The 57,137-nt window shown below is 71.9% G+C and carries 50 protein-coding genes, 2 tRNA genes and 1 pseudogene (2 of these 53 cut by a window edge); 30 read left to right on the top strand and 23 right to left on the bottom strand.

The features are described from left to right. On the top strand, positions 1-39 hold the 3' portion of the coding sequence (locus EV382_RS20860) for a S8 family serine peptidase (RefSeq protein ID WP_130409051.1). The gene continues 3,360 nt to the left of window position 1, outside the view; the window shows 39 of its 3,399 coding nt (coding positions 3,361-3,399); its start codon lies off the left edge, out of view; its stop codon occupies positions 37-39. A gap of 50 nt (positions 40-89) precedes the next feature. Here the strand turns inward: EV382_RS20860 and dapD are convergent, their stop codons facing one another. Then, complete coding sequence (dapD, locus tag EV382_RS20855) at positions 90-1,049, bottom strand: 2,3,4,5-tetrahydropyridine-2,6-dicarboxylate N-succinyltransferase (protein WP_130404379.1); 960 nt, start codon at positions 1,047-1,049, stop codon at positions 90-92. Positions 1,050-1,127: 78 nt separating this feature from the next. Between dapD and dapE the strand changes: the two genes are divergently transcribed. Next, positions 1,128-2,201, top strand: a complete 1,074-nt coding sequence (dapE, locus tag EV382_RS20850; protein ID WP_130404377.1) for a succinyl-diaminopimelate desuccinylase — start codon at positions 1,128-1,130, stop codon at positions 2,199-2,201. A gap of 62 nt (positions 2,202-2,263) precedes the next feature. Here dapE and EV382_RS32860 read toward each other — a convergent pair whose 3' ends face one another. Next, positions 2,264-2,431, bottom strand: coding sequence for a hypothetical protein (locus tag EV382_RS32860; protein ID WP_165435686.1), 168 nt, complete (start codon positions 2,429-2,431; stop codon positions 2,264-2,266). Between the two features lie 154 nt (positions 2,432-2,585). Here EV382_RS32860 and EV382_RS20845 point away from each other — a divergent pair, with 154 nt between their 5' ends. The 7 genes from EV382_RS20845 to EV382_RS20815 all read left to right on the top strand — a co-directional run bounded on the left by EV382_RS20845 (position 2,586) and on the right by EV382_RS20815 (position 13,560). Further along, entirely contained in the window at positions 2,586-3,452 is an 867-nt protein-coding gene (locus EV382_RS20845) for an LOG family protein (RefSeq protein ID WP_130404375.1), read from the top strand. Then, positions 3,452-3,997, top strand: coding sequence for an LOG family protein (locus tag EV382_RS20840; RefSeq protein WP_130404373.1), 546 nt, complete (start codon positions 3,452-3,454; stop codon positions 3,995-3,997). The genes EV382_RS20845 and EV382_RS20840 overlap by 1 nt, the downstream gene beginning before the upstream one ends. 178 nt (positions 3,998-4,175) lie before the next feature. Then, on the top strand, positions 4,176-7,709 hold the full coding sequence (locus EV382_RS20835; RefSeq protein ID WP_130404371.1) for an ATP-dependent helicase: 3,534 nt from the start codon (positions 4,176-4,178) through the stop codon (positions 7,707-7,709). 27 nt (positions 7,710-7,736) lie between these two features. Beyond that, positions 7,737-11,147, top strand: a complete 3,411-nt coding sequence (locus EV382_RS20830) for an ATP-dependent helicase (protein WP_130404369.1) — start codon at positions 7,737-7,739, stop codon at positions 11,145-11,147. A 226-nt stretch (positions 11,148-11,373) separates the two neighbouring features. After that, positions 11,374-11,577 (top strand): transcription antiterminator/RNA stability regulator CspE, encoded by a 204-nt coding sequence (gene cspE / locus EV382_RS20825; protein WP_007464836.1) that lies wholly within the window; start codon positions 11,374-11,376, stop codon positions 11,575-11,577. A gap of 221 nt (positions 11,578-11,798) precedes the next feature. Then, positions 11,799-13,112 carry a DEAD/DEAH box helicase gene (locus tag EV382_RS20820; RefSeq protein ID WP_130404367.1) on the top strand — a complete coding sequence of 438 codons (1,314 nt, stop codon included), beginning with the start codon at positions 11,799-11,801 and terminating at the stop codon, positions 13,110-13,112. 247 nt (positions 13,113-13,359) lie between these two features. Continuing rightward, the gene (locus EV382_RS20815) at positions 13,360-13,560 is read left to right on the top strand and encodes a hypothetical protein (RefSeq protein WP_130404365.1); all 201 of its coding nucleotides are present in this window, start codon (positions 13,360-13,362) and stop codon (positions 13,558-13,560) included. A gap of 149 nt (positions 13,561-13,709) precedes the next feature. Here EV382_RS20815 and EV382_RS20810 read toward each other — a convergent pair whose 3' ends face one another. From EV382_RS20810 to EV382_RS20795, 4 genes are read right to left on the bottom strand one after another with little or no spacing between them, the layout of a single operon-like run. After that, entirely contained in the window at positions 13,710-14,147 is a 438-nt protein-coding gene (locus EV382_RS20810) for an RrF2 family transcriptional regulator (protein WP_130404363.1), read from the bottom strand. A gap of 1 nt (position 14,148) precedes the next feature. Continuing rightward, complete coding sequence (locus EV382_RS20805) at positions 14,149-15,033, bottom strand: ABC transporter permease (protein ID WP_130404361.1); 885 nt, start codon at positions 15,031-15,033, stop codon at positions 14,149-14,151. Continuing rightward, the gene (locus EV382_RS20800) at positions 15,023-15,802 is read right to left on the bottom strand and encodes an ABC transporter ATP-binding protein (protein ID WP_130404359.1); all 780 of its coding nucleotides are present in this window, start codon (positions 15,800-15,802) and stop codon (positions 15,023-15,025) included. Before EV382_RS20800 ends, EV382_RS20805 begins: the two co-directional genes overlap by 11 nt. Further along, entirely contained in the window at positions 15,799-16,863 is a 1,065-nt protein-coding gene (locus tag EV382_RS20795; protein WP_130404357.1) for an ABC transporter substrate-binding protein, read from the bottom strand. The genes EV382_RS20800 and EV382_RS20795 overlap by 4 nt, the downstream gene beginning before the upstream one ends. A 263-nt stretch (positions 16,864-17,126) precedes the next feature. On the opposite strand from EV382_RS20795, the gene EV382_RS20790 reads away from it, so the two are divergent. The 3 genes from EV382_RS20790 to nudC are packed head-to-tail and all read left to right on the top strand — an operon-like array spanning position 17,127 to position 20,730. Further along, a complete protein-coding gene (locus EV382_RS20790) occupies positions 17,127-18,437 on the top strand; it encodes a M16 family metallopeptidase (RefSeq protein WP_130404355.1) in 1,311 nt (436 codons plus the stop codon). Beyond that, positions 18,434-19,774 carry a M16 family metallopeptidase gene (locus tag EV382_RS20785; RefSeq protein WP_130404353.1) on the top strand — a complete coding sequence of 447 codons (1,341 nt, stop codon included), beginning with the start codon at positions 18,434-18,436 and terminating at the stop codon, positions 19,772-19,774. The genes EV382_RS20790 and EV382_RS20785 overlap by 4 nt, the downstream gene beginning before the upstream one ends. Then, positions 19,771-20,730, top strand: coding sequence for an NAD(+) diphosphatase (gene nudC / locus EV382_RS20780; RefSeq protein ID WP_130404351.1), 960 nt, complete (start codon positions 19,771-19,773; stop codon positions 20,728-20,730). Before EV382_RS20785 ends, nudC begins: the two co-directional genes overlap by 4 nt. 127 nt (positions 20,731-20,857) lie before the next feature. Here nudC and EV382_RS20775 read toward each other — a convergent pair whose 3' ends face one another. The 3 genes from EV382_RS20775 to EV382_RS20765 all read right to left on the bottom strand — a co-directional run bounded on the left by EV382_RS20775 (position 20,858) and on the right by EV382_RS20765 (position 22,648). Beyond that, on the bottom strand, positions 20,858-21,133 hold the full coding sequence (locus EV382_RS20775) for a hypothetical protein (RefSeq protein WP_130404349.1): 276 nt from the start codon (positions 21,131-21,133) through the stop codon (positions 20,858-20,860). 223 nt (positions 21,134-21,356) lie between these two features. Further along, positions 21,357-21,596, bottom strand: a complete 240-nt coding sequence (locus tag EV382_RS20770; RefSeq protein ID WP_130404347.1) for a DUF397 domain-containing protein — start codon at positions 21,594-21,596, stop codon at positions 21,357-21,359. A 71-nt stretch (positions 21,597-21,667) separates the two neighbouring features. Beyond that, positions 21,668-22,648 (bottom strand): helix-turn-helix domain-containing protein, encoded by a 981-nt coding sequence (locus EV382_RS20765; RefSeq protein ID WP_130404345.1) that lies wholly within the window; start codon positions 22,646-22,648, stop codon positions 21,668-21,670. Between the two features lie 215 nt (positions 22,649-22,863). Here EV382_RS20765 and EV382_RS20760 point away from each other — a divergent pair, with 215 nt between their 5' ends. Beyond that, positions 22,864-24,156, top strand: a complete 1,293-nt coding sequence (locus EV382_RS20760) for an MFS transporter (RefSeq protein WP_130404343.1) — start codon at positions 22,864-22,866, stop codon at positions 24,154-24,156. Between the two features lie 68 nt (positions 24,157-24,224). Here EV382_RS20760 and EV382_RS20755 read toward each other — a convergent pair whose 3' ends face one another. Then, entirely contained in the window at positions 24,225-24,467 is a 243-nt protein-coding gene (locus tag EV382_RS20755; RefSeq protein ID WP_130404341.1) for a mycoredoxin, read from the bottom strand. A gap of 92 nt (positions 24,468-24,559) precedes the next feature. On the opposite strand from EV382_RS20755, the gene EV382_RS20750 reads away from it, so the two are divergent. The 3 genes from EV382_RS20750 (at position 24,560) to EV382_RS20740 (ending at position 27,593) form a co-directional block, all read left to right on the top strand. Beyond that, positions 24,560-26,725, top strand: a complete 2,166-nt coding sequence (locus EV382_RS20750) for an ATP-dependent DNA helicase UvrD2 (protein ID WP_130404339.1) — start codon at positions 24,560-24,562, stop codon at positions 26,723-26,725. A gap of 121 nt (positions 26,726-26,846) precedes the next feature. Then, complete coding sequence (locus EV382_RS20745) at positions 26,847-27,095, top strand: hypothetical protein (RefSeq protein WP_130404337.1); 249 nt, start codon at positions 26,847-26,849, stop codon at positions 27,093-27,095. Between the two features lie 132 nt (positions 27,096-27,227). Then, positions 27,228-27,593, top strand: coding sequence for a WhiB family transcriptional regulator (locus EV382_RS20740; protein ID WP_130404335.1), 366 nt, complete (start codon positions 27,228-27,230; stop codon positions 27,591-27,593). Positions 27,594-27,935: 342 nt separating this feature from the next. Here the strand turns inward: EV382_RS20740 and EV382_RS20730 are convergent, their stop codons facing one another. The 3 genes from EV382_RS20730 to EV382_RS20720 form a co-directional block, all read right to left on the bottom strand. Next, positions 27,936-29,282 carry an ABC1 kinase family protein gene (locus EV382_RS20730; protein ID WP_130404331.1) on the bottom strand — a complete coding sequence of 449 codons (1,347 nt, stop codon included), beginning with the start codon at positions 29,280-29,282 and terminating at the stop codon, positions 27,936-27,938. Beyond that, entirely contained in the window at positions 29,279-30,391 is a 1,113-nt protein-coding gene (locus tag EV382_RS20725) for a TOMM precursor leader peptide-binding protein (RefSeq protein ID WP_130404329.1), read from the bottom strand. The genes EV382_RS20730 and EV382_RS20725 overlap by 4 nt, the downstream gene beginning before the upstream one ends. Positions 30,392-30,603: 212 nt before the next feature. Further along, complete coding sequence (locus EV382_RS20720) at positions 30,604-30,774, bottom strand: DUF5679 domain-containing protein (protein ID WP_167457767.1); 171 nt, start codon at positions 30,772-30,774, stop codon at positions 30,604-30,606. 503 nt (positions 30,775-31,277) lie between these two features. On the opposite strand from EV382_RS20720, the gene EV382_RS20715 reads away from it, so the two are divergent. Continuing rightward, positions 31,278-31,808 (top strand): M48 metallopeptidase family protein, encoded by a 531-nt coding sequence (locus EV382_RS20715; protein WP_130404327.1) that lies wholly within the window; start codon positions 31,278-31,280, stop codon positions 31,806-31,808. Between the two features lie 224 nt (positions 31,809-32,032). Continuing rightward, a complete protein-coding gene (locus EV382_RS20710) occupies positions 32,033-32,641 on the top strand; it encodes a hypothetical protein (protein ID WP_130404325.1) in 609 nt (202 codons plus the stop codon). Positions 32,642-32,769: 128 nt separating this feature from the next. Here EV382_RS20710 and EV382_RS20705 read toward each other — a convergent pair whose 3' ends face one another. Continuing rightward, a complete protein-coding gene (locus EV382_RS20705) occupies positions 32,770-34,077 on the bottom strand; it encodes a zinc-dependent metalloprotease (protein WP_165435837.1) in 1,308 nt (435 codons plus the stop codon). Positions 34,078-34,192: 115 nt separating this feature from the next. Between EV382_RS20705 and EV382_RS20700 the strand changes: the two genes are divergently transcribed. The 6 genes from EV382_RS20700 (at position 34,193) to EV382_RS20675 (ending at position 40,274) form a co-directional block, all read left to right on the top strand. Beyond that, the gene (locus EV382_RS20700; protein WP_208758463.1) at positions 34,193-35,206 is read left to right on the top strand and encodes a YlbL family protein; all 1,014 of its coding nucleotides are present in this window, start codon (positions 34,193-34,195) and stop codon (positions 35,204-35,206) included. A 90-nt stretch (positions 35,207-35,296) separates the two neighbouring features. Then, positions 35,297-38,281: a UPF0182 family membrane protein gene (locus EV382_RS20695; RefSeq protein ID WP_208758462.1), complete on the top strand. Its 2,985-nt coding sequence runs from the start codon at positions 35,297-35,299 to the stop codon at positions 38,279-38,281. Positions 38,282-38,473: 192 nt separating this feature from the next. After that, entirely contained in the window at positions 38,474-38,983 is a 510-nt protein-coding gene (locus tag EV382_RS20690; RefSeq protein ID WP_130404321.1) for a SigE family RNA polymerase sigma factor, read from the top strand. Continuing rightward, positions 38,973-39,902: a hypothetical protein gene (locus EV382_RS20685; RefSeq protein WP_130404319.1), complete on the top strand. Its 930-nt coding sequence runs from the start codon at positions 38,973-38,975 to the stop codon at positions 39,900-39,902. The genes EV382_RS20690 and EV382_RS20685 overlap by 11 nt, the downstream gene beginning before the upstream one ends. Positions 39,903-39,990: 88 nt before the next feature. Further along, positions 39,991-40,064 (top strand) — tRNA-Met (locus EV382_RS20680). Between the two features lie 136 nt (positions 40,065-40,200). Continuing rightward, positions 40,201-40,274, top strand: a tRNA-Met gene (locus EV382_RS20675). Positions 40,275-40,394: 120 nt separating this feature from the next. Here the strand turns inward: EV382_RS20675 and EV382_RS20670 are convergent. Continuing rightward, positions 40,395-44,006, bottom strand: coding sequence for a S8 family serine peptidase (locus EV382_RS20670; RefSeq protein ID WP_208758461.1), 3,612 nt, complete (start codon positions 44,004-44,006; stop codon positions 40,395-40,397). 343 nt (positions 44,007-44,349) lie between these two features. Here EV382_RS20670 and EV382_RS20665 point away from each other — a divergent pair, with 343 nt between their 5' ends. Further along, a complete protein-coding gene (locus EV382_RS20665; protein ID WP_130404315.1) occupies positions 44,350-44,598 on the top strand; it encodes a hypothetical protein in 249 nt (82 codons plus the stop codon). A 58-nt stretch (positions 44,599-44,656) separates the two neighbouring features. On the opposite strand, the gene EV382_RS20660 is transcribed toward EV382_RS20665, so the two are convergent. Continuing rightward, the gene (locus tag EV382_RS20660; RefSeq protein WP_130404313.1) at positions 44,657-45,976 is read right to left on the bottom strand and encodes an ABC transporter substrate-binding protein; all 1,320 of its coding nucleotides are present in this window, start codon (positions 45,974-45,976) and stop codon (positions 44,657-44,659) included. Positions 45,977-46,114: 138 nt separating this feature from the next. Here EV382_RS20660 and EV382_RS20655 point away from each other — a divergent pair, with 138 nt between their 5' ends. Continuing rightward, on the top strand, positions 46,115-46,948 hold the full coding sequence (locus tag EV382_RS20655; protein ID WP_130404311.1) for a phosphoribosylaminoimidazolesuccinocarboxamide synthase: 834 nt from the start codon (positions 46,115-46,117) through the stop codon (positions 46,946-46,948). Positions 46,949-46,951: 3 nt separating this feature from the next. Here EV382_RS20655 and glpK read toward each other — a convergent pair whose 3' ends face one another. Then, the gene (gene glpK / locus EV382_RS20650) at positions 46,952-48,436 is read right to left on the bottom strand and encodes a glycerol kinase GlpK (protein ID WP_130404309.1); all 1,485 of its coding nucleotides are present in this window, start codon (positions 48,434-48,436) and stop codon (positions 46,952-46,954) included. Between the two features lie 103 nt (positions 48,437-48,539). On the opposite strand from glpK, the gene EV382_RS20645 reads away from it, so the two are divergent. Next, positions 48,540-49,478, top strand: a complete 939-nt coding sequence (locus EV382_RS20645; RefSeq protein ID WP_130404307.1) for a ribose-phosphate diphosphokinase — start codon at positions 48,540-48,542, stop codon at positions 49,476-49,478. A gap of 279 nt (positions 49,479-49,757) precedes the next feature. Here EV382_RS20645 and EV382_RS20630 read toward each other — a convergent pair whose 3' ends face one another. Next, a complete protein-coding gene (locus tag EV382_RS20630; protein WP_130404305.1) occupies positions 49,758-50,213 on the bottom strand; it encodes an ATP-binding protein in 456 nt (151 codons plus the stop codon). A 121-nt stretch (positions 50,214-50,334) separates the two neighbouring features. Here EV382_RS20630 and macS point away from each other — a divergent pair, with 121 nt between their 5' ends. Together macS and EV382_RS20620 are read left to right on the top strand one after the other, a co-directional pair. Continuing rightward, positions 50,335-51,468 (top strand): MacS family sensor histidine kinase, encoded by a 1,134-nt coding sequence (gene macS / locus EV382_RS20625; protein ID WP_130404303.1) that lies wholly within the window; start codon positions 50,335-50,337, stop codon positions 51,466-51,468. A gap of 14 nt (positions 51,469-51,482) precedes the next feature. Continuing rightward, a complete protein-coding gene (locus EV382_RS20620) occupies positions 51,483-52,136 on the top strand; it encodes a response regulator (protein WP_130409045.1) in 654 nt (217 codons plus the stop codon). A 23-nt stretch (positions 52,137-52,159) separates the two neighbouring features. Here EV382_RS20620 and EV382_RS33830 read toward each other — a convergent pair whose 3' ends face one another. From EV382_RS33830 to EV382_RS20605, 3 genes are all read right to left on the bottom strand, one after another. Continuing rightward, positions 52,160-52,732 (bottom strand): DUF5709 domain-containing protein, encoded by a 573-nt coding sequence (locus EV382_RS33830; protein WP_130404301.1) that lies wholly within the window; start codon positions 52,730-52,732, stop codon positions 52,160-52,162. A gap of 89 nt (positions 52,733-52,821) precedes the next feature. Continuing rightward, positions 52,822-53,571 carry an ATP-binding protein gene (locus tag EV382_RS20610; protein ID WP_244236771.1) on the bottom strand — a complete coding sequence of 250 codons (750 nt, stop codon included), beginning with the start codon at positions 53,569-53,571 and terminating at the stop codon, positions 52,822-52,824. Positions 53,572-53,630: 59 nt separating this feature from the next. Next, positions 53,631-54,629, bottom strand: a complete 999-nt coding sequence (locus tag EV382_RS20605) for an SDR family oxidoreductase (RefSeq protein WP_130404297.1) — start codon at positions 54,627-54,629, stop codon at positions 53,631-53,633. Positions 54,630-54,850: 221 nt separating this feature from the next. Between EV382_RS20605 and EV382_RS20600 the strand changes: the two genes are divergently transcribed. Then, positions 54,851-56,050: a glycosyltransferase gene (locus EV382_RS20600; protein ID WP_130404295.1), complete on the top strand. Its 1,200-nt coding sequence runs from the start codon at positions 54,851-54,853 to the stop codon at positions 56,048-56,050. Here EV382_RS20600 and EV382_RS20595 read toward each other — a convergent pair. Together EV382_RS20595 and hisN are read right to left on the bottom strand one after the other, a co-directional pair. Beyond that, positions 56,008-56,962, bottom strand: a pseudogene (locus EV382_RS20595) (hypothetical protein). The gene EV382_RS20600 and the pseudogene EV382_RS20595 sit on opposite strands and share 43 nt — an antisense overlap. 59 nt (positions 56,963-57,021) lie before the next feature. After that, positions 57,022-57,137: the end of a histidinol-phosphatase gene (hisN, locus tag EV382_RS20590; RefSeq protein ID WP_130404291.1), read on the bottom strand. It continues 703 nt past the right edge of the window; 116 of the gene's 819 nt are visible here — the last part of the coding sequence; its start codon lies off the right edge, out of view; its stop codon occupies positions 57,022-57,024.

The following is a 57,137-nucleotide window of genomic DNA, read 5'->3' as shown; positions in this document are numbered from 1 at the left end:
GTGACCCAGCGGATCATCCAGGCGTACCGGTTGCGCTGAGGCGTACCCGTCCGGGTCCGCGGCCGACCGCCGCGGACCCGGCGGGGCCGTCAGTCGTTGGCGTGCAGGGCGGCGTTCAGCTCGATGCCCCGGCCGGTGCGCGGCCGGGCCTCCAGCCCGCCGGTGACCGAGTTGCGCCAGAACAACAGGCCGTCGACGCCGGACAGCTCCCGGGCCTTGACCACCCGGCCGTCCGGGAGCGTGATCTTCGAGGCGGCGGTGATGTAGCACCCGGCCTCGACCACACAGTCGTCGCCGAGCGAGATCCCGACGCCGGCGTTCGCGCCGACCAGGTTCCGCTCACCGATGCTGATCTTGTCGGTGCCGCCGCCGGAGAGGGTGCCCATGATGGAGGCGCCGCCGCCGATGTCGGAGCCGTCGCCGACCAGCACACCCTGCACGATCCGCCCCTCGACCATCGAGGTGCCCACGGTGCCGGCGTTGAAGTTCACGAAGCCCTCGTGCATCACGGTGGTGCCGGCGGCCAGGTGCGCGCCGAGGCGCACCCGGTCGGCGTCGGCGATCCGCACACCGGAAGGCACCACGTAGTCGGTCATCCGGGGGAACTTGTCCACCCCGTACACCGCCAGGTGCCGACCGGCGGCCCGCTCGATCACCCGCAGCTCGTCCACCCGCTCCGGGGGGCACGGCCCGGCGGACGTCCAGGCCACGTTGGCCAGCTTGCCGAAGATGCCGTCCAGGTTGAGCTGGTTGGGTCGGACCAGGCGGTGCGAGAGCAGGTGCAACCGGAGGTACGCGTCGGACGCGTCCTTGATCGGGTCGTCCAGCGAGCCGATCACGGTGACCACCTGCACCGTACGCAGACCGGGCAGGGACCGGTCGCCGAGCGCCGTCGGCGGCAGGTCGAGCACGTCCGCCTCGTCCTCGCCGGCGACCAGCGGCAGCTCGCCCAGGCCCAACTTGCCGGTCGGGTACCAGGTATCGAGCACCTGCTCGTCTGCGGTGACCGTAGCCAGGCCGATGCCCCAGGCGGAATCTGCGGACGTCACTGTTACACCTCTCGGTCACGGCCGGGCTGACCTCGGCTCGCTCCTCGCGCTGACAGACCTGAAGGTACCGTGCGAACCATGGAGAACCCGCTGACCCCCGAGGTCCTCGCCGATCCGGTGCAGCTGACCCGCGCTCTGGTCGACATAGAGTCCGTGTCCCTGAACGAGAAGGCGATCGCCGACTGTGTCGAGGAGGTGCTGCGGGGCGTACCACACCTGACCACCCACCGGCACGGCAACACGGTGATGGCGCGCACCGACCTCGGCCGGTCGCAGCGCGTTGTGCTGGCCGGGCACCTCGACACGGTGCCGTTGAACAACAACTTCCCGTCGACCATGCGCGGCGACCTGATGTACGGCTGCGGCACCTCCGACATGAAGTCCGGCACCGCGTACGCGCTGCACCTGGCGGTGACGCTGCCCGAGCCGCGCTACGACGTGACGTACTTCTTCTACGAGGCCGAGGAGATCGAGTCCCGGTACAACGGCCTCAACCTCGTCGCCCAGGCGTTCCCGGAGTGGCTGGAGGCGGACTTCGCGGTGCTGCTGGAGCCGACGTACGGCATCGTCGAGGCGGGCTGCCAGGGCACCATGCGGGCCATCGTGACGACCACGGGTGAGCGGGCGCACGCGGCGCGCTCCTGGCACGGGGTGAACGCCATCCACGGCGCCGGTGAGGTGCTGCGACGGCTCCAGGCGTACGAGGCGCGCCGGGTCACCATCGAGGGGTGCGACTTCCGCGAGGGGCTGAACGCGGTCCGCATCACGGGCGGCGTCGCGGGGAACGTGATCCCGGACCACTGCGAGATCGAGGTCAACTACCGGTACGCCCCGGATCGCGACCCGGCGGCGGCGGAGGCGCACCTGCGGGAGGTCTTCGCGGGATTCGACCTGGCTGTGACCGACGCGGCGGCGGGCGCGACCCCCGGGCTGGAGGCGGCCCCCGCGAAGGAGTTCCTGGCGGCGGTCGGCGCCGCGCCGATCGGCAAGCTGGGCTGGACGGACGTGGCCCGGTTCGCGGCGATGGGGATCCCGGCGCTGAACTTCGGCCCCGGCGACCCGAACCTGGCCCACCACAAGGACGAGCACGTCGAGATCAGCAAGATCCGCGACGGCGCGGCGACCCTGCACCGCTGGCTGGCCCCGGCCTGACCGGCCGCTGGCTGGCCCCGGCCTGACCGGCCGTCAACCCACCGGTGATCAAGAGGTTTGCGTCAGCCGGGCCCGTTATCGGCGACGCAAACCTCTTGATCGGCTCCGGCCGGGGCAGGGGAGGTGGGGGTCAGGTTCTGCTGGCGGGTGCGGCGGCGTTCGGCCACCACGTCTCGGATCCGTCGCTGCATCTGCCGACGGATCCGGATCATCTCGCTGTTACTGATCACGCTGTCTCCTCCCCCGAAGGCGCGCGCCGGGGCATACCCGGTATGTGAATAGTAAGACGTACGGGAAGGCCGAATAGTTGCCCATGATCCCGAACAATTTCTCGGCGTCCCCGCCACGCGCACCTGACCCGTGCTGCTCCACTACGGTTGCCCCATGAGCCAGAGCAACGGGCGGGAGGCCGGTCGCGGTCCGGGCCGGGAGCGGCATCGCGGTGCGGTCACCCTGCGTCGGGGGGCGATCCCGAGCAGCACGGCGGACCAGCGGTTGTTGGATTCGCGGGGGCGGGAGGACTGGAAGACCAAGGACGCCTGGCGTGCGCTGCGCATCCTCTCCGAGTTCGTCGAGGGTTTCGACACCCTCGCCGACGTACCGTCGGCGGTCAGCGTCTTCGGCTCCGCCCGCAGCGGGCCGGACAGCGCCGAGTGCCAGCTGGCCGAGCGGTTGGGCGGTGCGCTCGCCCGCGCCGGCTACGCGGTGATCACCGGTGGTGGGCCCGGGGTGATGGAGGCCGCCAACCGCGGTGCCAGCGAAGCCGGTGGGCTCTCCGTGGGGCTCGGCATCGAGCTCCCGTTCGAGCAGGGCATCAACGACTGGGTCGACCTCGCCATCGACTTCCGCTACTTCTTCGCCCGCAAGACGATGTTCGTCAAGTACGCCCAGGCGTTCGTCGTGCTGCCCGGCGGGTTCGGCACCATGGACGAGCTGTTCGAGGCGCTCACCCTGGTGCAGACCGGCAAGGTCACCCGGTTCCCGGTGGTGCTCATGGGCGTCGCCTACTGGCAGGGTCTGCTGGACTGGCTGCGCGACACGATGGCCGCGACCGGCAAGATCGGGCCGGTCGACCTGGACCTGATCTGTCTCACCGACGACGTCAACGAGGCGGTCCGGTACATCGTCGCGGCGGAGGCCGCGCTCTCCGCCGAGCAGGAGGCGGTCCGCGAGGAGGCCGTCGCCCGCACCCGGGCAGACCAGCAGGCCGCTGCCGACCAGACCGCCGAGCAATCCCGGGACGACAACTGATGGCGGCGATCTGCGTCTTCTGCGCCTCCTCTCGTACCCTCGATCAGCGCTGGTTGGACCTGGCCGCCGAGACCGGCGCGGAGCTGGCCCGGCGCGGGCACACGCTGGTCAGCGGTGGTGGGTGCGTTGGAATGATGGGCGCGGTGGCGGACGGTGCCCGATCCGTCGGCGGGCGCACCGTGGGCGTGATCCCGCAGTCGCTGGTTGATCTGGAGGTCGCCGACCTGGCCTCGGACGAGCTGCTGGTGACCGACTCGATGGCCAGCCGCAAGACGTTGATGATCGACAAGTCGGACGCCTTCCTCACCCTGCCCGGTGGGCTGGGCACCCTGGACGAGTTGTTCGAGGTCTGGACCACCGCCACCCTCGCCCTGCACACCAAGCCGATGGTGCTGATCGACACCGACGGGTTCTACCGCCCGTTGCTGGACTGGCTCGACGCGCTGGCCGACCAGACCTTCCTGAAGCCCGCCGGCCGCGACCTCCTGACAGTGACCACCACCGTCACCGAGGCCCTGGACGTCCTGGAATCCCACCTAACCTGACCCCACCCCCCACCCCCCACCCCCACCCCCACCCCCACCCCCCACACCTCGTGTTGATCATGAGGTTAGCGGCGCGGTCATCGGCGTGTCGCGCCGCTAACCTCATGATCAACGGAGTGGGCGGGGTGGGGGTTGGGGGTGGGGGGTTGGTGTCGTATTGGCGTGATGGGATGAGCTGATGCAGGCGTACCGGTTGGTGCGGCGGCCCGACGGGCCGGCGCGGGGAGACGGGAGCGTGCCGGGCGGCGGCACCCTGGTCGCCCGTGGCACCGTGCCCTCCGCCCCCAGCGCCCCGGCGGCCGGTGACGTCATCGGCAGTGGCTCGGCCGAGCGGGCCCACGGGGCGACCGCATCGCCCGCTTGGCGGGCCGACCCGGTGCAGGCCGAGGTGGTCGGCCACACCGACGGGCCGATGCTCGTGCTCGGCGGTCCGGGCACCGGCAAGACCAGCACGTTGGTCGAGGCGGTCGCCGCCCGGGTGGCCGAGGGGGTCGACCCCGAACGGATCCTCGTGCTGACCTTCGGCCGCCGCGGCGCCACCGCGCTACGGCAGCGCATCGAGGCCCGGATCGCGCAGGACGGCCACCGGGTGCTGCGTGAGCCGTTGGTGCGCACCTTCCCGGCGTACGCCTTCGGGCTGCTCCGCCGTGCCGCCGCCGAGCGGGGCGAACCGTCGCCCCGGCTGCTCACCGGTCCCGAGCAGGATCTGATCATCCGTGAGCTGCTGGATGTGGTGGGCGAGGAGCCCGAGGACGACCCGGTCGGCTGGCCGACCGACCTGCGCCCCGCCCTGCGGACCCGGGCTTTCGCCGGTCAGCTGCGTGACCTGCTCATGCGCGCCGCCGAACGCGGCGTGGGCCCGGTTGACCTGGCCCGGCTGGGCGAGAAGCTCGGCCGCGCCGACTGGCCGGCCGCCGCCCGCTTCCTCCGGGAGTACGTCGCCGTGCTCGCGCTGCGCGACGTCAGCAACCGGGGCTCCATCGCGTACGACCCGGCGGAGCTGGTCCGGGCGGCCACCGGGCTGCTGAGAGACGACGAGGAGCTGCTGGCCGCCGAGCGCCGCCGGCTCGCCCACGTCTACCTCGACGAGCTGGCCGACACCGACCCCGCCCAGCTGGAGTTGCTCTCGGTCATCGCGGGCGGGGGCAAGTCGCTGGTCGCGTTCGCCGACCCGGACTCCTCCACGTACGCCTTCCGGGGCGCCGACCCGGCCGGGGTGACCACGTTCCCGCACCGCTTCCGGACGGCGTCCGGAGCGCCGGCCGCGCAGGTGCTGTTGAACACGTCGTACCGGGCCGGGCCGGGTCTGCTCGCGGCGATCGCCCGGCTGGGTCGCCGGCTGCGGGGCCCGGCCGCGCACCGTCGGCTGCACCCACTGCCGGACGCGCCGCCCGGCGTGGTCGAGGTGCACACGTTCCGCTCGGCGACCAGCGAGGCTGCCTGGCTGGCCCACGCGCTGCGCTCCGCCCACCTGCTCGACGGCGTGCCCTGGTCCCGCATGGCGGTGCTGGTGCGGTCCACCGCGTTGCAGCTGCCCACCCTGCGCAGGGCGCTGCACGCTGCCGGCGTACCCACCGTGGTGCACGGGGAGGACCTGCCTCTGCACCTGCAACCGGCGGTCGCGCCGCTGCTGCTCCTGCTGCGCTGCGCGCTGGAGCCGGAACGACTCGACGAGGAGGCGGCCGTCGCGCTGCTGCACTCGCCGCTGGGCGGGGCCGACCCGCTGGCCGAGCGGCGGCTGCGGCAGGGCCTGCGTGCGCTTGCGTTGGCCGCCGGTGACCGGCGCCCCTCCGGGGAGCTGATCGTCGAGGCGCTGCGCGACCCGGAGGAGCTGGCTGGCATCGAGCGGCGCTGGGCGGAGCCGGCGCAGGCGGTGGCCGGGCTGCTGGCCATCGCACGGGAAGCCGCAGCCCGCCCGGGTTCGACCGCCGAGGACGTGCTCTGGGCCGTCTGGCACGCCAGTGGTCTCGCCGAGCGGTGGGCCGGCGCGATCAACCAGGGGCGTCCGGAGGCCGGCGAGGGTGACCTGGCCCGGCGTCGGCGGGCCGAGGCGGCCGACCGCGACCTGGACGCCGTGCTCGTCCTCTTCGACGCGGCGGCCCGGTTCACCGACCGGCTGCCCGGCGCCCGCACCGAGGTCTTCCTCGACCACGTGCTCGCCCAGGATCTGCCGGCCGACACCATCGCGCCGACCGCCGACCGGGGTGCGGCGGTACGCCTGCTCACCGCACATGCGGCGAAGGGCCTGGAATGGGACCTGGTCGCGGTGGCCGGCGTACAGGAGGGCATCTGGCCGGACCTGCGGCTGCGCGGCAGCCTGCTCGGCTCCGAGCGGCTGGTCGACGTGCTGGCCGGCCGGTCGGTCGACGGCGCGACCGCGGCGAACGTGGTGGGTCAGACCTCGGCGTTGCTGGACGAGGAGCGGCGACTCTTCCACGTCGCCATCAGTCGGGCCCGACACCGGCTGCTGGTCAGCGCCGTGGCATCGGCCGCTGTCGGCGGCGACGATCACGAGGAGCAGCCCAGCCGGTTCCTGCACGAGTTGGGCCCGAGCACGCCGCCGTCGAGCACCCCGCCGGCAGCGCCTGGTCCGCCGCCCGGCCCACGCACCGAGCCGTCCGCCGGCGGCGGCACCGGGAGCGCTGCGTCGGGTGAGTCCGACGACGAGGAGCCGGACCGCCCCGGGGCGCTGCCGGTGACCCGGCCACCCCGGGCGCTCACCCTGCCGGCGTTGGTCGCCGAACTGCGTACCGCCATCACCGACCCGGCCGCCGCGCCGGCCCGGCGGCGCGCGGCGGCGGCCGAACTGGCCCGGCTCGCCGCCGCCGGGGTGCCCGGTGCGCACCCCGACGACTGGTGGGGGTTGCGGGTGCTCTCCGACGACCGACCGCTCGTCGACGACGGAGAACCGGTGCGGGTCACCCCGTCCGCCATGGAGAGCGCGCTGCGGTGCAGCCTGCGCTGGCTGCTGGAACGCCACGGCGGCAGCGGCCCGACCAGCACGGCGCAGGGGGTGGGCAACCTGGTCCACGCCGCCGCGATGCTCGCCGAGGACGCCAGCGCGGACCGGGGCGCGCTGCTCGACTACGTGGCCGCCCGGTTCGACGCGATCGAGTTGGCGGCCCGGTGGATGGCAGGGCCGGAGCGGGCACGCGCCGAGGCGATGGTCGACAAGTTGCTGCGCTGGCTGGCCACCAATCCGCGTCGGTTGCTCGCCATCGAGCACGAGTTCGCCGTCCGCCTGGACGACCCGAACCGACCCGTAGACCTGACCGGTCGGGTCGACCGGTTGGAGGTCGACGAGGCCGGGCGACTCGTGGTGATCGACCTGAAGACCGGCAAGTCCACCGCTGTCACCGGCACCGACCTGGCCGAGCACCCCCAGCTCGGCGCCTACCAGGCGGCGGTGGAGGCGGGGGCGTTCGCCGAGTTCGGTGACGAGTCCGGGGGTGCCGCGCTGGTGCAGCTCGGGACGTCCGCCAAGGACGCCAGGGAGCAGAATCAGCCGGCGGCCAGCGAGGGGCCGGCGGCCGGCTGGGCGACCGCGCTGGTCCGACGGACCGCCGATACGATGGCAGCCGCCACGTTCGCCGCGGTGGCCAACTCGAAGTGCCGGGTCTGTCCGGTGCGCACCAGCTGCCCGGTCTCCGGGCAGGGGCGCCAGGTCGTCGAGCCGCCCACCGTCCGACGCACCCGTGAGGGCGAGGAGTGAGCCGGTGTTGCAGCCTGTGACGACACCGTGAGCCAGCCCACCCTGTTCGGTTCGGGTCCCGCGCCGACGCCCCGGCGCGCGGACTCCGGCCCCCGGTACACCCCGGTGGAGCTGGCCAAGCTGCTGCGGTTGCCGGCACCGACCCGGGAGCAGGCGGCGATCATCGCCGCCCCGGTGGAGCCGCTGCTGGTGGTCGCGGGCGCCGGGTCGGGAAAGACCGAGACGATGGCCGCGCGGGTGGTCTGGTTGGTGGCCAACTCGTACGTGCGGCCGGAGCAGATCCTCGGCCTGACCTTCACCCGGAAGGCGGCCGGCGAGCTGGCCCATCGGGTACGGACCCGGCTGGACCAGCTGATCCGCCGCGTCGGCCGGCAGGGGCGGGACCCGTTGGACGATCCGCTCGCGGGTGAGCCCACCGTCTCCACCTACCACTCGTACGCCGGGCGGATCGTCACCGAGCACGGGCTGCGGGCCGGCTACGAGCCGTCCACCCGGCTGCTCACCGAGGCGTCCCGCTGGCAGTTGGTCGACCTGCTGGTGCGCAACTACGACGGTGACATGTCCGAGGTGGACCGGATGCCGAGCACCATCACCGACGCGGTGCTGGCGCTCGCCGGGGAGTTGGACGAGCATCTGGTCGCGCCGGACGAGTTGGCGGCGTGGACCGGTCGGTTCTTCGCCGAGGTGCAGTCCCGGCCGGGTCGGGTCTACGCCGACGTGCGGAAGGCGCTCACCCTCCAGCAGACCCGGTTGCGTCTGCTGCCGCTGGTGCGGGCGTACGCGCGGCGCAAGGAGGATTTCGAGGCGATGGACTTCGCCGACCAGCTCGCCCGGGCGGCCCGGGTGGCCCGGGATCACCCCGCGGTCGGCGTGATCGAGCGGGACCGCTTCCGGGTGGTGCTGCTCGACGAGTACCAGGACACCAGCCATGCCCAGGTGGTGTTGCTGAACGCGCTGTTCGGTGGTGGGCATCCGGTGACCGCGGTGGGCGACCCGTGCCAGTCCATCTACGGCTGGCGGGGGGCCAGCGCGGGCACGCTGGACCGGTTCCCCTCCGAGTTCGCCCGCGCCGATGGTGAGCCAGCACGGGCGCTGGGGCTGACCACGAGTTGGCGCAACCGTCCGGAGATCCTCCGGGTGGCGAACGCGCTCTCCACGCCGCTGCGGGCGGCGGGTGCCCGGGTGCCGGAGCTGCGTTCCGCGCTGACCGTCCGGGATCCGATCCCGCACCGCAGCCCGAGTGGCGCGGCCGGCGGCACGGTGCACTGCGCCCTGCTGCCCACGTACGCCGACGAGGCCGACTGGATCGCCGACAGCGTGCTCGCCGCCTGGCGCGGGGCGGCCGGGATGCCGGGCGCTGCCCCGGAGCACATCCCGGTGGCGCAGCGCCCGACGACCGCCGTGCTGGTCCGGGTCCGCAGTCAGATCCCGGCGATCGAGTCGGCGCTGCGGGAGCGTGGCCTGCCGGTCGAGGTGGTCGGGCTGGGTGGCCTGCTGGACACTCCCGAGGTGCGCGACGTGGTCTGCACGCTGCGGGTGCTGGCCGACCCGACCGACGGTGCGGCGCTGCTGCGGTTGCTCACCGGTGCCCGTTGGCGGATCGGGCCGCGTGACCTGGTGGCGTTGCACCGACGGGCTCGGGGCATCGCGAACGCCCGGCGACAGGTGGCGGCCGACGAGGCTGCGGAGATCAGCCCGGATCTGCTGGACGAGGCGACCCTGGTGGAGGCGTTGGCCGACCTCGGGCCGGCGCAGGCGTACTCGGCGGAGGGGTTCGCGCGGCTGCGCGCGTACGGCCGGGAGTTGGCGCTGCTGCGTTACCGACTGGACCAGGCGTTGCCGGACCTGATCGCGGACATCGAGCGGACCATCGGCCTGGACGTGGAGGTCGCGGTGCGGGCCGGCCGGGACGGCGCTGGCGACGCGGGCCTGGCCCGGGGGCATCTGGACGCGCTCGGTGACGTGGCGGCCCGGTTCAGCGGGGAGACGCCCGGCGCGACCCTGTCCGGCTTCCTGTCCTACCTGGCCGCCGCGGAGGACGAGGAGCGTGGCCTGGCTCCGGGCGAGGTCGAGGTGGTGGAGGGCGCGGTGCAGGTGGTCACCGCGCACGCGGCCAAGGGCCTGGAGTGGGACGTGGTGGCGGTGGCCGGGCTCAGTCGTGGGCTGTGGCCGGGGCCGGTCCGCAACTCCGACCACTGGCTGGGCGGGCTGGGTGTGCTGCCGTTCCCGCTGCGTGGCGACGCCGACGGGCTGCCCGAGTTGGCGCTCGACGAGGCGGGGGACCAGCGGGCCGTGGCGCGGGCGGTGACCGACTTCACCGACGCGTGGCGGGCTCACGACGAGCGGGAGGAGCGCCGGCTGACGTACGTGGCGGTGACCCGGCCGCGCCGCCTGCTGCTCTGCTCCGGTTACTGGTGGGGGGAGGGCACGAAGCGGCCGCGAGGTCCGTCGGTCTTCCTGCGGGAGGTGTACGACGCCTGCCTCGACGGCGGGCCGGGGCACCTGATCGACGCGTGGGCACCGGAGCCGACGCCGGACGCGACGAACCCGACGGCCGAGGTGGTGCTCCGCGCGGAGTGGCCGGCGGACCCGCTGGGCGGTCGCCGGCCGGCGTTGGCCGAGGCGGCCGCGCTGGTACGTCGCCTGATGGCCGACGGGCCGGCGTCGGCGCTCCCGGGGCCGGTCGGGCCGGTGCCGCCGGTCGGTTCGACGGTCGGGCCGGTCGAGCCGGAGGTGGATCCGGAGGTGGCGCGCTGGCAACGCGAGGCGGACCTGCTGTTGGCCGAGCGCGCCGAGCTGACTCGGCTCTCCGGTGCGGTCGAGGTGGCTCTGCCCGGGCAGTTGAGCGTCACCCAGTTGGTCGCGCTGCGGCGAGATCCGGCGGCGCTGGCCCGTACGCTGCGTCGCCCGGTGCCGGCGGAACCCAACCCGTACGCCCGTCGCGGCACCGCCTTCCACGCCTGGCTGGAGCAGCGCTTCGGTGCCGACCGGCTGCTGGACCTGGACGAGCTGCCGGGCGCGGCCGACGCCGATGCGGCACCGGACGAGGCTCTGGTCGAGCTTCAGGAGCGGTTCCTGGCCAGCGAGTGGGCCGACCGGTCGCCGGTGGAGGTGGAGGTGCCGTTCGCCACGGTGATCGCTTCAGTGGTGGTGCGGGGTCGGATGGACGCGGTCTTCGCCCGGCCGGGTGGTCGGTTCGACGTGGTCGACTGGAAGACCGGCGCGCAGCCGACCGGGCCGGCGGCCGAGGTGGCCGCCGTGCAGCTGGCCGTGTACCGGCTGGCCTGGGCGGAGCTGGCCGGCGTGCCGGTCGACCGGGTGGGCGCGGCGTTCCACTACGTCCGCCACGGGGTGACCGTCCGCCCGGCCGACCTGCTGGATGTGACCGGGCTCACCGCCATGATCACCCAGTTGCCCGAGGATTCTGCCCATCATTGACCACTGCGGGGAAAACCGTGGTAGGTTGACCGGGTTGCAGTTTTGGTTACCAGAGACTCTGTGTGCGCCTGGCGGGATTGTGGCCCCAGGCGCTCTTTGTTGTGTCCGGAGTTCTCCGGGCGGGGCGACCAGAAGCGACAGGCGATTCGCGCATCCCCGCGCGGAGCGCTCCTCTTCGGGCACGCAACACGTGCGTGTCCGACGTTCCGTCAAGGAGACGAAACACATGGCAATTGGCACCGTGAAGTGGTTCAACGCTGACAAGGGCTTCGGCTTCATCACCCCGGACGGCGGCGGCGCCGACGTTTTCGCTCACTTCTCGGCGATCCAGTCCTCCGGCTACCGGAGCCTGGACGAGAACCAGCGGGTCGAGTTCGAGGTTACCCAGGGCCAGAAGGGCCCGCAGGCGGAGAACATCCGCCCGCTCTGATCTTCGGATCGGTCAGCATTACCTGTCGCGCCCTCCGGGTGTGACGGTGACGGGACCGGCCCGCCCCGCTGCCGCCTGCTGAGGTAGGCGGCGGCCCGGCGGCGGGCCGGCCTGTACTCCCTTCGGTTCGTGCTTGTGAGTCCTGGCGGCCTCATCCGCTGGTGACAGCGCCGACGTCGGCGCCCTCCCTCGACACGTGCCGCGTCGAGGAAGGCTTTCGCATGACCACAGTTATTCCTTCGTTCGCTCATACCGGTCTGGCGCCGGCGCTGCTCACCGCGCTGACCGCGCAGGGCATCACCGAGCCGTTCCCGATCCAGTCGGCGACGCTGCCCGACTCGCTCGCCGGCCGGGACGTGTTGGGCCGGGGTCGTACCGGCTCTGGCAAGACCCTCGCCTTCGGGCTTCCGCTGCTGTCCCGCACCGCCGGCCGTAAGGCGCGGCCGGGTCGCCCGCTGGCCCTGGTGCTGGTGCCGACCCGCGAGCTGGCTCAGCAGGTCACCACCGCACTGGCCCCGTACGCCCGCGCCGTCGGGCTGCGCTGCGCCACCGTCGTCGGCGGGTTGTCGTTGCAGCGGCAGGCGGACGCCCTGCGCGCCGGCGCCGAGGTGGTCGTGGCCACCCCCGGCCGGCTGCACGACCTGATCAACCGTGGCGATGCCCGGCTCGACCAGGTCGAGATCACCGTGCTCGACGAGGCCGACCAGATGGCCGACATGGGTTTCCTTCCGCAGGTCACCAAGCTGCTGGAGCAGGTCGCGCCGCAGGGGCAGCGGATGCTCTTCTCGGCGACCCTGGACGGCGGCGTGGACCGGCTGGTCCGCCGCTTCCTGAGCAACCCGGTCACCCACTCGGTGGACCCGGGCACCGCGACGGTCACCGCGATGACCCACCACGTGCTGCACGTCGACGCCGCGGACAAGCCCGACGCGCTGACCCGGATCGCCGCCCGTGAGGGCCGCACCATCCTGTTCATGGGCACCAAGCACCGCGCCGACCGGCTGGCCCGTCAGCTGCTCTCCAAGGGCGTACGCGCGGCCGCGCTGCACGGCGGCAAGTCCCAGCCGCAGCGCACCCGGATCCTGGAGCAGTTCCGCAACGGTCAGGTGACCGCCCTGGTCGCCACCGATGTGGCGGCCCGTGGCATCCACGTGGATGGCCTGGACATGGTGGTCAACGTGGACCCGCCGACCGAGGCGAAGGACTACCTGCACCGGGGCGGCCGTACCGCCCGGGCCGGTGAGTCCGGTTCGGTGGTCACCCTGGTCCTGCCGGAGCAGCGCCGGGACGTGTCCCGGTTGATGGCCACCGCCGGCATCCGGCCCGAGTCGGTCCAGGTGCGTCCGGGTGACGGGGCGTTGGCCCGGGTGACCGGTGCCCGCGAGCCGTCCGGTGTGCCGGTGACCATCGTCGCTCCGCCGGCGCCCGCTTCCCGGGGTCGTGCGACCGGGGGCGCGTCCACCGAGGGTGGCGCCCGGTCGGCGCACCGCGCGTCGGGCCGGTCCCGCCGCCCGCGTCGCCCGCGTACCGTCTGATTCTTCTGTGCGTCGACCGACCCGTCCCGCTTCGGCGGGGCGGGTCGGTTGTGTCTGCGCGGTTCTTCCTGGCCGGTCGGCGGTCCGTGCGGCCCGACCGGTCAGCCGGTCGCGCTGCGCGGTCCAGTCTGCTGAGTCGGTAATCAGCCTCGGCTGGGTCGGCTGGCCGACTGCGCTCCGGCTGGTCGTGGTCGAGGCTGACCGACGGGGGATGTCGGGCGGGGGGCCCGACACGGGAGGGGTGACCATGGCGGGCGAAGCCGGCTCGGGCGCACTGCGTGAACTGATCCTGGTGGTCGCGGTCGCGCTCGCCGGGCTGCTGCTCGCCATGGTTGCGGCCTTCGCGCCCTGGCACGCCACCCCGGTGGGTAACGCTCCCGCCGGCCTGGTGGAGCTGCACAGTCCTGGCGACCCGGGCTTCGGCCCGGCGACCGCACACGTGGGCTGAGCAGCGACCGGCCTACCGGTGCCGGCGGAGGGGCAGGCCCGGTCAGGATCGGTACGAGGTGTGGTCGGGTCGGCGGGGCACCGACCCGACCACATCGCCTCCGCGTTGCGACACTCCCACCTGGGCGGCGCGCTGGCGCTGCCCGGACCTCACGAGCTGGTGGGGGCGTGGGTGAGCAGGTCGGCCAGCGTGGTGCTGTCGACCACCGTGGCGATCGCCCCGTGCACCGCCAGCCAGACGTCGGTGAGCCCCGCGGCCACCCCGTGGTAGCCGGCCCGCTCGGCCGGCAGACCCCGAACCGTCGTGAGCGATCCGCCGACCGCGCGCAGCACGTCTCCGACGGTGATCTCGTCGGCTGGGCGGGTCAACGCGTAGCCGCCGTCGGCTCCGCGATGGCTGTGCAGCAGACCGGCCCGGCGCAGGTCGAGCAGGATGCCCTGCAGGAAGCTGAGCGGAATGTCCTGCACCTCGGCCAGGCTGGCCGCCTTCACCAATTCGCCGGCCTGGTCGCCGTCGCCGCCACCACCGGCGGCGGCGACGGCGAGCATCGCCCGGAGCGCGTAGTCGCTGCGCGCGGAGACGAACACGTCACTGACCAGCCTGGTCCAGTACGCCCCAGCGGCGTCGGATCGCCGTGTCGGCCGCGCCGAACGCGGCGTCCACGACCAGGCCGACGACCAGGATGACGATCATCGTGGAGAGCAGCCAGGGTGCGTCGGACAACTCGCGGGAGTAGGTGAGCTGGGCACCGAGCGAGGTCTGCGAGATGCCGACCACGAGCAGCTCACCGGCCATCAGGCTGCGCCAGGAGAACGCCCAGCCCTGCTTGAGCCCGGCCACGATCGCCGGCAGGGCGGCCGGTGCGATGACGTACCGGTAGAGGTTGAGCCCGCGGGCGCCCAGGTTGCGGCCGGCGCGCAGCAGCAGCGGCGGCACATAGTCCACCCCGGAGATCACCCCGTTGGCGATGGACGGTGCCGCACCGAGCACCACCACGAAGAAGATCGCCTTCTCGCTCAACTCGAAGAGCAGGATGGCCAGCGGGAACCAGGCGATCGACGGCATCGTCTGCAACGCGGTGATCATCGAGCCGATGGCGGCGCGTAGCACCGTGGACCGGGCCACCGCGAGGCCCAGCAGCAGGCCGACGGCGACCGAGAACACGTACCCGACGGCGGCCCGTTGCAGCGTGGTGAGCAGGCCGTCCCAGAGCTGTGGGCCCTGCGCCTGGGTGATCAGCTCGCGGCCGACCTCCAGCGGCCCGGGCAGCGAGTACGGCGGCTTCCAGCCCGTCCAGACCACGATCTGCCAGGCGGCGATGGCGATGGTCAGCGCGGCGACCTTGGGCCAGGTGGCCGCCCAGAGGCGGGCGCCCCGGGAGACCTCCTTGTCCCGGCCGGCGATCTCCAGCGCGTCGAGGCCGGTGATCTCCGCGTCGGTACGCGCCGAACTGGTGAGGGTGTCACTGGCCATGGCGGCCCACCTCCGTACGGAGCCGCTCGGTGACCTCGGCGGCGATGGCGGCGACCTCGGGGGAGTCGATCCGCCGCGGGCGCGGGATGTTCACCTCGGTGGAGTAGATGATCCGGCCGGGTCGGCTGGAGAGCAGGATGATCCGGTCGGCCAGCCGGGCCGCCTCGCGGACGTTGTGCGTCACGAAGAGCACCGAGAGGTTGCGCTCGGACCAGATCCGTTCCAGCTCGTCGTGCAGGATGTCCCGGGTCATCGCGTCCAGAGCGCCGAACGGTTCGTCCATCAGCAGCACCGGAGTGTCCAGGGCCAGCGTGCGGGCCAGCGCGACGCGCTGCCGCATGCCACCGGAGAGCTCGTGCGGGCGCTTGCGGCCGAAGTCGGCCAGGTGCACCGTCCGCAGCAGCTCGGCCACCCGTTCGCGGCGTCGGGTCCGGGGGAGCCCGCGCAGCTTGAGGGGAACCTCCACGTTGGCGTCGACGGTCAGCCACGGAAAGAGCGCCGGCTCCTGGAACATCAGGCCCGGGTTGGCGTCGCCGGCCAGGGTGATCTGCCCACCGCTGACCCGGTCCAGCCCGGCCACCAGGTTGAGCAGCGTGCTCTTGCCGCAGCCGGACGCGCCGACCAGACAGACGAACTCGCCGGGTGCGACGTCCAGCGACACGCCGTCCAGGGCCAGGACTGCGCTCGCGCCACGTCCGTACACCTTGGTCACGCCGGAGAGCGCGACCGCGGTGGTCGCGCTCTGCGGCGTCGTCGTGGTCGACGTCATGGCTGGACGACCTCGGGCTTGCCGGCGGCCTTGAGTGAGTTGTTGAGGTACTTCAGGTCGTACAGGCCGTTGAGGTCCACCGGCTCGGTCAGGCCGACGTCGACGGCGTGGTCGAGCCCGGCCTTCAGGGAGGACGGGATCGGGTCGTTGGTGAACTCCAACGTCGGCCACGCCTGCTTGATCAGCTTCAGGTCCAGCGGCTTGCCGGTGATCTTGCCGAGCGCGTCGGAGATGGCCTGCTGCGCCTCGTCCGGCTTGGTGTTGACGAACTCGTTGGCGGCCACCTGAGCGTCGACCAGCTTCTGCACCACGTCCGGGTGCGCCTTGAGGAACTTCGTGCTGACCAGCAGGTTGGTGATGACGAACTTCTTGTCCGGCCACAGGTCGCGCTCGTCGACCAGCACCTTGCCGCCGGCGTTGATCAGGCGGGAGACGAACGGCTCGGGCACCCAGGCGCCGTCGATCGCGCCGCTGGTGAACGTCTCCACCGTCTGGGCGTTCTCCTGCGGCACGATCTTGACGTCGCCGCCGCCCTCCTTGGTGGTGGTGAGGCCCTGCTGCTTGAGCCAGTACCGGATCGCCACGTCCTGGGTGTTGCCCAACTGCGGGGTGGAGATCTTCTTGCCCTTCAGGCTCTGCGCATCAGTGATGCCGGGCTTGACGACCAGTGCCACGCCGCCGGAGGCCGCGCCGGAGATGACCCGGACGGCCTCCCCCTTGGACTTGGAGAAGGCGTTGACGGTCGGGTTCGGGCCGATGTAGGTGGCGTCCAGCGCGCCGGAGAAGATGGCCTCGATGGCGGCCGGGCCGGCGTTGAAGGTCTTCGGGTCCAGCTTGACGTCGCTGCCGAGCTTCTCCGCGAAGATGCCCTTCTCCACACCGACGACCGCCGGCGCGTGGGTGATGTTGGGGAAGTAGCCGAGGCGCAGCGTCACCGGGCCGGAGCTGCCGCCAGTGCCGTCGCTGTCGTCGCCGCACGCGGCGGTGCTGCCCAGGGTCGCCGCGCCGAGGGCGGCGAGGGTGGCCAGGGTGACCAACCGGCGCAGGGGGAGCCGTCTCATCGTCCATCCAATCCGCAGTATTCCTACTTAGTTGGTAGGAAGACTGGGTCAGGCTGCCGCCAGCGTCAAGGCCCATCCACATGGCGGGATGGCACGTCTCAGTTATGTCGGTATTTCCTACCAGCTTGCTAGGGGAGCCGGCATTCGCTGACCGGCAGAGAGGCGGGTCGGCACCGAGGTGCTGCCCGTGGTGGCGGCCCCGGTGGCGGTGGCTCCGGGAAGGTCGCGGGTGGCCGCCCTGCCGACGCGCTAGGGTCAACTCCGTGGCGGCGCGGAGATCCAGAATTCCAGCGACGAAGTATCCGGTCGAGCAGTTCACCCTCGACAACGGCCTGCGGGTGGTGCTCACCCCCGACCGCAGCGCCCCGGTGATCGGGGTGGCGGTGGTCTACGACGTCGGCATCCGTTCCGAGCCGGAGGGGCGCACCGGCTTCGCCCACCTCTTCGAGCACCTGATGTTCCAGGGCTCGGAGAACCTGGAGAAGCTGGCTCACTTCCGGCACGTGCAGGGTGCGGGCGGCACCTTCAACGGCTCCACTCACCTGGACTACACCGACTACTTCGAGACGCTGCCGAGCAACGCGCTGGAACGCGCGCTGTTCCTGGAGGCGGACCGGATGCGCGGCCCCCGGCTGACCGAGGAGAACCTGCGCAACCAGGTCGACGTGGTCAAGGAAGAGATCCGGGTCAACGTCCTCAACCGGCCGTACGGCGGTTTCCCCTGGCTGACCCTGCCGCCGGTCATGTTCGACACGTTCCCGAACGCGCACGACGGCTACGGCTCCTTCGACGACCTGGAGTCGGCGACCGTGGCCGACGCCGCGGACTTCTTCCGCCGCTACTACGCCAGCGGCAACGCGGTCCTGGCCGTCAGCGGGGACATCGACGTGGCCGAGGCGACCGAGCTGGTCAACCGGCACTTCGGCGACGTGCCGAGCCGGCCGGCACCGCAACGGCCCGACTTCACCGAGCCCGACCTGAGCGCCGAGCGGCGTACCTCGTACACCGATGCCCTGGCGCCGCTGCCGGCGGTGGCCGGCGCCTGGCGCGTGCCCGACCCGGTCACCGACTTCGCCGGCTACCTGCCGTACGTGGTGCTCGCCGAGGTCCTCACCGACGGCGACGCGTCGCGGCTGGTCGAGCGACTGGTACAGCGGGACCGCATGGTGACCACCCTCGGCGGATACCTCGGTTTCATGGGCGACCCGTTCGACGTCCGCGATCCCACCGCGCTGCTGTTGCAGGCGCACCTGCCGCCCGGGGGTGATGTGGACAAGGTGCTGCGCACCATCGACGAGGAGTTGGATCGGCTGGCCACCGACGGGCTGACCGACGGTGAGCTGGCCCGCACCCAGGCCCGGATGGCGACCCACCTGCTGCGCGACACCGACGCGGTGCTCGGTCGGGCGCTGCGGATGGCCGTGCTGGAGCAGCAGCGCGGCGAACCGGGCCTGCTCAACGAGTTGCCCCGGCTGGTCGGGGAGGTCACCGATGAGCAGGTCCGGGCCGCCGCGGCCACCCTGCGCCCGGAGCGTCGGGCGGCCATCGAGGTCATCCCGGGAGGTGCCCGATGACCGGGACTGTGGCGGCCGCGCCGCGCACGCTTCCCCCGTTGGGTCCGACCCGCAAGCTCAAGGTGCCCAAGCAGGCGGAGCGGACGCTGCGCAACGGTCTCACCGTGATCGCCGTACGTCGGCCGGCCGTGCCCCTGGTCGAGCTGCGGCTCTGGGTGCCGTTCGGCCGGGTGCACCTGGCCCGTGGCGCGATGCTCTCGCAGACCATGCTCTCCGGCACCGGGTCGATGACCAGCGTGCAGATTGCCGCCGAGTTGCAGAAGGTCGGCGGCGGGCTCTCCGCGGGCGTCGACCCGGACCGGTTGATGGTCTCCGGCGCCGGCCTGGTCACCGGTCTTGACCGGATGCTGGAGTTGTTGGCCGAGGTGCTGACCGGTGCCAGCTACCCCAGCGACGAGGTGGCCAACGAGCGGGACCGGCTGGTCGACCGGATCCAGGTGGCACAGAGCCAACCGGCGCATCTGGCCCGCGAGGCGCTGCTGAAGCGGATCTACGGCCGGCACCCGTACGCGACGCAGACGCCGGAGCCGGGGCAGATCCGCGCCGTCCGACCGGCGGCGCTGCGGGCCCTGCACGCGGAGCGGGTCCACCCGACCGGCGCGCAGTTGGTGCTGGTGGGCGACGTGCAGCCGGAGAAGGCACTGGACGCGGCCGAGCGGGCGCTCGGCGGCTGGTCCGGTGCGGGGCGGACGGCCGAGTTGCCGGCGACCCCGCCGTTGGAGCCGGGGCCGCTGCTGCTGGTCGACCGGCCGGGCTCGGTGCAGTCGTCGCTGCGGATCGCGCTGCCGGCGGTGTCCCGCACCGACCCGGACCACGCCCCGCTGCAACTCGCCAACCTGATCTTCGGTGGCTACTTCTCCTCCCGGTGGGTGGAGAACATCCGCGAGGACAAGGGCTACACGTACGGCCCGCACTCGGTGATCGAGCATTCCGTCGCCGGCTCGGTGTTGGTCGCCGCCGCCGAGGTGGCCACCGAGGTCACCGGTCCGGCGCTGCTGGAGACGACGTACGAGCTGGGTCGGTTGGCGTCGCTGCCACCGAAGCCCGAGGAGTTGGAGCAGGCCCGCCAGTACGCCCTGGGCACCCTCCAGCTCGGCATGTCCACCCAGGCCGGGCTGGCGGCGTTGACCAGCGCGTACGCGGGCAACGGTCTGCGCCTGGACTTCCTCGCCGAGTACGCGGCGAGGTTGGCGAAGGCGAGTGTCGACGATGTCGCGCAGGCTGCGGCCCGGTACCTGGCACCGGCCCGGGCGGCGATGGTGGTGCTGGGCGACGCGGAGCGGGTCGCCCCGGGCCTGGCCGCGTTGACCACGGTGCACACCGAGTCACCAGCGTGAGTGGGGAGGCGGCGCCGCCATTGGCGCGGTCGACGCTGGACCGGGCGGCACACCGGCGGGGTGACTCCCAGTGGTTGACCGAGGCATGGTTGCGGGCCCGGGTGTTGCTGATCGATTCGACCGACGAGGGTCGGACGCTGGCCCGCACCGAGACGTCGCCTCCGACGTTGGTGCTGTTCCGGGCAGGCGACGTGCCCGCCGGGTCCGAGTCGATGGCGATGTTCCTGGGTGTCGAGCCGGACGGGGTGCCGGTCTTCGCGGTCGACGCGCCGCTGCCGACCATCCCGGGGACCCGTGCGGTCCACCTCCGCGAGGTGGGCCACCTGCTCGCCGACCGGGAGGCCGGCATCTTCACCACCGCGCTGGCACTGGTCAACTGGCACACCCGCCACGGTTACTCGACGAGCACCGGGGCGCCGACCGCGATGGACGAGGCCGGTTGGTCCCGGGTGGACCGCAACGGTGGGCGGATCTGGCCGCGTACCGACCCGGCGATGATCGTGCTCGTCCACGACGGGGTGGACGGTCCGGACGGCCGGTGCCTGCTCGGCAACAACGCCAGCTGGCAGGGCACGCCGGGTGGTCGTCGCTACTCCTGCCTGGCCGGCTATGTGGAGCCGGGCGAGTCGGCGGAGGCGGCCGTGCTGCGTGAGGTCCGCGAGGAGGTGGGCATCGGGGTCGAGCACATCGGGTACGTGGGCAGCCAGGCCTGGCCGTTCCCCGGCTCGCTGATGCTGGGCTTCCTGGCCATCGCGAACCCGACCGAGCCGGTGCGGGTCGATCCGTCCGAGATCGCGTACGCCCGGTGGTTCTCCCGGCGGGAGATCGGGGGGGCATTGGCCGGGCAGACGGTGGACGTGGGCGACGGGGCCCGGCTGATCCTGCCGCCTCCGTCGTCGATCGCGTTGTTCCTCATTCACCGCTGGCTGGATGGCTGGGTGGACGCCGACCGCTGAGCACGGTCCCGGCCCGTGGCCGCCGTTGCCGCGGCGGTCACGGGCCGGGAACACGGGCCGTCGTGGTCGGTGGGTGCGGGATACGCGGCGGGGGAGCCGGTCCGACCACGACGGACGACCTGGGGATTCAGGTGCCGGCGCGGCCCGGTCTGTGTCGGAAGGCGGGTCGCGGTTCGATCAGGGGGAGGACCTTGACCCGCTGCTTGCCGGCGCGGACCGCGCCGACGGTGGCCAGGGCGCGGGCCAGCAGGAGTGCGGCGTCCCGGTCCTCGGCGTGCACGATCTGCCGTCGCGGCTCGGGCGTGGTCGTCTCGTCGCGCAGTCGGTGGCCGTCCGCCCAGGCGGCGGCGATGTCCCCGTCAGCGACGGCGCGGATGTCGGTGCGAACGATCAGGAACCGCATGTGGGTCTCCGGATGAACCGCGACGGATGAGCCAGTGTGGAAGTTCCACGCTCTCGAGGGCCATGTTACGCCCCGTGTTCGTCCCAGCAACTGAAACGCGCCTATCGGTTTCGAGCCTCGTCCGATCGGCGGATGGCTGCTCAGCAGGGTCGGCGGGGCTGTCGGGGCGCAACGCGACGGGACCGCCGGCAGTGCGCCGACGGCCCCGTACCCGGTCAGCGAATCAGTTCAGATCGAACTGGCCCTTCTTGGCTCCGCTGATGAAACCGAGCCACCCGGCGCGGTTGAACAGCAGGACCGGGCCGCCCCGGTCCTTGCTGTCGCGCAGGGCGACCGCCGACGGGCCGGCGGCGAGCGGGGCGACCTCCACGCAGTTGGAGGTCTGGCTGCGGGTGCTGGTACGCCACGGGGCGTCCGCCAACGAGTGGGCGGAGACGGACGGCGTGTTGCGGATGTCGTTCATGGTTCTGCTCCTGTGCAGCGATCCAATGGGACGAGTGGTGCTGCACGTCCCGACGGAGAGTCCCCCGTGGATCACCGGTCCGTCAGTCGCCCCGACTCCCGGCGGCGTTGGGGCGGCGCCGTTGCCGGCCCGAACGCCACTGTGGATGGAGGCGTCGCCTCGGTCAGCCGTCCCGTCGCCTCGATCAGCCAGGAGAGGGTGTCCGAGGCGCTAAGTGCCGCCGTGCATAGCCACTCGAACACCACTTTATAGCGATTTAGCGTGATTGCCTCGGTCGACATGACGTCGGTGAAGCCACCTTCGATCGCCAACGTCTCCGGATCGAGGGGATCGGCGAACCGATAGACGGAGAAAGCGGTCGGCGGAAGGTACCAATCGCCGATCTGGGTGTCCCGGAGCAGCACGTGCAGGGCCACGTTGGGCAGCAGCGCCAACTCGCAGAGCTGAAGCAACTGCTCGTGCAACACCTCCGGCGGCCCAGCCCGGCGGCCGAGGGCCGCCTCCTCCAACACCGCGGTGTAGCGGGGAGCGTGCGGCTCCCGGGTCAACAGCGACTGGCGGGCCAGCCGCGCCTGCACCTCGGTCTCCGGCTCGTCGCCGGGCTCCGGCTCACCCGCGCCGGCGCTCACCTGCCGGGCCGACACGATCCGGAGCTGGGCGTACCCGGGGGTCTGCAACAGCCCCGGCACCAGCACCGGGTTGTACTCGGAGATCTCCGCGCAGCCGGCCTCCAACTCGGCCCAGCCGCGCTGTTGCTGCGTCATCACCGGAAAGTTCTTCAACCAGCCGCGCATGTCGCCGGCCTCGTTGGTGATGCCCAGCAGTTCGTCGTGCAGCGCCTGGTCGGCGCCGTAGAGGTCGAGCAGGTCGCTGACGTCCTGCGGGTCCGGTCGGCTGCGGCCGTTCTCCAAGCGGGACAGTTTGGACGCGGAGGCCCAACCGATACGCTCGATGACCTGATCGCCGGTGAGGCCCGCGGCCTCACGCAGGCGGCGCAGTTCGATGCCCAACCGGCGACGACGCAGGATCGGGCTGGGTGCGGCAGGAGGCACAGTGTCCTCTTTCCCGTCGACCGCCGCAGACGCGACGGTAACTGTATGAAATTCGCCCCCCACGGTCAGTATGGACGGCGCGGCCGGTGTCGGAGGTTCCGGCGAGGGCGTGTCTTGCGAAAATCGGACCACGGGAATGCCGGATCACGACGGACCCGCGGTCAGCGGCCCGTCGACCCCGCCCACCTGGGCACGCCATCCCGCCGGAGGGACCCATGCGCACGATCCTGCGCCGACCCGACTTCCGTCTGCTCTTCGGCGGCCTACTGGCCAGCATGACCGCCGAGTCGATCCTGCTGCTCGCACTCGCGATCTGGGTCAAGGATCTGACTGGTTCGAACGGGTTGGCCGGCGCCACGATCTTCGCGGTCATCGCGCCGATGACGCTGGCACCGCTGGTCGGCTGGGTCGTCGACCGTTACCCGCGCCGGCCGTTCTTCGTGGCCGCGAACGTGGTGACGGCGGTCCTGCTCGCCCCGTTGTTCAGCGTCCGCGACGCGGGCGACGTCTGGGTCGTCTATCTGGTGGCCGCCCTGTACGGGCTCTCGTCCATCACGCTCGGCGCGGCGCTCAGCGGGCTCATCCGCGAGTTGGTGCCGGTCGAGCTGCTCGCCGACGCGAACGGCGTGCTCCAGACCGTACGCCAGGGAATTCGACTGGTCGGCCCGCTGGTGGGTGCGGCGCTGTACGCGGCACTCGGCGGGTGGGCGCTGGCCGGGATCGGCATGGTCGGATTTCTGACCGCGGCGGCGGTGGTTACCGCGCTGCCCACCCCGCAACAGGTGCCGCCGGCCGTACGGCTGCGGTGGCCGACCGAACTGGGTGCCGGCCTGCGGCACCTGGCCGGCGAACCGGCCCTGCGGCGGGCCCTGCTCGGCTACGGGCTCGGGTCACTGGTGATGGGCTTCAGTGAGTCGCTCATCTTCGCCTACGTCGACCAGGGGCTGAACCGGGACGCCGCGTTCGTGGGCGTGCTGGTCACCGTGCAGGGCGTGGGTGGGTTGCTCGGTGGGCTCTGCTCACCGACGCTGGTCCGCCGGCTCGGTGAGGTCGGCACGCTGGCCGCCGGGGTCGCCTTCTTCTCGCCGGCCGCGCTCGCCCTCGCGTACCCCGATCTGCGGCTGGGGTTCGCGGCGGTGCTGCTGGCCGGCGTCTCGCTCCCGCTGACGATGGTGGGGTTGCACACGCTGATCCAGCGGCTGACCCCGCCCCCGCTGGTCGGCCGGGTCGCCGCCGCCACCCAGGCGGTGGTCAGCGGGCCGCAGGCGTTCTCCATCGGGGCGGGTGCCCTGCTGGTCGGGTTCCTGGACTACCGGTTGCTGTTCGCGCTGGTCGGGGTGGCCACCCTGGCCGCCGGCAGCTACCTGTGGCGGGGCCGGCACCTGAGCGCGCCGACCGGGGCCCGGCCGCCGACGCCGCCCACCCGCCCGACCCTCCCGGCGCCCCGCCGACCGGTCGAGGACGCCGAGCGACCCGGGCTTCCGGCCCACCGACCGTCGTCGCGGTGACCGTCCCCCGGACACGACGAGCGGCCGCCCCGGGTGGGGCGGCCGCTCGTCGAGAATGAACCGGCAGATCAGGCGTTCAGGCTCTCCAGGTGCTGCTTGACCTGGGTGATCGAGGGATTCGTCAGGGCGCTGCCGTCGGCGAAGCGCAGCGTCGGCACCGTCTGGTTGCCGCCGTTGACACTCATCACGAAGTCCGCGGCCTTCGGGTCCTGCTCGATGTCGACCACCTCGTACCCGATGCCTTCCCGGTCGAGCTGCGACTTCAGCCGGTGGCAGTAGCCGCACCAGGGGGTGGAATACATCGTCAGCATCGTCGGATCCTCCAACTCCTCCGGCCGCGGCTTGCCGATCAAGCCGAGGCTGTTCGCTGTAACGCCGGGGGGAGCTGAGATGATTCCTGGTTGTGGTGGTTCACTCAGCGTCGGAACAGGTGCTCGCCGGGCTGGACCCGGAGCAACGCTCCGCCGTGACCGCACCTGCCGGCCCAGTCTGCATCCTGGCCGGCGCCGGCACCGGAAAGACCCGGGCGATCACCTCCCGAATCGCCCACCGGGCGCTCTCCGGGGAGATCTCCCCCCGACACGTGCTCGCGGTCACCTTCACCGCCCGCGCCGCCGCCGAGATGCGACACCGTCTCACCGTGCTCGGGGCGCACGGTGTCCAGGCGCGGACCTTCCACGCCGCCGCGCTGCGCCAGGTGCGGTACTTCGCGCCCCGGTTGCTGGCCGGCCGCGCCATGCCCGAACTGCTGGACAGCAAGGTGCGCCTGGTCACCCTCGCCGCTGCCCGGGTCGGCCTGCGGACCGACCGGGCCGCCGCCCGCGACCTGGCCGGTGAGATCGAGTGGGCGAAGTCGTCGCTGGTCGAGCCGACGGACTACGTGGTGGCCGCCGCCCGGGCCCTGCGCGACACACCCCACGAGCCGGCGAAGGTCGCCGACGTGTTCACCGCGTACGAGCAGCTCAAGCGCGCGAACGGTGTGATCGACTTCGAGGACATGCTGCGGGCCGCGGTGTGGGGCATCGAGGAGCACCCGGACGTCGGTGAGCAGGTCCGTGGCCAGTACCGGCACTTCGTGGTCGACGAGTACCAGGACGTCAACCCGCTCCAGCAGCGGTTGCTGGACGCCTGGCTGGGCGGCCGGGACGACCTGACCGTGGTCGGCGACGCCAGCCAGACGATCTACTCGTTCACCGGGGCGACCTCCGCGTACCTGGTCGACTTCCCCCGCCGACACCGCCGCGCCACCGTGGTCCGGCTGGTCCGTGACTACCGCTCCACGCCGCAGGTGGTCGGGCTGGCCAACGCGGTGATCTCCCAGGCCCGGGGCACCGAGGCGCGCCTGCGACTGGAGTTGAGCGGGCAGCGCCCACCCGGCCCCGAGCCGGACCTGCGGATCTTCACCGACGAGCCGGCGGAGGCGAACGCGGTGGCCGCCCGCTGCCGGACACTGATCGACGCGGGCACCCCGGCGAAGGAGATCGCCGTGCTGTTCCGGGTCAACGCGCAGTCCGAGGCGTACGAGAAGGCGCTCACCGAGGCCGGCGTGCCGTACGTCGTGCAGGGCGCGGAGCGGTTCTTCGAACGGGCCGAGGTGCGCCAGGCGATGGTCGCGCTACGCGGTGCCACCCGGTCGATCCCCGGCGAGACACCGCTGCCGGCCGCCGTCGTCGAGGCGCTCACCGCCGTCGGTTGGGCCCCGGACGCGCCCCCGGCCGGTGGCGCCGCCCGCGAGCGGTGGGAAGCGCTGTCCGCGCTGGTCCAGCTCGCCGAGGAGTACGCGGCCACCCCCGAGGTCGTGCCGATCGGCGAGGCCGCCTCGGTGGAGCGCCCGGTCACCCTCTCCGACTTCACCGAGGAGTTGGCACGCCGGGCCGCCCAGCAGCATGTGCCGACGGTGGACGGCGTGACACTGGCGTCCCTGCACTCGGCCAAGGGGCTGGAGTGGGACGCGGTCTTCCTGGTCGGCCTCGCCGAGGGCACCCTGCCCACCACGTACGCCAAGACCGTCGAGCAGGTCGAGGAGGAGCGTCGGCTGCTCTACGTCGGGATCACCCGGGCCCGGGAGTGGCTCTGGCTGTCGTACGCCGCCGCGCGCTCGCCGGGCGGACGGGCCCGGCGGCCGTCGCGGTTCCTTCCCCAACTGGACCGTTCCGGCGGCACTGAACGGGCGACCGGCGGCACCGGTCCGACCCGCCGTCCCGAGCGGCGGCGAACCCAGATCGTCTCCTGTCGGATCTGCGGCGCCACCCTGCTCGCCGGCCCGGACCGCAAGCTCGGACGCTGCCCCACCTGCCCGTCCGACATCGACGATGAGCTGCACGAACGGCTGCGCGAGTGGCGGCAGCGGGTGGCCGGTGCGCAGAAGGTCCCGGCGTACGTGGTCTTCACCGACGCGACCCTGATCGCGTTGGCTGAGCGGCGACCGGCCCGGTCCGAGGAGCTGATCGCCATCGCCGGTATCGGCCCCCGCAAGCTGGGCCTCTACGGGGAGTCCGTGCTGGCCCTCGTGGCCGGTGCCGGGGTGGACGACGTCTGCCCGGAGAAAACTTTCGAAATCTCGTCGTAAATTCGTTTGCCCTCGCCCCGGCGCGAGGAATAGCCTCAGGACACACCACGCGAGCGGCGCCATTCCGGCTGCTCACGGGGTCGGTCCAGTCGATTCGAGGAACGTGAGGGAGGTGGCCACCGTGAAGATCTTCACCTATGAGCGTCTGACGGCGATGCCGTCTGTCTGCGCTCCGCTGTCGGCTGTCCGGGTGGCCCTCACGGCTGCACGACCGTCGGTTCCGCAGGTGCACCAGGTTCAGGCCGAGCTGACCCTGACCGTCGCGCCCGTCGGAGTCGAGGGGACCAGTGGCACCACGGGCATGGGCATCAATGACGTCAAGAAGCGCATGGATGTCCGCGGCGTTCCACCTCGAGGTAGACCGGTCTGACCATCAGACTCCGGCTCACCTCGAGGCCGCGGAACCCGCTTACCGGGATCCGCGGCCTCAGTTTTTTTGCCCCGCCGTAAGTACGTCGGAATGCGATCCACGAGATCGAAGTGAGAGAGAGGTGACCGGGAGATGAGTCTGGCGTTGGCCCCCCTCGACGTGAGCGTCGAGATGGAGGCGAACCTGCCCTGCCGGAAGTTCGACCCCGACCTGTGGTTCTCCGACTCGCCCACCGAGCTCGAGCTGGCCAAGTCGCTCTGCGGGGACTGCCCGCTGCGCGTCGAGTGCCTGGCCGGAGCCGTTGAGCGAGCGGAGCCGTGGGGCGTCTGGGGCGGCGAGATCTTCGAGCGTGGCGCGGTTGTCCCGCGTAAGCGGCCCCGTGGCCGTCCGCGTAAGGAGGACGTCGCCCGTGACGCCGCGCTTCGGGTCGAGGCCGAGGCGCGCCTGGCGGCCACTGGGCTGTCCGAGGTGCGTGGCGCGGTCCGACTGGCAGCCTGACATGTTCCCGACCCGTCCCAACTACACCGGTACTACGCCGGCAGTGAGTGAGAAAACGATGTTGAACATTCCGAGTGGTGCCTTCGAGATGCAACTACTCCACGAAGCGTTGACCCGGGCTCGAATGCGCCGGCCTCAGGCCGGTCGTACCACCACGAGCACTGAGGCAACCCGATCCGCCCGTACCGTCGCCATGACCGGCCGCAACCAGGCGGCTCGCGACCTGGGCGTTCTCTAGTACCACCCCACTGAGAAGGGCGGGTGCCGACGGCACCCGCCCTTCGCCATGTCGTCAGGCGTCGACGTGGTCAGGCGTCAACGTGGTCAGGCTCTTCGACGTGGTCAGGCGACCGGGGCGAAGCCGGGCAGCCAGCGTTCCAGGATGCTCCGGTAGGGGGCCTTCGCCTCCAACTGGCAGAGCACCCCGATCGACCCGAGCGTCACCCGGTGGATCAGCAGGTACGACGGTGGCAGGTTGAGCTGCCTGCTCAGCTGGTACGTGGGAGAGCGAGGGCTGGCCAGTCGACCCGCCTCCGCCCGGAGCCAGGCGCGGGTGAACCGGAAGCCGTCCGCCGCGATCGGCTCCAGCATGGGGCGGATGAAGTCGAGCACCCCCTCGGCGTCGATCTCGTCGGCCGAGCCGATGAACCCCTCCGACCGCAGCCCCGCCACGACCTCGTCGGCGTCGCCGCGCAGAGCTGTCGCGGCGATCCGACCGATCGGCTCCGGAGTGCCCTCCGGCATCCGGGCCACCGCACCGAAGTCGATCACCCCGAGCCGACCGTCGGGCAGCAGTCGGAAGTTGCCCGGGTGCGGGTCGGCGTGCAGCAGCCCAGCGCGCTGCGGCGCGGAGAGGTGCAGGGTGGCCATCAACCGGCCCGCCTCGTCCCGCTCCTCCTCGGTGCCCTCGCGAATGATGTCGGCCAGCGGGGTGCCCGTCACCCACTCGGTGACCAGCACCCGGGGCGACGCATCAACCACCTGCGGGATGTAGATCTCCGGGTCGTCGGCGTACGCGGCCGCGAACGCGCGCTGCGACTCGGCCTCCAACTCGTAGTCCAACTCCTCGGTGATCCGTTCGCGCAACTCGGTCAGGAGCGGCTTGACGTCCAGACCGGGCTGGATGGCCCGGAACATCCCGCCCAGTCGGGAGAGCTGCTTGAGGTCGGCGAGCAGCGCGTCACCGGCCCCCGGATATTGGATCTTGACCGCGACGTCCCGGCTGTTCGGTGCGCCCGTCTCGTCGAACCCCGGCTCGCGCCAGCGCGCCCGGTGCACCTGGCCGATGCTCGCGGCGGCGGCCGGGACGTCGTTGAACTCGACGAACAGCTCCCGCCAGTCGGGGCCGAGCTGCTCGGTCAGCACCTTGTGCACGCTGGCGACCGGCAGCGGTGGCGCCGCCTCCTGCAACTTCGTCAGCGCCTGCCGGTACGGCGCGGCGATCTCCTCCGGCAACGCCGCCTCGAAGACCGACAGCGCCTGGCCGAACTTCATCGCCCCGCCCTTGAGCTGGCCCAGGACGCTGAACAGCTGTTCGGCGGTGCGCTGCTGAATCTCCGCGGAGATCACGTCGGAAGCGAGCCCGGTGACGCGCTTTCCCATCCCGAGAACGGTCCGGCCGGCGAAGCCGAGCGGCAGGGCGGCGAGCTTGGCGGTGCGGGACACGGCGCGGCGCGGGATGTCGGTCACTCGGTCATTGTTACCGACCGAAGGGCTCCGCTGCTGCTCTGCGGCCGGGCTGGTGCGGACACTCGCCCCGGCGAGCACCCACATGCCGGGTGTGGCGGCCATCCCCGACGACGGAAACGGCCGGCACCGGTGATCTCCATGGCACCGCCCAGCGTCTCCGGCTGTCCGCCGTCCAGGTGCGTCAGGGCTTCGGTCAGCGCGTACCCGCAGGCGGCGAGCAGCGTGCCGGTCGTACCGGCGGCCACCGGCTCGGCGGCGGCGAGTTGAGCGGCGAGCCGCGGCCAGTCCGGGTCGCGGTCGGCCCGGTGCAGCTCGACGCAGTGCAGACAGGGCCCGGCGGGCGGGCGAACCAACGGCCCGATCACCGGTACGCCCTCGCGCAGCGTGACCAGCAGGTGCGGCTGCCGGCGCTGGGCGAGACCGGCGGCGAGCAGCGCGGGAGGCCGGTCCGTGCCGAGCTGGATCACCAGGTCGATCCGCCCGGCGCGGCTCGGGTGGGTGCCGGTGCCCGGTGCGACGCGGTTGACCGCAGCCCGCACTGCCGGCGCCAGCGGGCGACCCAGTTCGGTGGCGGGAATGCCCGTGCCGATCAGGTCGACGGGGCGCACCGTACCGGTGAGCTGGGGAACGACCTGGCCCACGCCGGACTGGGCCAACGCCACCGTCAGCGGCCCGCCGAGCGCCCCGGCGCCGGTGAGCAGGACGCGGGCCGCCCTGCGGCGACGCAGGACCTGCGCCGGGGTGCCGGTCAGGCGAGCGGCGGCCAGGGCCAGCGCGCCGGCCTCCGCCGCGAGCCGGGCACGGGCCGGGCCGGTCAGGTCGCGGGGGAGCAGGCTGTGCGCGGGCACCAACAGGCCGGCGGCCCGCAGGGTGTCGAGCAGGGTACGCGCGTCGTCGGCGCTGACCTGGGCGGTCGCCGCCTGGGCCAGCACGGTGCGCTCGCTGCGGGTGCCGTCGAGCAGGTCGAGCAGCTGGGCGGCGCGCGGGTTGGCCAACTCCAGGAGGACGGCCGGCCCGGGGCCGACGCCGAGCTGGAGGGTGTGCCGGTCCCGCCAGAGCCGGTTGAGGCCGGGCAGCAGGGTGGGGCGGGGCAGGACGGTACGGCTCATGGCCACGAATCGTGACCGTACCCTCGCGTTCGGTCGATCGTTGTCCACAGGTGGTCAAGCCGCTGTCCAGCGCTATCCACAGGATTTGACGGGTTTTCCACAGCCCGCCGTCCCTGTTGTCAGCCACCCGACAGGGCTACCGACGCCACCACCCAATCAGCAACGGGGGTGGGGTGGCCGATGGCCACCCCACCCCTGTTCACTCGTTCAGGTCAGACCTTGGCCTTGCCCAGGATGCGGTTCACTGTTGTTCCGCATACCGGACACTTGCCCTTGGCCATGTTCATCCCGGTCTTCGAGACCTCGACGTGCCCCTCGAAGTCCCGCTTCTCCTTGCACTTCACGCAGTAACCGTTGTAGGTCGTCTGGGCCTGGTCGGCCACGGTGCCCTCCTCGTCTCGTCCGCCGGTCAATGCCGTCCCGGCGGGTTGCCCGGCGGCGGGCCACACGGGGCGCCGGCGCTGGGTCTCACTCCACGGCCACCTTCGTGACCGCTGGTTCGCGGACCCTACCCAGGTCTGGGCAGTTCCATGTCAGCTGTGCATCGACACTGTGAGCAAGTCGACGTCGAGAGTGTGCATGGCGAAATAGGTCGGATAAGTCAGTTTGGCGGGGACACGCCGACCAAACCCTGACAGCCACCCGTGCGAGTGCCCCCGCGGCGGCGTTCGGGACGGTGATCACCTACGGTGGGGGACGCGCATCATCGTCGTTCACGAAGGGTGACGAGATGGCGTGATGGCGCTGCGGTCAAGAAATTTTCGGGACGCCTGGCGACCAATCACCATTTTCTGGGCGCGTGTCGCGCGGTTGACTCTTGCGGACCCCTGGTCAATGGGCATTAGCTTTCCCTCGTGACACGTAGCCGAGGCTGCGCGGGCCAGTGATGGCGGGGACGCGTAAGCCGGTCGTCGAGGTGCGGCGCAGTCAGCGCCGACGACGTACGGTGTCCGCGTACCGTGACGGTGAGCGAGTGGTCGTCCTCATCCCCGACCAGTTCTCCCGCGCCGAGGAGAGCGAGTGGGTTGACCGGATGCTCGCGCGACTCGCCGCCCGCGAGGGGCGCCTTGCCCGCTCCGACGACGAACTGGTGGCCCGCGCCAACCGGCTCATCGACCTCTACCTCACCGAGTACGCCACGAAGGCGGTGCCGGCCAGCGTCCGATGGGTCACCAACCAGAACGGCCGGTGGGGCTCCTGCACCCCGGCGGACCGCAGCATCCGCATCTCGCACCGCGTCCAGGAGATGCCCGAATGGGTGATCGACTACGTGCTGCTCCACGAGTTGACGCACCTCATCGTGCCCAGCCACAACGCCCGGTTCTGGGCGTTGGTCGGTCGCTACCCCAAGTCGGAACGCGCCCGCGGCTACCTCGAAGGGGTCGCCGCCGCCTCCTGCGCACCGCTCCCCACCTGATCGGGGCGTCGGGTCGAGCGTGGGCTGACCGGCGAAAGGTCTTGATCAACTCGGTTTTCTGAATACCGCGCTATCGGCGGCTCCCGGACACCGCGACTTTCATAAATTCGAGTCGATCACGTCGCCAAGCCCTGCCGGGCCGTCCCGGGTCGGGCTGAGTCGGCTCAGGTCGGTGGGCGGGGCGGCCGGGGTGGGCGCGTCGGGTGGGGCGCTAGGGTCAGGGGATGGCGCGACGAGTGGTGGTGGCGTTGCTCGGGCCGGTGCACTGGTCGCCGCCCGGCGTTGACCTGGCGCAATGGCGAGCGGCGCTCGCGGAAGACGTCATCGACCTGCTGGCCACGCTCAACGAGGTGGAGGTCGCGGTCGCGGTGACCCCGGCCGACCGGGATCTGGCCGATGCGCTGGTCTGGCCCGGCACCGCCGTGTACGAGGTGGCCGAGCCGACGCCGAACGCCGTGTTCGCCGCGCTGGAGGGGTACGACCAAGCGGCCGTACTGGTCAGTGACGTGCCTGACCTGCCCGCACTGACCGTCGGCAAGCTGCTGCGTCCACTCACCACCCGCCCGGTCGCGGTGGCCCCGGTCGAGGGCGGCGGCCCGGGTCTGCTCGGGGTCGCGGTACGTCTGCCCGCGCCGAACTGGCTACCGAGGCTGGAGCTGGACACGGCGACGCCGGCTGAGGCCCGTGCCAACGCCCCACGACCGGGTGACGTGGCGGTCACCGCCGGCTGGCGACGGCTGCGCGGTCCGGCCGACCTGGCCACGCTGGACCCAGCCTTCGAGGGTTGGGAAGCGACCCGCGCCCTTCTCTCCGGATCGGCCCGCCCGGCCTGAGCCGTCGACCCGGCCCGGCCTGAGCCGTCGACGCGGCCCGGCCTGAGCCGTCGGTACTGCCGAACGCGCCCGGGTGCCCGCCGTCGATCATGCGGGCACCCGGGGCGCAGGCCGTCGATGTGCGGGCGTCAGGACCTGGCGTCGCCCTCGCCGTCGGCCTCGCCCGACTGACCCGACTGACCGGGCTCGCCGGGGGCCTTCTCCTCCACCCCGCCGGGGGCGGTGAAGTCGAAGCTGTCCAGCTCGCTGAGGTCCATGTCGTTCATCGCGAAGGCGACCGGGTCGGCGAAGTCGTCGTCGGACGGGAGCAGGTCCGGGTGGCCCCAGACCGCGTCGCGGCCCTCGATGCCACGGTGCTCGCTGAGCGCGGCCCAGAGCGCAGCGGCCTCGCGCAGTCTGCGGGGGCGCAGTTCCAGGCCGACCAGCGCGGCGAAGGTCTGCTCGGCGGGACCGCCGGCGGCCCGGCGACGGCGGAACGCCTCGCCCAGCCGGACGACGTTGGGCAGCCGGTCGCTGGCGGCGCTGTCCACGACGTGGCACACCCAGCCTTCGACCAGGGCGAGCGCGGTCTCCAGCCGGGCCAGGGAGGCCTTCTGCGCCGGGGTGTCCTCCGGCGTGAAGATGCCCTCCAGTGCGATCGCCTGCATCGACTCGGGGTCGGTCGGGTCGACCCGGCCCATCGCCTCCTCGATCGCCTCCCGGTTGACCCGGATGCCCGAGGCGTACATCTCGACCGCGCTGAGCACGTGCCCACGCAGCCACGGGACGTGTTGGAACAGCCGCTGGTGGGCGGCCTCGCGCAGCGCCACGTAGAGGCGGACCTCGTCCTCGGGCAGCTCCAGGCCCTCGCCGTACGCCCGGATGTTGGCCGGGATCAGCGCGGCGGTGCCGGCCGGGCCGAGCGGGAGCCCGATGTCGCCGGCGGAGAGCACCTCCGCGGCGAGCGAACCGAGGGCCTGGCCCAGTTGGCCGCCGAAGAGCGCACCACCGAGGGAGGCCACCATCGACTGCATCGGGCCGAGCTGGGCGCGGGCCTCCGGTGGCACCAGGTCGCCCATCGCGCCGACCATCCGGCTGGCGACCGGGTCGCACAGCTTGCGCCACACGTCCAGCGTCTTGAAGATCCACTCGTTGCGGTTCCAGGCAACCGGGTTCTGGATGCCGGACGGCCACGCCGAGGCGGGCTCCAACCACAGGTCGGCCAGGCGCAGCGCCTCTTCGACCGCGTTGCGTTCGTACATCGACACCGCCGGGTCACCGGCGGCCGCGAGTTGGCTGGCGGCTACCTGCCGGGCCAGGTCCCAGTTGACCGGCCCGCTGCCCGGCGCGGAGAGCAGGTGCTGCAACTGCGACATGAACTGCTGCATCTGCGCGGGATCGTTGGGGTCTGGTGGCTGCCCACCCGGGAGCGCGAAACCGAACGGAATATCAGGCACGACACCTACGGTACGCGGACCGCGCCCCAGGTCGCCGCCGCTGGCGTTGCGCTGAGGGCGAAGTCGCGTGGCGCATCCGGCGGGTGATCCGGACCCGGTCGGTACGCTCTGCGGCATGAGACGTCGCGGCCTGACGGTCCTGCTCGGTGCCCTGTTCACCGCCCTGCTGAGCATCGGGGTGCTCCGGGTGCCGATTCCGTACGTGGTGCTGGGCCCTGGTCCGACGGTCAACACCCTCGGTACGGCCGACGGTAAGGAGGTCATCCAGGTCACCGGTCGGGAGACCTCGACCTCGGCCGGTCAGCTGCGGTTGACCACGGTGGGGGTGCAGCCCACGGTGCGGTTGCGAGGAGCGATCGCGGGCTGGTTCTCCGACGACGAGGCGGTGGTGCCGCGCGAACTGGTCTACCCGCCGGGGGAGTCGACGGAGCAGGTCGAGCAGCGCAATGCCGAGGACTTCAAGGCGTCGCAGACCAGCGCGGAGACCGCCGCGCTGCGGAAGTTGGGCTTTCCGGTGCAGGTGGTGATCAAGACGGTGGCCGGGGACGGCCCGGCGGTCGGGGCGCTGAAGGCCGGTGATCTGATCACCTCGGTCGACGGCCAGCCGGTGCCGGTGGCCGCGAAGGTCACCGAGCTGGTGCGGGCCAAGCCCGCCGGCACGGCGTTGACCATCGGCTACACCCGCGACGGCGTGCCGGCCACCGCGACGGTGACCAGTCAGGAGCGCGACGGCCGGCCGCGGATCGGTGTCGAGATCGACCAGCAGCAGCCGCACCCGTTCACGCTCGGCATCGACCTGGGGGACATCGGTGGGCCGAGCGCCGGTCTGATGTTCGCCCTGGGGATCGTGGACAAGTTGACGCCGGCGGACCTCACCGGCGGCCAGGTCATCGCCGGCACCGGCACGATCGACGACGAGGGCGTCGTCGGCCCGATCGGCGGGATCGCCCAGAAGCTGGTCGGCGCCAAGCGCGCCGGGGCGAAGGTCTTCCTGGTCCCGGCGGACAACTGCGCCGAGGCGGTCCGCAATCCGCAGCCCGACCTGCCGCTGTTGCGGGTGGGTTCGTTGGACGAGGCGATGACCGCTCTGGAGACGTTGCGCGCGGGCGGTCAGCCGACTCGTTGCTGACCGGTGTGACCGTGTCCCGACACGCTCAGGAACACCCCGTACTCTGGGTGCCTGGTCGGAGCCGATCATATCGAGCGTGCGGAGCTAACAGTGGTCATGCGTAGCAGCAGCCCCCTCCCGAGAATGAGCCGGCGCGGGCGCGTCACCATCGCTGTCCTGGTCGGGGTGTTCGTGCTCTTCACCCTGCTCGGCTGGGGTGTCCAGGCGTGGACCGACTGGCTCTGGTTCGAGGAGGTCCGCTACACCGAGGTCTTCACCGGTGTCCTGCTCACCCGGCTGGTGCTCTTCCTCGCCGTCGGCCTCGGCATGGCGGTGGTCGTCGGTGGCAACCTGTGGCTGGCGTACCGGTTGCGCCCGCGACTGCGTCCGCACTCGGTGGAGCAGGCGACCCTGGAGCGCTACCGGATGGTGCTCAGCCCGCGCCTCGGCACCTGGATCGCGCTGACCGCCGCGGTGGTCGGGCTCTTCGCCGGTCTCTCCGCGCAGAACCGGTGGAACCAGTGGCTGCTCTTCCGCAACGGCGGTGACTTCGGCATCAAGGACCCGGAGTTCGGCGTCGACATCGGCTTCTACGTCTTCCAACTGCCGTTCTGGCGGTACCTGCTCGGGGTCGCGTTCACCGCGGTGGTGCTGGCCGTGATCGGCGCGCTGGCGGTGCACTACCTCTTCGGTGGGGTTCGCCTACAGGGCGTCGGCGACCGGATGAGCAACGCGGCCCGCGCGCACCTGAGCACCCTGGTCGCCGTCTTCGTGCTGTTGAAGGCGATCGCGTACGTGTTGGACCGGCGGGCGATGCTGCTGGAGTACAACGAGGGCGCCAAGTTGTACGGCGCCGGCTACGCCGACGTGAACGCGTTGCTGCCGGCGAAGGAGATCCTCGCCTACATCTCGATCGTGGTGGCGATCGCGATCATCGTGTTCTCCAACGCCTGGATGCGGAACCTGGTCTGGCCGGGGATCTCGCTGGCGTTGCTCGGCGTGTCCGCGGTCGCCATCGGCGGCATCTACCCGTGGGCGGTGCAGACCTTCGAGGTCAAGCCGAGCGCCAAGGACAAGGAAGCGCCGTACATCCAGCGCAGCATCGACGCGACGCGGGCGGCGTTCGGGTTGGCGGCCACCAAGACGACCCCGTACGCGGCGAACAACCTCACCCCACCGGGGAACCTGGCCACCGACACCTCGGTGGTGTCGAACGTGCGGCTGCTCGACCCGCAGTTGGTCAGCGAGACGTACACCCAGCTTCAGCAGGTGCGTGGCTTCTACGACTTCGGCCCGAAGCTGGACATCGACCGGTACGGGGTGAACGGCAAGGTCTCCGACTACGTGGTCGGCGTCCGGGAGATCAACTACGGCGAGTTGACCGATCAGCAGAACACCTGGATCAACCGGCACACCGTCTACACCCACGGGTACGGGCTGGTGGCCGCCCCGGCCAACCAGGTGGTCTGCGGTGGGCAGCCGTTCTTCGTCTCCGGCTTCCTCGGCGAGAAGACCCAGGAGGCGTGCTCCTCGCAGACCGAGCAGATCCCGGCGAAGCAGCCGCGCATCTACTACGGCGAGCGGATGGCGGCCGACGACTACGCCATCGTCGGGCAGTCCGACCCGAACAAGAAGGCCGAGTTCGACCGGCCGGTCGGTGACGGCGGCGGCGAGTCCTACACCTACACCGGTGAGGGCGGTGTGGAGATCGGCTCCTTCACCCGGCGACTGCTGTACGCCATCAAGGAGCAGGAGTCGAACTTCCTGCTCTCCGAGGCGGTCAACAAGGACTCCAAGCTGCTCTACGTCCGCAACCCGCGCGACCGGGTGGAGAAGGTGGCGCCGTTCCTCACCCTGGACGGCGACCCGTACCCGGCGGTTGTCGACGGTCGGGTGCAGTGGATCGTGGACGGCTACACCACGGCGGCTTCCTACCCGTACGCCGAGAAGGTCAATCTGCAGACCGAGACCACCGACGAGTTGACCAACCGGGGCACCTTCCAGCTGGCCCGCGAGGACGTCAACTACATGCGCAACTCGGTGAAGGCCACCGTCGACGCGTACGACGGCACGGTGAAGCTCTACGAGTACGACGACACCGACCCGGTGCTCAAGGCGTGGAACAAGGCGTTCGGCGGTGACCTGGTGCTGCCGAAGGCGGAGATCCCGGTCGAGTTGAGCGAGCACCTGCGCTACCCGGCGGACATGTTCAAGGTGCAGCGCAACCTGCTCACCAAGTTCCACGTGACCAACCCGGGCGACTTCTACTCCGCGCAGGACTTCTGGCAGGTGCCCAACGTGCCGGACGCCCCGGACAGCGGTCAGAAGCAGCCGCCGTACTACCTGTTCACCCAGTTCCCGGGGCAGGACAGCCCGCGCTTCCAGCTCACCTCGGCGGTCACCCCGAACGGCCGGCAGAACCTCGCTGCGCTGATCTCCGGGTCGTACATCGACGGGCAGCCCCGGCTGGAGGTGCTGGAGTTGCCGGATCAGACGCGGATCTCCGGCCCGGTGCAGGTGCACCAGCAGATGACCAACAACGCCAACATCCGCCAGCAGCTCAACCTGCTCTCCAGCAACCAGGCGCAGGTGCAGTACGGCAACCTGCTCTCGTTGCCCTTCGCCGACGGCATGCTCTACGTCGAGCCGGTCTACGTGAAGAGCAACCAGCAGGACGCGTACCCGCTGTTGCAGAAGGTGCTGCTCTCGTACGGTGACGGTGGCTCCTTCGTGGCGCTCGCCGACAACATCAACGACGGCATCAAGCAGTTGGTCGAGCAGGGCAAGAAGGCCGGGCAGGGCACGTCGCCGCCCCCGACGACCGGGGGTAACCCGACGACGCCGACGCCGACGCCGTCGGGGACGCCGACGCCGACGGCGACCCCGAGCGCCGGCACCCCACCGCCGGCTGGTGACCTGGCTGCCGCCGCGGACCGGGTGCAGACCGCGATCACCGAGGTCCGGGCCGCGCAGACGTCGGGCGACTTCGAGCGGTACGGGCGTGCGCTGAAGGCGTTGGACGAGGCGCTCACGGCGTTCCAGCAGGCGCAGCAGGCCGCCGGTGGGTCGGGTGCCAGCCCGAGCGCTGGCGGCTGACCCGACACCGCACGGAGTTCCCGCACCGAGCCCCCGTCGTCCGGACCGCGTCAGGTCCGTACGACGGGGGCTCGGCCGTGTCCTGATCTGTGCGCGTCTGTCACCTCACCGACAGCAGCCACCAACCCCGCAACCTGCGACGACGCTCCGCCGTCCTCATTGCGACGGGGTGGGAACGAGGGGGTGGCGACCGTGCGGGACGCGCAGAGCTTCGATGACTTCTACCGCAGTACCGCGCGACGGATGGTGCGGTACGGCTATGCGGTCGCTGGCGACCACAGCGAGGCGCAGGACCTGGTGCAGGAGGCGTACACCCGGGCCTGGCGGCAGTGGGGGCGGCTGTCGTCGCATCCCGCACCCGAGGCGTGGTTGCGGCTCGTGGTGGCCCGGTTGGCGACCGACCGTTGGCGACGTCTGCACCGTTGGCGGGCGGTGCTCAGCCGTACCGGACCGCCGGCGGTCGCACCCCCGCCGAGCGAGGACGGGGTGCTCCTGGTCGGAGCGCTCCGGCAGTTGCCCGCCACGCACCGGCAGGCGCTGGCCCTGCACTACCTCTTCGACATGTCCGTCGAGGAGATCGCCCGGGAGACCGACGTTCCGGTCGGCACCGTGAAGTCCTGGCTGTCCCGAGGTCGGTCCCGGCTGGCCGCGCTGCTGCCCGACCTCTGCGTCGTGGAGTTGGAGGCGAACGATGTCAGTTGAACTCTCTGACCTGTACCGGTCGCTCAGCACTGTCGCGGACGGCCATGAGCTGGCGCACCCCGAGTCGCTTCGTCGGTTCGCCGACCGGCGGGCCCGAGCCCGGGTCGTCGGCTCGACGCTCGCGGTGGCGCTGGTCGTGGGCGGGGTGGCCGTCGGTGCCCGACTGGCGTATCCGGCGGACGGCTCCGCGCCGCTGCCGCCGCCCGCCGACACCCCTGGCCCGGTGCCGACCGGGTCGCCTGCCCTGCCGTCACCCACCCCACCCCCGGCGTCGACGCCTTCGACCCCGCCGCCGAATACCACCCCGAGCGGTACGTCGTCGCGGTCGGCCACCGGCGCGACGGCACCTCAGCCGCCCACCTCGATCCCGGACCGCGCGTTCTTCGTGCTGGCCGCCCCGAACCGGACCGGGTTGGAGTCCCGGATGGAGGGCCCGGCGCTGCCGACGCTCTGCGGAACGCGTCTGCCCAGCGACTCGGCGACGGTTCAGCGCCGTGGCCGGTACCTGGCGTACAAGTTCCCGGAGACGCCGACGGGGAACGTGCCGGATGGCAGCTACCGGCACACCATCACCATCTACCGGTCGGGCCGCGCCGACGACGCGTTGCGGGAGCTGCGGCGGGCGGTGCGCGGCTGCCCCGACCAGGAACTGCCCGACGACAGCAGGACGTGGCGACAGCGGCTGTTGACGTCCGGGGGGTACGGGGACGAGTCGGTGCTGTTCGAGATGCGGGCGCCGATGCCGGACGGGATGGGCGAACCGGGCACGGACGAGGTTCGGCTGGTCCGGGTGGTCCGGATCGGCGATGTGGTGACGGTGCTCTGGGAGCAGGGTTGGGAGCACACGGCGGCCGTTCGGTCCCAGGTCGACGCGGACAGCCGACGGGCGGTGGCGGCGATCGAGAAGTGGCTCGACTGACAGCGGCCCAGGTCAGGGGCGTTGGTGAGTGCGGTATCGGCGTCGCTTTGCGGTGCCCCGGGTCGGTGCGCTACGGTTATCGAGCCGACGCGGGGTGGAGCAGCTCGGTAGCTCGCTGGGCTCATAACCCAGAGGTCGCAGGTTCAAATCCTGTCCCCGCTACGAGAGAAAGCCCGTCCCCGGATCTCCGGGGGCGGGCTTTCGGCATTCTTCGGCATCGCCGGCTCGGGGCGCCCGCAGCGGTTGCCGACCCCGGTGATCATCGCCCAGGACGGCTGGGTTAGTCTTTAACAGTCGACGCGGGGTGGAGCAGCTCGGTAGCTCGCTGGGCTCATAACCCAGAGGTCGCAGGTTCAAATCCTGTCCCCGCTACAACTGAAAGTGATATGAGTCCGGCCCCCACGATGTGGGGGCCGGACTTTTTGCTGCCCGTGCCGGGTGAAGGGCCACGACGGGGCCGGTGCCGTAACGGCACCGGCCCCATCGCTGCTGCTACTTCAGGCCGAAGGCCCGGGTGACGGTCTGGGTGACGCTGCCGCCGTTGCGCTGCGTGGCGGTGACCCGGATGGACACGAAGTCCGCCCGGTTCGGCGCGTTCAGAGACGCCCGCCAGGCGCCCTTCTTCTCCTTCACGTCCTGCCGCTGCCAGGTCGCGCCGTCGTCGTAGGAGACCTCCATCTTCACCGAGGAGACCGCGTCCTGAGCAGCGGTGCTGCCCGTCACCACGGGAATGATGGAGAACTCGCTGTGGCGCTTCGCCTGACCGGCGAGGTCCACCTCCGTCTCGTAGTCCAGCTGGACCAGCGGAATGGCCTGAATCTCAGGGCCAGCCTTGGAGGTGAAGCTCCACTCGGTGCGCGTGGCGGTCGAGTACGGGCCGAGCTCCGGAAGGCCCGAGGTGTCGACGACCAGTCGGTACGGCAGCGTCTCCGCGGCCAGACCGCTCGCATCCAGCCAGGGGAAGAATCCACTGCTCCGGGCGATCTCCTTGTTGCCCTGGTAGAGGACGCTCTGCGGCGGCTGAGCGGTGGCGCCGCCGTGCGCGGCACCCCCGTCGCTGTACCCCCCGATGGTGGCGCTCATCCAGACGTCACCCCGGACCAGGCTGTCGTTCTTGAGCAGGCGGGGGCGGATCACAGGCCCGAACCAGCGATCCTTCTGGACGCTGCCCGGCTGGTAGGACATCACCTCGGTGTACGAGGCCAGCATGAGTTCGATGTCGACCCGCTGCTGCCACTTGATGTCGCTGCTGGCGGTTACCCAGTCGGTACGGGGTCCCGGGGAGACCGGCTCGGCCGGGAACGCGGGCGCGGCCGCGTAGGCGTACGGCGGGAAGTCCAGCCGCTTCTCCTCTGCCTTCTGCCCCGCAGGCGGGGAGAAGGTCAGGTCGATTCGGGCGAGGTCGCGGGGGTCGGTCTTGGCGGAGGGATCGTTGGGCACCCGGCCCCGGTGCTGGTCGAGAAGGTCGTAGAGGTACCGCGGCGCGGGGTGGGCCTCCACGGCCAGCCGTACCGACTTGCGACCGGCGGCGGCGACCTTCTGAATCAGCCGCTCGCCCTCGTCCGAGAGGAGGCTGGCGACCGGGATCGGGCCGGTCGTCACCACGTCAGGGTTGCCGTACCAGTCGTTCGTGCGGCCGTTTCCTGCACTGACCACGAGGAGCATCGCCGCGCCGGCGGCGTGTGCCGCGGCAGCCTGATCCGTGGGGGCCACCGAGTCGTTGCTGCGGACGACCACCGCCTTGCCCCGTGCGGACAGTTGGGCGTAGTCACCCTTCGCGCCGTTGCCGGCGAAGACAGCGTCCAGCCGCGTGGTGCCGTCCGGCAGGGCCGGGGTTCCCGGCTGGAGCAGTGGTTCACTGAGGCGGCGGCCGTCGTAGCTGATCTCCAGCGGAGTCTGCTTGGCCCGGATCCGGGTGGCGAAGATGAAGCTGCCCTTCTTCACCTTCTCGGTGGGTAGCGCCCAGAGGCTGTCGTAGGCGGCGCTGGGGAAGGTCCTGGTGAGCAGGGCGGTCGAGTCGCTGGGCGACGGTTCGGTCGAGGTGAAGGAGCGGTGGACGTCGATCCTGCTGTTGGCGATCGTGGTCGCCTGGGCGGTCGCCACCTTCACCTCGCGGGCCTTCGACGCGTCGAGGGTGACGACCCGGTCGGCCGTCAACTCCACCTCAGGAGCGCTCAGCATCGCCAGGCCGAGCGAGTGCGGACCGTTGCGCCCCTCCACGTCCACCGTGGTGACCAGGCTGTACGTGCCGGGAACCAGCCGGGCGTCGAGCTCGCCGTTCAGAGTCCACATGTACTGGAAGCCACCATCGGCGCTGAGGATCTCGACCTCGCCGTTCGCGGGTCGGCCGGCACGGTCCTTCAGGCGGAGGGAGAGTGCGTACTTCCTGGGCTCGACGGAGACCCCGACGGCGGTGTGCACCTCACCGGCCGCCGAGCGCGCCTTGACCTGTGCGGAGTGCTGGCCCTGCGTGAGGCCCTTCGGGTCCACCACGACGTCGACCGTCGAGGTTCCGCGCGCGGGCACGGTGACGCGGTTGGCGCCCGCCGTGAACGTCTGTGCGGGGTAGGCACCGCGGTCGACCGAGATCTCCAGGGTGACCGGCTTGGCGGTGGTGTTGGTGTAGGTGATCTTCCGCTTGATCGGCTGCGGAGTCGTGCCCGCCGCCCACTTGACGAGCCCGGCGTCGACCGACCCCGTCGCGATGATCTGATCCTGGTCGTACGCGGCGGCGACGTCCAACCGACCACTGCCGGCCTGGTAGGCGTTGTAGTCGGGGGTGCGGACGCTGGTGCTCATCAGCGCGTCCTTGATCTGCTGCGGGGTCCAGGTCGGGTGCTTCTGCACCAGCAGGGCGGCTGCCCCGGCGACGTGCGGGGCCGCCATCGAGGTGCCACTGTTCTCGACGTAGTAACCCGTGCTGAAGGGGTCGTACTGGGAGCGGGCCGCCAGCACGTTGACGCCGGGAGCGGTCAGGTCGGGCTTGAGGCCCTCGTCGTTCAGCCGCGGCCCGCCGCTGGAGAAGATGGCCAGGTGATCGGCGGCGTCCACCGCGCCGACGGTGAGCGCGGCGTCCGCGGTGCCCGGTGCGCCGAGGGTGGACGGGTCGTTGCCGTTGTTGCCGGCGGCGACGACGAAGAGCGCGCCCGTCTCAGCGGTCAGCTTGTTCACGGCCTGGCTCAGTGGGTCGTTCTGGGTGTGCCACGCGCTCACACCCAGGCTCATGTTGATCACCTTGGCGTGTTCGGTCCGGGCTGCCCACTCCATGCCCGCGACGATTCCCGAGATCGACCCGTTGCCGTTCTCGTCGAGGACTTTGCCGATCACCAGATCGGCCTCGGGGGCGACGCCCCGCTCCTTGCCGCCGGAGGCGGCGCCCGTCCCGGCGACGGTGGAGGCGGTGTGGGTGCCGTGCCCGTTGTGGTCGGAGGCGTCCTGGCCGGGGATGAAGCTCCGTGACGCCACGATCTGGTTCGCGAAATCGGGGTGTTCGGCGTCCACGCCGCCGTCCAGGACGGCGACCCGGACACCCTTGCCGGTGCCGCCCGCAGCCCAGGCTGCGGGGGCGCCGATCTGCGCGGTGGTGTCGGCGAGGGTGGCCTTCGCCTTGCCGTCGAGCCAGACCGTGTCGACACCGGCCGTGAAGGAGGGTGCCGCGGTGGCGGCGCTGCGGCTGGTCGCCGACCCGGCACCGCCGGTGAGGCCCGACCAGAAGTGCGCGGCCTCCGACCGGCGGGTGCGGATCGCCTCACCATGGACGGAGGAGAGCTCCATCGTGGTCTGCGCGCCCGGCAGCGTGGAGCCGGCCCGGAGCTTCGCCGAACCCGCCGCGCGGGTGACGATCAGGGGGAGTTCGGCGGTCCGCGTGTCGTCGAAGCCCTGCGCGATGAGCTGGGTGACGTTGAAGAGCTGCTTGTCGAGTCGACCGGTGGCGAGGTACGGCATCGCCTCGTCCGGGTACACGTAGGTGTCCCCGCGCTGGGTGGAGATCCGCACCGAGCCGGTGGCGCCGGGCGCGCGCGTGACGTCCACCGTGGGGGTGGTGGTGCCCCCGGTGCCCGGGGTCACCGTCACCCGGTCGCCGGTGATCAGCGTGACCGTCACGGGGGTGCGGTCCGCGCTGCCTGTCCGGGGCGGTGACGATGGCGGTGGCGCGGGAGGTGTGGTGGCGCCGTGGGCCGCCGTGGGGGTGCTCAGGAGAGCGGCGACGAGGGTGACGCCGACCGCTGCCGCCGCAGATCTCCGGGTACGAGAGATCCATGGCGGGTGTGCGAAGTTGACCATGAACTGGATCCGATCATGGCCCAGGATTCATGTAAAGATCATCTTCGTGGCCGGGATGTTTCGAAGCTGTTGCGTGTCGGCTGGAGTCCTCCGGCGGATCTCGGTCCCGTGATTCGGCGTGGACCGACGTGCCGAGGTTGCGTCCCTCGGCGAGGATGGGCACATGTCTTCATTCGGTAAGTGGTGGGGCCGTCTGAGCGCGGTCTTCGGTGCGGTCGTACTGGCGGTCTTCGTGCCGGTCGCGGCCTGGGCGTCCACGGGCACCGGCGAAATCGTGGTGGAGGCCGCCCGGCGGCGCGGCCGCGGCGGCTTCGGGTTTCTCTCGCTGCTCTGCTGCCTGGTGGTGGTCGCGATCATTGTGTTCCTGGTGCTGCGTCTGACCCGCAACCGCCGGGGTGGCCCGCCGCGCTGACCCGGGCCGACGGCACCGACGGGTCACCGGCGACCGGCCGCGGGCCGGCCGCCGGTGCTCACACCGTCAGGGCCGCGATGGCCTGCGACAGGAAGCGCGCGGTGGCCTCCCGGGTGCCGTCACGCTTGACGCGGATGCGCTCGGCGGCGGTCACCAGCAGGGTGCGCACCTTGGCGTGCCCCCTGGGCGGCGGCGCCGGTGCCGGCCCGAGCTGGTCGGCGATGCTGGCGCCGAACACGGCGGCACGCCGCTGGGCCGGGTCGGTGATGCTGCCCTCGGCGTAGCGGCGCACCGAGACACTGGCGTTCAACCCACGCTCGTGACCGAGGACGGCACCAACCTCACCATTGGTGGTCAGAAAGTTGATCACGTCGGCGACCGCCTCCGGGTGGCGGGTGCCCCGGAACGCCGCCCAGTACATCGACGCCCGCGCCCACTGAGCCCCCGCCGGGCCGGGGACGCCGACGATGCCCAACTCGGACTCGGTCAGTCGTTGCAGCTCCGGCAGTTGGTGCGACCAGGCGAAGGACGCGGCGGTCACCCCGTTCACCACCAGTTGCCGGGCCGGCTCGCCGCTGTCAGCCTGCTCAACCAGGGCCGCGCTCGGCGTGGCGCGGGACCGGCGGGCCCGCTGCCACAGCTCGAACCAGGCGATCAGCTCGTCCGCACCGAAGCCGAGCTGGTTGCCCCGGTAGAACTCACCGCCCTGTGACCGTAGCCAGAGCCAGAGCGCCCGGTAGTCGCCCGACCCGTCCATGGTGCCCGCCACCCGTCCGTCGCTGGCCTCGGTGACCTGCGCGGCCCAGGACAGGTAGTCCGGCCAGGTCATCCCGGCGCGGGGCTCCGGCATGTGCAGGTCCCGCAGCAGGTCCCGGTTGAACACCACGGCGGCGTGGGTCTGCCCGGCGGCGACCGCCATCGTCCGCCCGTCCACCGTGCCGTAACGGATCAGACCCTCCGGCAGGCCCCGGAGATCCACGTGGTGGTCGGTGAGATCGAGGATGACCTGACGTTGGGTGTACTCGGTCAGCATGGCGTCGTCGATCTGGATCAGGTCCGGAACGTTCCCACCGCCCGCCTGGGTGGCCAGCCGGTCGTAGTAGCCGTCGGCACCCTGCCAGGTGACCCGGAAGGTGACCCGCGGGTTGCGATCCGAGTAGAGCCGCAGCGCCTTCTCGGTGAGCTCGGCCCGTTTCGCGCTGCCCCACCAGAAGACCGACAGCTCGACAGGCCCGTCCTGGGACGAGGAGGCCGCGTCGTCGCTGCACCCCGCCAGCCCGCCCGACGCGAGCAGAGGTACGCCGAGCAGCGCGCTGAGCAGGCGGCGTCGGCCCGGGTCGGCGCCGAGGCGGTCGAGCGGGGGTCGAACAACGGGCACGGGGCTCTCCTGGAGCTACGGTGGTGGCGGTCGGACCATTCACGCAGGCAGCGCACGAGGGTGTCAACGTCCGTCCGGTCACCCTCGGCTGGGTGGTCGAATCAGGCCGCCCCCGAGACGCGTGGTGTACTAGGGCGCGTGGAACTTCTGCACTCGGGCAAGGTCCGGGACGTCTACGCCGACGGCGACGACCTGATCCTGGTGGCCTCGGACCGCATCTCGATCTACGACGTGCCGCTGCCGACGCCGATCCCGGACAAGGGTCGCCTGCTCACCGCGCTGTCGCTCTGGTGGTTCGAGCAGCTCGCCGACCTGCTGCCCAACCACGTCATCTCGGCCACCGACGTGCCCGCGGAGTTCGCCGGGCGGGCCATCCGCTGCCAGCGGCTGGACATCATCCCGGTCGAGTGCGTCGCCCGCGGTTACCTGACCGGCGGCGGCCTGCGGGAGTACGAGCGCACCGGCGCGGTCTCCGGCGTACCACTGCCGCGAGGGCTGGGCGAGGCGTCGATCCTGCCCGAGCCGATCTTCACGCCGTCGAGCAAGGCGCCGGCGGGCGAGCACGACGAGCCCATCACGTACGACGACGTGGTGGACAAGCTGGGCCAGGCCACCGCTGAGCGGCTGCGGCAGATCACCCTCGACATCTACCGGCGCGGGGCCGAGTTGGCCGCCGACCGGGGCATCCTGATCGCCGACACCAAGATCGAGCTGGGTTGGGCGCCGGACGGCACCCTGGTCCTCGCCGACGAGCTGCTCACCTCCGACTCGTCGCGGTTCTGGCCCGCCGAGTCGTACCAGCCGGGGCGGGTGCAGTTCTCCTACGACAAGCAGTACGTGCGGGACTGGGCCACCGGCAGCGGCTGGGACAAGCAGCCCCCCGCCCCGGACGTGCCGGCCGAGGTGGTCGAGGCGACCCGGGCCCGCTACGTCGACGTCTACGAGAAGCTCACCGGCAACCGCTGGGAGTAACGCTCAGTCCACCCAGTCCAGGGTGCGCTGGACGGCCTTGTGCCACTGGCGCAGCTCCTGCTCGCGCAGCTCGGGGGCCATGGTCGGCTCCCACTGCGCGTCGGAGCGCCACTGTGCCCGCAGGGTGGCCAGGTCCGGCCAGAAGCCGACCGCCAGACCGGCGGCGTACGCAGCACCCAGGCAGGTGGTCTCGGTGATCCGGGAACGGACCACCGGCACGTCGAGCACGTCGGCGAGGAACTGCATCAGCAGACCGTTGGCGGTCATGCCGCCGTCAACCCGGAGTCGACGCAGCGCCACGTCGGAGTCGGCGTTCATCGCGTCGACCACCTCGCGGGTCTGCCACGCCGACGCCTCCAGGACCGCACGGGCCAGGTGCCCCTTGGTGATGTAGCCGGTCAGACCGGCGATCACCCCACGGGCGTCGCTACGCCAGTGCGGAGCGAACAGGCCGGAGAACGCCGGCACCACGTAGCAGCCGCCGTTGTCGTCCACGGTGCGGGCCAACTCCTCCACCTCGGCGGCCGTGGAGATCAACCCGAGGTTGTCCCGCAGCCACTGCACCAGTGAACCGGTGACCGCGATGGCGCCCTCCAGGGCGTACGCCGGTGGTTGGTCCTTGATCCGGTAGGCGACCGTGGTGAGCAGGCCGTGCGTCGACGGCACCGGGCTGGCACCGGTGTTGAGCAGCAGGAAACTGCCGGTGCCGTAGGTGCACTTCGCCTCGCCCGGCTGGAAGCAGGTCTGCCCGAACAGGGCGGCCTGCTGGTCACCGAGCGCACTGGCCACCGGCACCCCGGCGAGCACCCCGCCGGCGGTGCCGTACACCTCGGCGGAGCAACGGATCTCCGGCAGCATCGCGGCCGGCACGCCCATCGCGTCCAGCAGCTCCGGTGCCCAGTCCAGGGTCGTGAGGTCCATCAGCATGGTCCGGCTGGCGTTGGTCACGTCGGTGACGTGTTCGCCGGTCAGCTTCCAGATCAGCCAGCTGTCCATGGTGCCGAAGAGCACCTCGCCGCGCTCGGCGCGCTCGCGCAGGCCGTCGACCTCGTCGAGCAGCCAGCGCAGCTTCGGGCCGGCGAAGTAGGTGGCCAGCGGCAGGCCCGTACGGGCCCGGAACCGCTCCTCGCCGTACGCCGAGGCCAGCTCGCGCAGCAGCGGCCCGGTCCGGGTGTCCTGCCAGACGATGGCGTTGGCCACCGGGCGGCCGGTGGCCCGGTCCCAGACGACAGTGGTCTCCCGCTGGTTGGTGATGCCGACGGCGGCCAACCCGGACGCGTCGGTGCCGGCGGCCCGTAGCGCCTCGGCGACCACCTGCTGAACGTTGTTCCAGATCTCCTCGGCGTCGTGCTCGACCCAACCCGGTCGGGGGAAGATCTGCCGGTGCTCGCGCTGGGCCACGGCGACGATGTCCCCGGCCTGGTCGAAGACGATGCACCGCGAGGAGGTGGTGCCCTGGTCGATGGCGGCGACGTACTGGGGGGTCACCCGCAGCACCGTACCCGGACGGGCGGCGCGGTGCGACCGGCGTCACGCTGGGTTCCGGCCCACCACCGGGCGCGGGCGTCCGCTTCGCCTACGATGTGCGAACGTGCGCGACATCGCCGTATTCAGTGGAACTGCCCATCCCGACCTGGCTGCCGAAATCTGCGCCCACCTGGGGGTGCCGCTGCACCCGGTGCGGGTCTCCCGGTTCGCGAACGACTGTCTGGAAGTCCAGTTGCAGGCCAACTGCCGCGAGCGGGACGTCTTCCTGATCCAGCCGCTGGTGCCGCCGGTGCAGGAGCACCTGGTCGAGCTGCTCCTGATGATCGACGCCGCCCGGGGGGCTTCCGCCGGTCGGATCACGGTGGTGCTGCCGCACTACGCGTACGCCCGATCGGACAAGAAGGACGCGCCGCGGATCTCGATCGGTGCCCGGCTCGTCGCCGATCTGCTCACCTCGGCCGGGGCCGACCGGGTGCTCGCGATGACCCTGCACTCGCCGCAGGTGCACGGCTTCTTCAGCGTCCCGGTGGATCACCTGCACGCGCTGCGGGAGTTGGCCACGCACTTCCGGCGCTACGACCTCAGCAACACCGTTGTGGTCTCGCCCGACCTGGGCAACGCCAAGGAGGCCGCCGCTTTCGCCCGGCTGCTCGGCACACCGGTCGCGGCCGGGGCGAAGCAGCGGTTCAGCGACGACCTGGTCAAGATCAGCGCGGTGATCGGCGACGTGACCGACCGGGACGTCATCGTGTTGGACGACGAGATCGCCAAGGGCAGCACGGTGATCGAGTTGATGGAGCATCTGCGTGGCCTGAAGGTCCGGTCGATCCGGCTCGCCTGCACGCACGGCCTCTTCTCCAGTGACGCGTTGCGGCGGCTCAGCAACCAGGAAGGCGTCCTGGAGATCGTCTGCACCAACACGGTGCCCATTCCGGCCGGCAAGCGGGTCCCCAAGCTGCAGGTCCTGTCGGTGGCCCCCGCCCTGGCCGAGGCGATGCGCCGGATCCACAACGGGGAGTCCGTCTCCGCGCTGTTCTCCTAACCCCGCCCGCCCCCGCTCCGCCCGCTCCGCCCGCTCCGCCCGCTCCGCCCGCTCCACCCGCCCCGCCTCCGCCCGCCCCCGCCCGCTCCACCCGGTCGATCATGGACTTATGGTGCCTGTTTTGGTGCCATGCAAGGACTTTGTCCCCCACCACAACTCCATGATCGACCGGGTGGGGGAGGGCGGACGGCGCGGGCGGGTGGGCGCGGCGGGCGGCGCGGGCGGAGCGGGGGCGGGCGGAGCGGGGGCGGGCGGGTGGGCGCGGCGGGGTGGGGTGGGTCAGCGCGGGGTGTGGTTGGGGGCGGTGAGGCTGGTGGTGATGCGGACGGTGGTGCCGGCGGTGCCGGTGACGACCTCCATCGCGTCGCTCAGTTCGCGGGCCAGCCAGAGGCCCCAGCCACCGGCGGTGTCCGGGGCCGGCCGGCTGCGGTCGCCCAGCCGTTGCGGGCTGATCCCGTGCCCGTGGTCGGAGACCTCGCAGACCAGCGCACCCGACTCCTGCCAGAGCCGCAGCCAGCCCCGCCCGCCGCCGTGCCGCACCGCGTTGGTGATCAGTTCGTTGATCGCGAGCACGAAGTCGTCGAGCCCCTGGCCGGTGAGGCCCGAGGCATGCGCGCAGGAGGTGACCGAGTGTCGAATCTCGGTCACCTGGGCCTGGTCGAAGGCTTCGGTGATCAGGAGGGCAGGTTCGATGGGCACAACCGTACGCGGTGCGTGCGGCTCGGCGTTCGTCATGGGCCCGTCCCGGCGGCGGATCTCGGAGTATTTCGCGGCTTTTCCACCGTACGTCAGGGTTTCTCGAATCGCACTCGCTGCTCACCGGGCGGCGTGGCCGGGCTGTGGCATCCTGACCGCCATGCCGTCGCCGCCGCGGGGATTCGAGGTGCCGCTGTGGCGTGCGCTCACCGTGTTCAGACTGGCCTCCCTGGCGTACGTCTGCGCGCTCGCGGTGCGCGACGCCGACCGGTACGCCCACCCGTACGCCGTCGGTGCCCTGATCCTGCTGATGATCGCCTGGACCGGGGCGACCGCGATCGGGTACGCCCGGCCGGCCTGGCGGCGGTGGCCGCTGCTGCTGGCCGACCTCGGGGTGGTGGTGGCCATCGTGCTGTCCACCCCGTGGGTGGTCGGGCGGACCGCGCTCAGCCACGGCGTACCCACCCTGGGGGTGGCCTGGATGGCCGGCCCGGTGCTGGCCTGGGCCGTCTCCGGTGGCCGGCGGCGGGGCACGGTCGCCGCGCTGCTGGTCGCCGGCGCGGACCTCGCCACCCGGGAGCGGATCGGCCAGTCCTCGTTCACCGGGGTGATCCTGATGCTGCTCGCCGGGGTGGTGGTCGGGCACGTGGCCCGGCTCGCGGCGACCGCCGAGGAGCGGCTGCAACGGGCGGTGGAGTTGGAGGCCGCCACCCGGGAGCGGGAGCGGCTGGCCCGGGGCATTCACGACTCGGTTCTCCAGGTGCTGGCGCTGGTCCAACGACGCGGCGCTGACCTGCCCGGGGAGGCCGGCGAGTTGGCCCGGCTGGCCGGCGAGCAGGAGGCTGCGCTGCGGGCGCTGATCGCCGGTGGCAGCCCGACCGACGCCGGCCTCCCGGACGGCGGCGAGGCGGTGGACCTGCGAACCCTGCTCGGCCGGTACGCCTCGGCGACGGTGGCGCTCTCCGCCCCGGCCACCCCCGTGCCGCTGCCGCGACGGGTGGCCGGCGAGTTGGCCGCCGCCACCGGCGCGGCCCTGGACAACGTGGGGCGGCACGCCGGTGGGCGGGCCTGGGTGCTGATCGAGGACGAGGGGGCGACGGTGACCGTGTCGATCCGTGACGAGGGGCCGGGCATCCCGGACGGCCGGTTGGCCGAGGCGGCCGCGCAGGGTCGGCTCGGTGTGACCCAGTCGATCCGGGGGCGGGTGACCGACGTGGGTGGGACGGTGCGGATCGTGTCCGCGCCCGAGGTGGGCACCGAGATCGAGCTGAGCGTGCCGAGGTCAGCGCGGTGAACCCGATCCGGGTGATGGTGGTGGACGACCATCCGATGTGGCGGGAGGGGGTGGCCCGCGACCTGACCGAGGCCGGTTTCCTGGTGGTGGCGACCAGCGGTGAGGGGCGGCAGGCCATCCGGGTGGCCGCCGCCGCCCGGCCCGACGTCGTCGTCCTCGACCTGCAACTACCGGACATCTCCGGCGTCGAGGTGATCCTGGGTCTGCGCGCGGCGCTGCCCTCGGTGCGGGTGCTGATGCTCAGCGCCAGCGGCGAACAGCAGAGCGTCCTGGACGCGGTCAAGGCCGGGGCCACCGGTTACCTGGTGAAGTCGACAGCGCCCGCCGAGTTCCTGGAGGCGGTCCACCGCACCGCCGCCGGCGACGCGGTCTTCACCCCGGGCCTGGCCGGGCTGGTTCTCGGCGAGTACCGCCGGCTGGCCGCCGGACCGGGGCGGGGGAGCGGCACGGCCGGCGCCGTCGAACCCGCGACGCCCCAGCTCACCGAACGGGAGACCGAGGTGCTGCGGCTGGTGGCGAAGGGGATGTCGTACAAGCAGATCGCCCAGCGGCTCGGCCTGTCGCACCGCACGGTGCAGAACCACGTGCAGAACACCCTGGGCAAGCTGCAACTGCACAACCGGGTCGAGCTGACCCGGTACGCCATCGAACGCGGCCTGGACGACTGAGCGGACCTCAGGCTGAGCGGACCTCAGACCGAGCGCGGTGGTTCCGTCTCGTGGATGGCCAGTTCCTCGGCGGTCGCTCCGCCCCCGGCCGATCCGGCGTCGTACGCCACCGAGTCGGTCTCCTGGTCGGTGTGCGACCCTTCGTCCGGCTGCACCAACCGCCCCACCGTCGCGTCGGCCACCGTGCCGAGCTGACCGTGGTCGTAGAGGGAGACCGGCGAGTTCGGGTCCGAGGTCGGCCCGGGATCCATCACGTCGGCGTCCAGTTGCGCCTCCGCCGCGGCTTCCAGGTTGTCCGCCTCGAAGGCGATCTTCGGGTCGATGGTGCCGGCCAGCGGGTCGTCCGCCGGGCGCTCGTAGACCTCGCGGTCGAGCTTGTAGTCCAACGACTCACCGTCGAGCTGCTCGTCGGCGGTCGTGCCGAACCGGTCCACCGCCACCGGCGTCCGGTCGCCGGGCAGTTGGGCCGGGTCCGGGCCGTCCGCCTCGCGCCCGGTGAGGACGTCGTCGTTGGCGGTCGAGTCGTCGTCGGCGGTGTCGGGCAGCCCTTGCGCCTCGGTGTCGGACACGGGGGTCGGGTACTCGTTGTCGCGCATGTCTGATCACTACCCGCTGCCCTCCCGCCATAACCGGGCGACCTTCGGCGGTACGGCGCCGAACCGGGCGTCGACGGCGAAAAGACCCGTCAGGTGGCCTCGTCGTCGGGGTGCAGCACGCACCAGACGACCTTGCCGTCGGGTACGACACTGCTGCCCCGACGGCGGCTCATCGTGTTGATCAACAGCAGGCCCCGGCCGCCGGCCCGGGTCGGCGGGGACATCCCGACGAACGTCGGCCGACGCGGGGAGTGGTCGCGAACCGCCAGGCGCAGGGTGGTCTCGTGGGGGGCCAGCCGAACCGTCATCGGGGTCCGGGCGTGCGCCACCACGTTGTTGACCATCTCGGTGACCGCGATGCACGCCGGGTCGGCGAGCGTTGGCATCCCCCAGCGCTCGCACCCCGTGGTGACCAGCTCCCGCGCCTGGCGGGCGGCACCCACCACCGGGGCCAGGTCGACGGTGAGCACCGCCGCCAGTGGTAGCGCCGCGACCGCGGCCAGCGCGCCCTCCACCGTCGGCCAGGTCGGTACACCGGCCACCAGGATCGGCTCGACTGGCGCGGCGTCCGGGTGGGCGGCCCCGCCGACCGTCGGGTCACACAGCAGCAGATCCGCGGCGGGCCAGTCGGCGACCTCCCGGCGCACATCGGCGAAGACGCGCCGCCCGGCCGGGTCGACGACCCGCAGGCCGGTCAGGTCGGCCACCACCGGACCGGGCCGGTCCACGAGGCGGGTCAGCAGCGCGGCGCGTACCGCCTCCGCTGCGCCCGCGTCGAGCACCCCGGTCAGCCGGACCACCGCCGACGATTCGACGACTTCCACGAGACAGCTCGACATGATCGGCCTATTCTGCGCCCCAGTGACGGTCAGCGCATTCGGGCGCTCGACATCGGCCATCAGCGGTCCGCTCGGGAGCGGCGGCTGATGGCCGCCAGGGTGCCGACAGCGGTGCCGGCGGCGGCCAGACCGAACGCGGCGGTCATCCGCACCAACTGCCGCCGTCGACCATGCCAACCCCCGTCCTGCCGGGCGTTGGCGTCGGGTTGGAACACGTTGCCGCTGCTGTCGAAGCGGGCGCCGGGGCCGAACTGGGTGCGGTGGGCGTACCAGCCGAGGGTGCGCTCCATCAGCGCGGGCGCGAGCCGCCACTGCAAGCCGAGCAGCCGGGCCGCGCCACCGGCGTACGCCTCGCGGCGGGGTCGGCGCAGCAGCCGGACGATGGTCTCGGCCACCACCTCCGGCGGGTAGATCGGCGGAGGTGGCACCAACTCCCGGCCGCTGTGGTTGCCGCTGTGCCGGAAGAACGGGGTGTCGATGCTGGCCGGCAGCACGGTGCACACGGAGATCTGACCCCGACCGGTGACCCGCAGCTCCTGTCGGACGGTGTCGGCCAGCCCCCGGATGCCGTGCTTCGTGGCGTTGTACGCCGACTGGTAGGGCATGGCCACCTCGGCCAGCACCGAGGCGTTGTTGATCAGCACACCGCCACCGGCGGCGTCCAGGTACGGCAGGGCCGCCTTGAAGCCGTGCACGGCCCCGAGCAGGTTGACCTCCAGCACCCGGCGGAACTCGGCGACCGGGATCTCGTCGAACAGACCCACCGCGCTGACCGCGGCGTTGTTCACCCAGGCGTCGATCCGGCCGAACTCGGCCGCCGCCTGATCGGCCAGCCGCCGCACCGACTCCAGTTCGGTCACGTCGGTCGGTACGACCAGCGCCTGACCGCCCACCTGCCGGCAGCGCTGCGCGACCTGCCGCAGGGCGGGTTCGCTGCGGGCGGCCAACACGACGGCGGCACCCCGACGGGCCAACGCGTACGCGGTCGCCGTGCCGATGCCGCTGGACGCGCCGGTGATCACCACGGTCGAATCGGCGAGGCTGCGGGTGAGCGGCATTCCTCAGCGGTACCCGCCGCCGGACCTGGTCACACCGGCGACGGCGGGTGGATCATCGTCGAACCGTGCCGACGTGTCGGATGTGCTTGCCGGGGCGCAAGTGTCGGTGGCACTCGCGGGACTCTTCCTGATCTGCCAGGTTTCGGCTCAGCATCGCGGGGTTAATGGGACGCTCTGACCGGGAGGACCACCGCCGAGGAAAGATCGCAGGGAGGTGACCCATGCGCGTCGGCCTCGTCTGCGCGCACGCCAGTTCGTACCGCCACGCCGCCGGCCCGCCGGTCGGGACCCGACAGCACATCGCGCGGGTCGCCGCCGAGCTGGCCGAGCGAGGCCACGACGTCCGCCTCTACGACCGTCGGGACGACCCGGCGCTGCCGGCGACGATGACCATCGACGGCTACCAGGTGCACCAGGTGCCCGCCGGCCCACCCACCCCACTACCCACCGCCGAGCTGATCCCGTACGTGACGGAGGTCGGCCGCTGGCTGGCCGAGGAGTGGTCGGGTGCCTGGCGGCCCGAGGTGGTGCACGGGCACTACTGGGTCGGTGGCCTGGCCGCCGCGCACGCCGTTCGGGAGACCGACATTCCGGTGGTGCAGACGTTCCACTCGCTCGGCATCGAGCAGCTGCGCCACCTGGGCGGCCACTACGACGGGCCGGGACAGCGGATCACGCTGGAGCGCGCGTTGACCCGGGCTGTCGACATCGCCGTGGCGCAGTCCAACGACGAGGTCGACGAGCTGACCCGGATGGGTCTGCAACGCAGCTCGGTCGCGTTGGTGCCGGCCGGCGTCGACATCGAGCAGTTCCATCCCGACGGCGAGGCCGCACCGCGCGAACAGCGGCCCCGCATCCTCTCGGTGGGCTCGCTCGCCGCCGGGCACGGCCAGGAGGACCTGATCCGGGCGATGCGGCTGGTCGGTGACGCCGAGCTGGTCATCGCCGGTGGGCCGCCGGCCGACCAGTTGGCCAACCACGCCGAGGCGCGACGGCTGCGCGCGCTCGCTGAACAGATCGGCGTCGTCGACCAGGTACGGCTCGTCGGGGCGGTGCCGCACGACCAGATGGCCACCTGGTACCGGTCGGCGGACGTGGTCGCCTGCACGCCGCACTACTCCTCGGCCGGGCGCGTCTCGCTGGAGGCGATGGCCTGCGGGGTGCCGGTGATCGGCTACGCGATGGGTGGCCTGGCCGACGCCGTCGTCGACGAGGTCACCGGTCGCCTGGTGCCCCCCGGTGACGTACGGGCACTCGGCGTCTCGCTGCGCCGGCTGCTCGCCGACAACGCCGGCCGGTTCGCGTACGGGCACGCCGCCGTGGACCGGGTGCGCAGCAGCTACACCTGGGAGCGCACCGCCGGGGCGTTGGAGCGTCTCTACGAGCGGGTGGTGAGCCGACGCAAGCCCGTCGAAGCCTGAGCGGGGGCGGTGCCGCGACACCCGCGTGCGTGGTGTCGGCCAGCCCGCCCCGGCCGGTCAGCCGGTCCGGCCGGCAGCGACCATGGCGGGGTCCCGCCGGGGTGCCACCGAGCGGTGCTGCTGCGGTTCGGCGTACCGGGTCAGGCCGATCACCGCGGCCAGGGTGACCAGGAAGCCGGCCGCGGCCAGCCACTCCCGCCCCGGCCAGATCTTGTCGTTGAGCAGCAGCAGGCCGACGATCGCGGCCGGCACCGCGCCGGCGGCGTCCATCGCGGCGACCGCAGCGGTCGTCGAGCCGCGTTGCATGGCCAGACCGAGCAGCAGCTGACCGACGATCGAGTGGGCGATCAGCAGGTAGAGCAGCGGGTCGGCGAGGAACGCCTCGGCGGACGGCGCGGATGCCAGTGGCCGGGCGGCGACCGCGGCAGAGCTGAACGCCAGCCCGGCCAGTGAGCCGAGGGCCACCGAACCCGGCGCGCCGTGCAGCCGGACGGCGAAGACACCGAGCACCGCGATGGCGCCGAGCGCCGCCAGCAGGGCGACCGAGCCGGCGGTGCCGAGCTGCTTCGACGGCGCCGGCCGGGCGGACAGCACCAGCGCGGTGATCCCCGCGAAGAGCAGCGCCAGCAGCACCACCTCCGCCGCCGGCAGCCGCCACTTCAGCACCAGCACCCCGAGGATGGCGGTCACCCCGAGCCCGGCGGCCACGCTGGCCTGCACGAGGAACAGCGGCAGATCCCGCCGGGCCAGGAAGGCGAGCACGAAACCGCCGATCTGACAGCCCAGGCCGACCAGGTACGTCCGGTGCCCGGCGAGGCGCAGCAGCAGGCCCGGATCGAAGGTGTGGTGGACCGTGGTGCGGGCAGCCGCCACCGACTGGAGCAGGTTGGCGAAGCCGTACGCGACGATCATCGCCGCGAGGAAGCACCAGCCGGAGGAGACCACCTGGCGAGGATAGAGGTTGCCGAGGGTCAGCGCGCGGCTGGTCGATTCAGCCGGGCGAGGATGTCGGCGTGCAGCACACCGTTGGTGGCCACCACGCTGCTGTCGGTGCCCGCAGGGCCGGTGGGCGACGGTCGACCGGCCA

Source organism: Micromonospora violae (assembly GCF_004217135.1).
Lineage (GTDB): Bacteria > Actinomycetota > Actinomycetes > Mycobacteriales > Micromonosporaceae > Micromonospora > Micromonospora violae.
The sequence above is the reverse complement of the archived record's forward strand: the minus strand, read 5'-3'. Positions and strand labels throughout refer to the sequence as shown.

Excerpts from the sequence above, each read along its gene's own strand:
- EV382_RS20785 (WP_130404353.1), top strand. The coding sequence starts at position 18,434 with ATGACCGGGACTGTGGCGGCCGCGCCGCGCACGCTTCCCCCGTTGGGT.
- EV382_RS33830 (WP_130404301.1), bottom strand. The coding sequence starts at position 52,732 with ATGCGCGACAACGAGTACCCGACCCCCGTGTCCGACACCGAGGCGCAA.
- EV382_RS20815 (WP_130404365.1), top strand. The coding sequence starts at position 13,360 with ATGGCGGGCGAAGCCGGCTCGGGCGCACTGCGTGAACTGATCCTGGTG.
- EV382_RS20775 (WP_130404349.1), bottom strand. The coding sequence starts at position 21,133 with ATGCGGTTCCTGATCGTTCGCACCGACATCCGCGCCGTCGCTGACGGG.
- EV382_RS20610 (WP_244236771.1), bottom strand. The coding sequence starts at position 53,571 with ATGTCGAGCTGTCTCGTGGAAGTCGTCGAATCGTCGGCGGTGGTCCGG.
- EV382_RS20620 (WP_130409045.1), top strand. The coding sequence starts at position 51,483 with ATGGTGGTGGACGACCATCCGATGTGGCGGGAGGGGGTGGCCCGCGAC.
- EV382_RS20600 (WP_130404295.1), top strand. The coding sequence starts at position 54,851 with ATGCGCGTCGGCCTCGTCTGCGCGCACGCCAGTTCGTACCGCCACGCC.
- dapE (WP_130404377.1), top strand. The coding sequence starts at position 1,128 with ATGGAGAACCCGCTGACCCCCGAGGTCCTCGCCGATCCGGTGCAGCTG.
- macS (WP_130404303.1), top strand. The coding sequence starts at position 50,335 with ATGCCGTCGCCGCCGCGGGGATTCGAGGTGCCGCTGTGGCGTGCGCTC.
- EV382_RS20685 (WP_130404319.1), top strand. The coding sequence starts at position 38,973 with ATGTCAGTTGAACTCTCTGACCTGTACCGGTCGCTCAGCACTGTCGCG.
- EV382_RS20845 (WP_130404375.1), top strand. The coding sequence starts at position 2,586 with ATGAGCCAGAGCAACGGGCGGGAGGCCGGTCGCGGTCCGGGCCGGGAG.
- EV382_RS20760 (WP_130404343.1), top strand. The coding sequence starts at position 22,864 with ATGCGCACGATCCTGCGCCGACCCGACTTCCGTCTGCTCTTCGGCGGC.
- EV382_RS20715 (WP_130404327.1), top strand. The coding sequence starts at position 31,278 with ATGGCGGGGACGCGTAAGCCGGTCGTCGAGGTGCGGCGCAGTCAGCGC.
- cspE (WP_007464836.1), top strand. The coding sequence starts at position 11,374 with ATGGCAATTGGCACCGTGAAGTGGTTCAACGCTGACAAGGGCTTCGGC.
- EV382_RS20820 (WP_130404367.1), top strand. The coding sequence starts at position 11,799 with ATGACCACAGTTATTCCTTCGTTCGCTCATACCGGTCTGGCGCCGGCG.
- EV382_RS20725 (WP_130404329.1), bottom strand. The coding sequence starts at position 30,391 with ATGAGCCGTACCGTCCTGCCCCGCCCCACCCTGCTGCCCGGCCTCAAC.
- EV382_RS20630 (WP_130404305.1), bottom strand. The coding sequence starts at position 50,213 with ATGACGAACGCCGAGCCGCACGCACCGCGTACGGTTGTGCCCATCGAA.
- EV382_RS20835 (WP_130404371.1), top strand. The coding sequence starts at position 4,176 with ATGCAGGCGTACCGGTTGGTGCGGCGGCCCGACGGGCCGGCGCGGGGA.
- EV382_RS20700 (WP_208758463.1), top strand. The coding sequence starts at position 34,193 with ATGAGACGTCGCGGCCTGACGGTCCTGCTCGGTGCCCTGTTCACCGCC.
- EV382_RS20665 (WP_130404315.1), top strand. The coding sequence starts at position 44,350 with ATGTCTTCATTCGGTAAGTGGTGGGGCCGTCTGAGCGCGGTCTTCGGT.
- EV382_RS20800 (WP_130404359.1), bottom strand. The coding sequence starts at position 15,802 with ATGACGTCGACCACGACGACGCCGCAGAGCGCGACCACCGCGGTCGCG.
- EV382_RS20840 (WP_130404373.1), top strand. The coding sequence starts at position 3,452 with ATGGCGGCGATCTGCGTCTTCTGCGCCTCCTCTCGTACCCTCGATCAG.
- EV382_RS20795 (WP_130404357.1), bottom strand. The coding sequence starts at position 16,863 with ATGAGACGGCTCCCCCTGCGCCGGTTGGTCACCCTGGCCACCCTCGCC.
- EV382_RS20740 (WP_130404335.1), top strand. The coding sequence starts at position 27,228 with ATGAGTCTGGCGTTGGCCCCCCTCGACGTGAGCGTCGAGATGGAGGCG.
- EV382_RS20710 (WP_130404325.1), top strand. The coding sequence starts at position 32,033 with ATGGCGCGACGAGTGGTGGTGGCGTTGCTCGGGCCGGTGCACTGGTCG.
- EV382_RS20755 (WP_130404341.1), bottom strand. The coding sequence starts at position 24,467 with ATGCTGACGATGTATTCCACCCCCTGGTGCGGCTACTGCCACCGGCTG.
- EV382_RS20805 (WP_130404361.1), bottom strand. The coding sequence starts at position 15,033 with ATGGCCAGTGACACCCTCACCAGTTCGGCGCGTACCGACGCGGAGATC.
- EV382_RS20605 (WP_130404297.1), bottom strand. The coding sequence starts at position 54,629 with ATGCCGCTCACCCGCAGCCTCGCCGATTCGACCGTGGTGATCACCGGC.
- EV382_RS20770 (WP_130404347.1), bottom strand. The coding sequence starts at position 21,596 with ATGAACGACATCCGCAACACGCCGTCCGTCTCCGCCCACTCGTTGGCG.